Below are 47159 nucleotides of genomic sequence, written 5' to 3'. Positions count from 1 at the left end.
CATTGACGGTGATACGGAGGGAGTCATCGACATTGGCGACCTGACGGCGCTGATTGACTACCTGTTCATTACCAAGCCGGCTCCGCCACTGAACGCTTGTCCGTAAAGGATAGAAAGAGCAGAGCCTGAGTGTTCTGCTTTCGCCTTGACTTCAAGGGCCGCCCCCACGGGCGGCCCTTTCGATTTGTTCATCCGGTGCGTGTATAATGTCGGCGTGTGCGGGCGAGGGATCGCCGCGGCCGGTCAGTCAGCGGAGCTAGTTGTCACTGTACGATTCATCGTCACCCGGGTAGCCGCCGCTTTCGACGTCGCTGATATAGCGTTCCACGGCGTCGGTGATGGCGGTGGACAGGTCCGCATACTCGCGCAGGAACTTCGGTTTGAATCCGGGTTCGCGGAGGCCGAGGATGTCGTTTATCACCAGCACCTGACCGTCGCAGTCCGGTCCGGCGCCGATACCGATGGTGGCGGCGGTCTTCAATTCGGCTGTGATCCGGGCGGCCGTGGTTTTTTCGATCAGTTCGAGCACCATCGAAAAGCAGCCGGCCTCTTCCAGGGCCAGCGCCGACTCAAGCAGGTAGGCGCGTGATTCCTCGCCGCGTCCCTGTACCCTGGGTCCGCCCAGGCGGTGAATCGACTGCGGCGTCATGCCGATGTGTCCCATGACGGGAATGCCGCATTCCACGAGCCGTCGAACCGTCGGCACCATCTCCAGACCGCCCTCCATCTTGACCGCCTCCGCCCCTCCCTCCTTGAGAAAACGGCCGGCGTTGCGGATGGCCGTTTCCTCCGACGGTTGATACGATAGGAAGGGCATATCGGCAACGACAAGGGCCGTTTCAGTGCCGCGGGCCACGGCGGCGGTGTGGGCGACCATGATGTCCATGGTGACGGGAAGGGTGGAGCGAAAGCCGTGAATGACGTTGCCGGCCGAATCGCCGACCAGGATCGAGTCGATACCGGCCTGGTCAAGCAGGCGGGCCGTGATGCAATCATAAGCCGTCAGGACGGCGATCTTCTTGCCCCGGGCCTTTTTGTCCGCGAACGTGTGAACGGTTATCTTCTTCGTCTTTTTGACAACTGACATTGGCGGTCACCGTGGTGCGAAATCCCCGGCCGGAACGTAGTACTTCTTTCCGGAGATCGGTTTGCGTATCTGGTCGATGAGGTCGTCAAAATGTTCCGGCGTGTTTACGAAGTCGATCTCATCCGTCTTGACGACCAGCAGGGGCGTTTCGGCATAGTGGAAAAAGAAATAATCGTACGCGTTATTGAGCATCTCAAGGTACTCGAGATCGATCGTTCTCTCGAACGGTGCGTTGCGTTTGCGCACGCGTTCGAGCAGGACGGGCGTGCCGGCCTGGAGATAGATGACCAGGTCGGGGCGCGGAATGTCCTGAAGCAGAGCCGGGGCAATCTTGTTGTAGAGAATCAGTTCCCGTTCGGACAGGTTTACGGACGCGAAGATGGCGTCCTTGGCAAAAAGGTAGTCGGAGACAACGCGCTGGGCGAACAGGTCCCGCACCGTCAACTGCTGCTGCTGGTGAAAGCGGGAGATAAGAAAGTACAACTGGCAGGGGAGCGCGTATCGCTTTCGGTTCCTGTAGAAGTCGACAAGGAACGGGTTCTCGAATACTTCCTCGTTAATCAGTTCGGCGTTGACCCGTTCGGCCAGCATGCGGGCGAACGACGTCTTGCCCGCCCCGATGACGCCTTCGACCGCGATGTAGTTGGGCTCAAACGTTTCGGGCGACATGGTCCTTGTACAGCATGACTTTGCGGCGATCCTCGTCGGTGAGGAATTCGGCGATCGGCCGCTTGCTGGCCGGATGCCGCAGGTGGGGGTCGATCTCCAGCAGCGGAACCATGGCAAACGCGCGGCTGAGCAGTTGCAGGTAAGGTATACACAATGATTCCGAGTCGATCAACTGCTCACCGAACAGCAGGATGTCCAGGTCGATGGTCCGCGGAAGGTTTTCTCCCTTTTCGGTTCGCCCGAGGTCGTGCTCGATCTTCTCCACGGCGCGCAGCAGTTCGTACGGCGAGTAACTGTATTCGCCTTTGATCACCTGATTGAGAAAGGCCGGGGTGCCCTCCTCCATATCCTCGGCGGGAGAGACGTACACGGCCGAGACGGCGACGACCTCCATACCTTCAAGCGACTCCAGGCGCTTAAGCGCTGTCCGGAGACATTTTTCGCGATCGCCGACGTTGGATCCCAGAAGAATGTAAACGGTTTCTGCCATGGTGATTCCTTACGGCTCCGAGGCATCCCACCCGGTCAGCTTGGCCGTATCTCCCTGGTGTCGCGTAACCTCCACTTCAATGTACCTGACCTGTCCGGCAAGCGGCGGGTGCAACTTGCGGACCTTCAAAGTTACTCGGTATACGGGGAAGCTGTCAAGCAACTTCGCCGCCAGTTCTCCGGCCAATGTCTCCATGAGGGAGTATGCTTTTCCTTCCACAGTGTCTCGTATCAGGCCATAGACGCGACCGTAATCGACGGTGTCGGCCAGCCGGTCGGAATGCCCGGCTTCGGCCAGGTCCATTTCCAGCTCGCAGTCGACCTCGAAGACGCGTCCCGTCTCCTTTTCGGCTGTGCTGACGCCGTGATAGCCGTAAAAGGAAAGCCCGCACAGGCGCAGCAGATCCTTCATAGCTCAGGCTCCCGGGGATGCAGCAGTTTTGTTCTTCGCCTTACGCGGGCAGCGGCGTCAAGGTATGCCTTGCGGCCGGCAGTCAGGGAGAAGCGAAGGTATCCCTGACCGTTCTCGCCAAAGCCGGTGCCGGGTGCGGCGAGGATGCGATAGCGTCGGTAAAGGATTCGTGCCGCCGTGACGGCGCTGCTCCGGCGCTCAACTCGCGTCCAAATGAACGGGACAGTGTCAAAACCACATCCTTCGAGGGATAGCTGGTCAAGGAGCTTGGCGGAATCAGCCAGTGCCCGGTGAAGTTCACTGCGGCAGGTTTTCAGGCTGCCCGAGGGGAACTGGCGAATCGCCCTGAGCGCCCAGGTGACGTAATAATCCGGAATGTGCGGCGGCACCAGGCCGGCTGCGGCCTTCAGACCTCGAATGATCTCCCGGTTTCCGGCGGCGAACCCGAACGGAATGGGGGGCAGGCCGAAGCGATAGGCAAAGGAGTACACCTCGACTCCCACCTTCTTGCCGCCGTCGACGGCCAGGAGTGACGTGGGAACGCGATCGGAGATGCCCTGGTAAGCGGCGTCATTGATGACAGGGATATTCTCTCGCGCCGCAATCCAGACCAGATCCGCCAGCTCTTTCTCGCCAAGGACGGCGCCCGTCGGGTTGTGTGGTGAATTGAGAAATAGGAGGCGGGCGACCCGGCCCAGGTGCGTCTGAACCCGGTCAAAGGAGGGAAGCCAGCCGCCGGCCTCGGCCATGGTATAGCCAATCGGCTCGCCGCCCGAGGCCGTGACGGCCTGACGATACAGCGGTACGGCCGGGTCGGGCACGAAGGCGATATCGCCGTAATTGATGTAGGCCTGCGCCAGGCAGTGCGTCAGCCAGGTGACCGATCCCCCGATGAAGATTTCGGGCTCAGGGGAGAGGCGTACCCGGTGGCACGAAGTCATCCAGGCGGCCAGTTCCTCTTTGAGATTATTCAGGCGTTCCCGGGAAGCCGGTCGGAGATCGTCAGGATCAGGGATCGAGTCGGATTCATAAGGGACCGGCCAGGTGAAGGACGCCAGGTCAATCAGTTCAGGCCGCTTGATCAGTTTGCGCTTCTTCTCGGATTGCACGAAGGCAAGAATGTGCGGCGGCATCTGGTAGAGCCGATTGGCCTTGTCGATCAAAATCCTTTTGATTGCCATCGATGACTCGGTATCAGTTATCTTGCGTCTTTTCTCCCTCGCGGCGGATTTTGCTGAGCCGCTCGTAGTCGTCGGCCGGAATGCCGTGAGGGTCTCCTATTTGCGACGACAGATGCGCGATGCGAGCGCAGTGCTCGACCGTCTCATGTCGGTTGTACGCTTCTTCGAGAGTCCGGCCGATTGTCAGCAGGCCGTGGTTGCGAAGCAGGAAGGCGTTACAGTCCGCTATGAACGGTGCGAGGGCTTGCGGGACGGCCTGGGTGCCGGGGGGAGCATAGTCGGTCAGGGGAACCCTGCCGACAGACAGAACGACCTCGGGCAGGAAATCCTCGGCCAATTGAACACCTGCGACCGCGAAGGCGGTGGCATACGGCGGGTGAGCGTGAACGCAGGCGAGAATGTCAGGTCGGTTTCTGTACACAAACAGATGCATCGGCAACTCCGATGAGGCCCGGCCCGGTCCCTGAAGCTTGGCTCCGGTCGTCAGGTTGACGGTGATCATGTCTCGCGGTGAGAGGCGGCCCTTGGATACGCCGCCGGGCGTTACGACAATCCGCTCGGAATCCAGGCGGACGGAGATATTGCCCTGGGTCCCTGCCAGCAAACCCCGGTCGCTCAGCCGGCGCCCCACTTCCGCAATTGCCTCTCTTGCAACGGATAGCGACGCCATTTCAGGGCCAAAGGTATTGCGGCCGGGGCCAAAAGTCAATGGCCTACAAGAATATAAAGTGATCCCGGCGGTCGGCAGCAGGTGGCCGAACCTGCCCGACCGCGGCGGCAAGAGCGATGTTCGGCCTGAAGTGCGGTTCAGGCCGGCAGTTGGCCGTCCGGCTGAAGGGTGTGGGGCAAGAAATTTGCATCATCGGGAGGGATTTGTTCGTTTAAGTCTTTGGGTGGGAGAAAGACAAGAGGCCGGGCAGTGATCAAATATCGCTTGACCGGCTGGAGAGTGGTTAGTATATTAATTAGCTTGGCCGATTGGAGGTAGAAAGGTAGCTTGGCGGAGTCTATTTTCTTCCCCAAGGGTAAGAACCGAAGGGGGCACGGGGCAGTAACGCTCGTCCTGGTGGCACTGGCCTTTACCCTGATTGGGATTCTCGTAGCATCCAATCTCGATTTCTCGCCGCGTTCCGTCGCGGATGCGCCGGCGAGCATGGCCCAAACCAGTGCCTTCCCGGTGGTCGACCGGGGCGGCGAGATGGAGTCTCCGTTCGTAGCGGTCGTGGAACAAGCGACCGATGCGGTGGTGAACATCTCGGCCCGAACGCGCAGCCAGGAGCTGCCGTGGTGGTTCCAGGGCGGACTGTATTCGACCTCGCTTGGTTCCGGGTTCTTCTTTCGTGAGGATGGTTACATTCTGACGAATGCTCACGTCGTGGCGAACGCCCTTGAGTTAACGGTGCGGACATCCGCCGGCTACGAGTATCCGGCCGAACTGGTCGGCTCCGATCCCCAGACGGACATAGCCGTCGTGAAGGTGGATCCGGAGGAAGAGATAACCGTTATTCCGCTGGGTAGCTCCGAGAAGATCAAGGTGGGAGACTGGGCCATCGCTATCGGCAACCCGTTTCCCCAGCAGGGGCTTGACCGCTCGGTCACGGTGGGCGTGATTTCGGCCAAGGGTAGGAGCAACCTCCGGTTTGGTGAGGGCTCTCCCGCATACCAGGACTATATACAGACTGATGCCTCGATAAACCCCGGCAACTCCGGCGGTCCGCTTCTGAACCTCAAAGGTGAGTGCATCGGGATCAACGCGGCCATATCCAGTCCGACCGGTTCTTCAGTGGGAATCGGCTTCGCCATCCCGATCGACATGGCCAAGGCAATCGTGCCTGACCTGATCGCGACCGGTGAAGTGGAGCGCGGCTGGCTGGGAGTGCAGCTTTCCGACGTGACCGAGCGGGAAGCCAAGCGGCAGGGTCTTCCGGCCGTGCGCGGGGTGCATATCGACTCGGTCTTTTCCAATTCACCTGCCGAGCGTGCCGGTATCCGTCGCGGAGACGTCGTGGTGAGCTTCAACGACCAGGACGTACTCAATACCAGCCAGTTTTCGGTGCTCGTATCGACCGTGGAGCGCGGCGAGATCGTGCCGGTGAAGATTATCCGTGACGGTGAGCCACTCGACCTGACCGCCGCGATCGCCGACCGCGATGCCTCACTGACGGCCCTGCGCGAGAGTCAGCAACCTCAGGAGGTCTTCTACGCAAGCTGGCTGGGGATGGAGTTGGTTACGTTCACGCCCGAGCTGGCCCGGGATATAGGCGCCAGGCACGTCAACGGTGTGTACGTCGCTCGCGTATACGCGGGCACGGCGGCCGACCGCGCCTCCATCGCCGAGGGCACGGTTATCATGGAGGCCAACAATGAGCCGGTCTCATCGGTCGCTGACATCAGGCGGATAGCCGAAGCTATCGGGAACTCTAAGAATAAGATTGCGTTTATCGTACAGGAACCGGACGGGACAATTGCGCGCAAGATTTGCCGGCTTTAGTGAATATAAGGCCGGCCTTGGCGTTTTGTGAGGCGTGGCTTCCCCGGACCGGCAGTAGCTACTGGCAACCTTTTGCGAAACAGGAGCTGAGAGAGAGACGTGGCCAAACAGTCTCTGAAATATCGTGATGAGGATCGCTCGCTCGATCTGTATCTTCGCGAGATTGGAGAGACACCGCTCATCAACGCGGAAGAGGAAGTGCGCCTGGCACGAAGGATAAAGCAGGGCGATAAGAGAGCTCTGGAGAAACTGACAAAGGCCAATCTGCGCTTCGTCGTCTCGGTAGCGAAACAATATCAGAACCAGGGTCTGTCGCTCGCCGATTTGATCAACGAAGGAAACATCGGGCTGATCAAAGCGGCCAAACGGTTCGATGAGACCCGGGGGTTCAAGTTCATCAGTTACGCGGTCTGGTGGATTCGTCAGGCGATTCTTCAGGCGCTGGCCGAACAGAGCCGGATTGTCCGCCTCCCGCTCAACCGGGTCGGGACGCTGCACAAAATCGGCAAGGTGGCCAGTCGCCTGGAGCAGAATCTGGGAAGGCTGCCGTCGCCGGTTGAAATCGCCAAGGAACTGGAGTTATCGGAGGGTGAGGTATCGGACACTCTCAAGATATCGAATTCGCACCTGTCGCTCGACGCACCGTTCACGCAGTCCGAGGACAATTCGCTGATCGATATCCTTGAGGATGAATTCCAGCCGTCACCGTACGAAGCGCTCCTGGACAGTTCACTTCGCGTCGAAATCGAAAAAGCCCTGGATACGCTGACCCCGCGCGAGGCGGAGGTGATCAATCTGTATTTCGGGCTGAATCATGAGAAGGCGCTCACGCTTGAGGAGATCGGAGCCCGGTTCTCGCTCACCCGGGAGCGCGTCCGCCAGATCAAGGAGAAGGCGATCCGCCGTCTCAGACACGCTTCCCGAAGCCGGTCGCTTCGGGCGTACCTGAACTGACCCCTTATTGATAAATGACAGCACGCCGCTCCAGCCGGAGCGGCTTTTTTTTATTCCCCTTTTGACCGGAGCGTTCAGAGACTGTGGCCCGGCCGGGCTTTGCGCCGGAGCGACTGAAGGCCATTCAGGACCAGGACGGCAAGGACAATCAGCAAACCGGCCAGGGTCAGCGCCTTGCCGAGTTCGTACATGGACGAGTAGTACGTGAAGACCACCTTTCGGCTGCCGGCGGGCACTTCTACGGCCCGAAAGGCGCCGTAGGCCATGTAGATCCTGCGCTCGACGCCGTCGACAAACGCGTGCCAGGCGTCGTAATACGTATCGGTGAGAACCAGCAGTTTGTTGGTGGTGCAACTTACGCTGACTTCGACGGAATCAATCCCCCGGTGCGTGACCCGTGCCCACGAGGTGTCGTCCGGCTGCGGTGACACGGCCAGCTCCGGTTCCTCTTCGAGGTACACGATTTCGCGAAGATTCTCCTGTCCCAGGATAACTTCATGGTAGACGTGCTTCCTGGTGGGCATCACTTCGTACCGGCTGACCAGATAGGCCAGAGGAAAGGCGTTCCTGTTTTCAAGCACTACGTACCTTTCGAACCTGCCTATCGTGTCAAGCGGAACAGGCCCCATCGTGTCTGGCGGCAGGATATCAGAGGCTCGACAGACGATATAGCGTGTTCCGGTGAGGTTAATCACCCGTGGATGAAAGTAGTTCCAGCCGCTGTATTCACCAATGAAACCGTGGTACCAGACGGGTTCCTTCCCATGAACGCCGATGTGACTTTCGATTCCATAGTAACCCAGTTGGAAGGCATGGTGACAACTGCCGAACCCGGTCGTGCGCCCCCAGACATCCTGATCGGCGATGATCTCCGCGAGCGGCAGACCAACAGAAAACCTGTCCTGGTTAAAAAGGCGAATGAATCGTCGGTCGAAACTGCTATCGGCAACGATGACGACAACGGGTATGAGCCAGAGGAGGTGTTTCAGACGGCTGCCCTTCAGCGAAGCATGGATGAGCAGAGCGCCCAGCCCCACGAAGAATGTCGCCAGCCACAGGCCGTGTTTGAGATTCGGCAGGTTGGCGACGGCCTTCGACCATTTCGCCGGCGTTGCCTCGTCGGTCGGGATGATGGAGGGATGGAAAACCTTGCTGTAGCCCATGAGCATGTCTTCGCCGAACAGGCTGAAGAGCACCGTTGCCGCCAGGAGGATCACGGGTACACCCCAGAGGACTATCGGGAAGGCCCTGCCGATGCGGCGGCGCTCGGGTGAGCGCCCTTCGCGGACGGATTGTACTGCCAAACCTGACAGCACGGCGACACTGAAGACGAAGATGAAGGCGCTTGTCGAGGGGGCTTCCATGGCGTCCGCATACGGGACAACTGCTATCACCAGTCTCAGCAGGGGAGTGGCGGGCCCCATCGCATACAGGAACGTCGCCACTGCCAGTCCTCCCCAGAAGTACTTGCGCCTGCGGCCCCTGGTGAGAAAGGCAAGCAGGGCGACAAACAGGGTCACCGTCCCGACGCTCTCGGAGTTGTCCTTGAACGCGGCCTTGCCCCAGTAGCGGCGGGGACCGTTTCTATCGTCAAGGCCGCAGAATTCGGGTACGATTTGCGAAAACGCCTCCTCGGCGCGCAGCGAGAACAGGCTGGCGTACTTGTATCCTTTGGACGACGTGGCGCGGGGTGTGTGGTTCGGGATGTAGGTGTAGCTGGGCAGAAACTGGACCGCGGAGACGCATAGCCCCAGGGCCACGGCTGCCACCACCAGTGCCGTGCCGGCCGCCGACGCCCGAATCGACCGCGACCGGAGGTACAATCCAACCAGTTTATAGACCGAGTAGATGACGATGAACCAGAGGACATAATAAGCCATCTGAAGGTGCGGGGTAAGGATGATGATACCATACACCAGCCCGAGCATGGCGGCGTCCAGGATGCGCCGACGCTCGAACAAACGGTCAAGAAACAGCACCACGAGGGGAAAAAAGGCGGCCGAATACAGCTTGCCATCGTGACCGGCCGCAACCCAGCTTATCAGGCAGGGAGCAAGGGCGTACGATAGTCCGGCCATGGCCGCTCCCAGTTTGGACAGGCGGAGTTGGCGGGCGGCAAGGTACGTGAAAACGCCGGCGAGGAAATAATGAAGTATGAAATTGTACCCGATCATGCGGAACATGTTGCCGCAGAAGTCGATAATCGTGAGCGGGTAAAGCGCGCCGCCGTGGATGGCGTCGACAAAGGGCAGACCGCAGAGGATGTAGGGATTCCACGGCGGTATGCCCCCGTGCGCCACGAAGTAGTCCCTCAGCAGTGTTCTGTGGAATATGCCGTAACTCAGGATGTCATTGCCAAACAGCATCCGGTCCGAGATGATAAATTTCCAGAAAAGGACAACCAGCGTGACGGCCAGACCTGCGCAATAGAGAAGAAAAAAGTGCCTGGACTCTTCAGGATCGAAACGCCACATTGTTCTCAGTCCCTTCCTGCCGGTCAGGCGCCCCCGCCCGGTTTTCATCGGGCACGGATCGGTCCGTCACCCGACGAAGCTCATGCACCCGTCGTCTCCTGCGACCTGTGTAAGGCAGGTGCAGAGGATGTGTCAATCCCGGTTGCTGAGATGCACAAGGATATACACGGCGGGCCCCCATGTCAACATTATCCACGCCGTTGCCGCCATTCGGCGGAAGTTTTGGTTTGACTCCGTGCGCTGAGACGGGTTATTATAGCTGGTCATAGAGGCGTGCACTCAGATGAAACTCTCAGCGCGAACAAGATCACTCCTGCCGGCTGCCGGCATTCTGGTGCTGTTTGCCGTCTTCGCGGTCTTTCTCTTTGCTCGTTCGTTTCCGGCCAGGCGGTTCACCGAAAACGGCTTGATTTACGACCTGATCTGGATGGATGCCTGGGCGGTGATGTTCTTTGCGGCTGTCATTGCCGTCTGGGTGGCCCGGTTGCGCTGGCGGGCCAGGGTCCTGATCCTTCTTGGCTGCTTGTCAGTGTACGGCGTTATCGAAATGGCTCTCATGTATGCCGGTACGCCATACAACCTGTACGGCTTCCTCGGGGATCAATTGTTCCGGCACGCCATGATTGTCAAGTTCGTGCGGTTTATCATACCCGGTGACTACTACTATAAGAGCCTGCCGGTTTTCTATCCGCCCGTCTACTATTACCTGCTGTCCCTGTACGCGCGTCTCTTCTCGGTCGAGGCCTACAAGATGCTCAAGATCGGCAGTATGCTGATCTACTTCGTCGGCCCGTTTCTTCTCTATTGGTTCTGGCGCAAGCTGGTCGGCCCTCTCCAGGCGTTTCTGATCACGCTCGGCAACTTTCTTGTCTGTTCGTTCGGCATTCCCTATGTCCAGTCGGTGCCGCATGCGTTTCTGGCCAACAGTTTGTTTATCCCCTGGTGGCTGTTCTATATCGAGCGGGTGAAAAACACCAGGACATCGTGGCAATTCTATCTCACGGGGGGGATAATCGGCGCGGTCATCTTCTCGACTTACTTCTATCCGTTCTTCATCGGCGGTTTCCTGCTGCTTGCCCGGCTTGTGCTGGGTCCATTCTGGAAGTACGTGAACGGCGGGCGCGGATTCAGATGGAAGTCGGCTCTCGGCGTCCTGGTCGTAGCCGCAATCCTCTCTATGCCGTACTGGCTTCCGGTGGTCGTGTCCATAGCGCAGTACGGGATAGATCGTTCGCGGGGCGGCTGGCACCATCTCGGCTGTACCGGCGTGATCGTGAAATACATGGAGTTTTCAGTGCCCGGCCTGCTGTTTCTGGGAGCGATTGTCTATGCATTGCGACGGTACACCGCGCCTCTTTGGCGCGGGCTTCTGCTCCTGCTGGGTTCGGTTGTGTTTTTCCTGCTTGTAGGATCTGTCCTTGGAGCCCTCACCCTGCCCGTCAATCTCATCAAGGCCAAGGACTTCGTCCACCTTCTCTGGGGGCCGTTTGTCGGCCTGGCCGCGGCCGGCGTGATTCGACGCGCACGGCTCTTCTCAAAAGCCCGCATCGTGGTGCCCGTGCTGCTGTCGCTGGTGTTGCTTGTATTCCTCCACAATATCAATGGGTTGGGAAACGAGAAGATGGTTCGTGTAGCCAGGGAATCGGTCGTGCCGACGTGGGGCACTGATGCGTCTGAAATGGCTGCACGGGCCGGGACGGTCTTCCTGACGGGCCATTACGAGTTCACCTCGTTTTACCCGGTCTACACCTTTATCGCCACCAGTGAGCTGTATTCTCATCCGGCCGCGCGGTTCGCGCAGCGCTACGAACTGCTGGGCATCCTCCAGGGGTTCAGCGACCCGTATATCTTCCACACTGTGCTGAGGCATAATATTTTTGATCCTGTTAACTACTACATGCCTCGCAGGAAGGATTCCCTGTTCCTGGTCCAGATCAACTGGAGCAATTATCCCGACCGCTTTACCACAAGGTACCTTCAGTACGATACGATGGTCGTGTCCGACACCGCCCTGTTTGTCAACCGGCCCGGGATGAACCTCTATGAAGTTGTCGATCCGGGCGGGCCGCCGGCGGACAGGCAATACAACTTCACCGGCATGAGTGTCGCCGACAGTCTGCTGTTTCTGGCCCGGGTGAGGGCAGTCACGCCGTTTCTTGATTCGGTCGGGCAGCGCCTGCTGGGCGGGTATGTGAACGTCGACCGGGCCGGTTGGCACGAGGTCCCCATACCGGGCGGTGCTCACGCCTACCAGAAGCAGATAGAGTTGCGCTCGTGCGTCTATACCAGCGTCGGCGACTCGACGTACTTCGTGATGAATTTCCTCGCCCGGGAGGACGTGGCGACGACGTATCGGGTGTTCCTGCACCTGTTTGAAGGCGGTCAGAGGAGCAACCGCGATTTCTGGCCGGAGCGACCCACCTCCACGTGGAAGAAGCTGGAGAGCGCCTTGTGTGTCCGTGCGGTACCTCGATTGGGTGATGAGTTCACTTTCTCGACCGGCTTTTTCCGCGGTGAAAACCGGCTCGGAGAAGCTTTTGACGGCCGCAGCGCGGCCGATACGCTCTGACTGCGATCCGGTGAATCCGGCCGCCGCAACTCCGCCGCCATGACTTTGGACCAACCGTGAAAATCTGCTTGCCCGTGCAGCCAAACCGATTATCTTAGATAACGTCATTGAGATGCCGAAGTGGTGAAACTGGTAGACGCGCTGCGTTCAGGGCGCAGTTCTCGCAAGGGAGTGGGGGTTCGAGTCCCCCCTTCGGCATTTATAGCCTGTTTTATCGCAACGACTTAACGCTGATTCGTCCCTGCGGCCCAACCGGCTCCTTGACAAACCTTACAGCGGGTGTATTTTCTATGGATAGATGGGTTGGCGATGCAAGTACAATCACTCAGTCCCCGTAGTTCGGCATTGGGCATCTCGGGTCCTGTGGGCGTCGTCGATCGATTCAGTCGGAACTGCAGGCTGACTCTAGGGCATCTCCTCGGTTAAGTTAAGGTGGTTTTAATTGCAGAAGCATCTTGCGACCGTGGCGTGGTCCACATGGTCGTGCCAGTAGTAGTCAACGTAGGAGCCAAGTAATGTGAGAAAGCTCTCCATCGGTATTATCGATCTCATTGCCAAAGCCCCGACGCGGACCATGTGGATGCGTGTCATGGGTGCGAACTTCGTCAGTATCATGCCTCAGGTCATTGCCACGTGGTGCGAAGAACAGGGCCATGAAGTCACGTTGGTCACATATACGGGTCGGGAGAATCTGGTCGAGGAACTGCCGGGCAAGGTTGACCTCGTTTTTGTCAGTTCATTCACCGAAGCGGCTTTGCTGTCCTACGCCCTCAGTAACTTGTTCCGATCGCGAGGTGCGGTCACTGCCATTGGCGGACCGCATGCCCGTTGCTACCCGCAGGACGCTCAGAAGTACTTTGACTATGTGCTCGGGTTCACAGATAAAGCCATGATTCTGGATGTCCTGGGGGATTGCGCCCGCCACCGACCCGTTGGTTTGCACCTTTCAGCCGATCATCATCCGACCCGGCTGCCGGGCGTGAGCGAGCGCTGGAAATTCATAGAGCAGAGTATCAGCAAGGCGCCTTTCATTAAGATAGTGCCCCTCTTGAGCAGCCTGGGTTGTCCGTATTCCTGTGACTTCTGTATCGATTCCACTGTGCCCTATCAGCCATTGGATCCTGATGCGATGAAAGAAGACCTGCGTTTTCTGCTGGGCAGGTTGAAGCGCCCCCGGGTGGCGTGGCACGACCCTAACTTCGGGGTCCGCTTCGATCTTTGCATGGATGCCATTGAGGAAGCGGTACCACCGGGTCGTATCGATTTCATTGCCGAATCTACGCTGTCTCTGCTTTCGGAGTCCCGTGTGAAGCGACTGAAGCGCAATGGTTTCAAGGCGCTGCTGCCGGGCATAGAGTCGTGGTTTGAGATGGGCAAGAAGTCAAAGACCGGGAAGACGACGGGGATGGATAAGGTTATAAAGGTTTCCGATCATGTCAACATGATCCTGCGACATATCCCGTATGTGCAAACCAATCATATATTTGGACTCGACAGCGACGAAGGATCGGCGCCGTTCGAACTCACCAAGCGGTTCCTGGACCTTAGTCCGGGGGCTTTTCCGGCCTATTCTATGCTCTCGGCGTTTGGACAGGCGGCGCCACTGAATCTGGAATTTCAGCGAGCTAATCGGGTGCTGCCGTTCCCATTTCACTTTCTCAGCAACATCCAGATGAACATCAAGCCGAAAAACTACTCGTGGCTGGAGTTTTATGATCTTCTCATTGATGTCACGAAGTACTCGTATTCCCCCCGCCTGATATTTCGACGGTTCCTGGCAAACGGAGAGACAATTCCAAGGTGGCTGAATGTCGTTCGCGGGTTCTCATCAGAACGCTATGGCCGAGTCAAGTACTTTACCCAGATACGGCGGCAACTGAACTCCGACCGGCAGTTCCGGCGTTTCTTCGAACAAGAGACAACGGAGATCCCTGGATTCTTTGTGGAGAGGATACGCACGGATCTCGGCGAGTTTTGGGATTGGCTGCCGGAGGGAGCAATACACCACGATCCCAACGCCTATCTCTTGTCGGTGGAGAAGGCCTGTTCCTCCCTCAGCATTCCACGTACCGGCGTTGCCTGATGCTTGAGACGGCGTTCGGCTTTTCGCACGCTGACAGCCGTGTCGAGAACCACAGAATATGAAAAGGAGACCGTCCAGAGGCCGGTCTCCTTCAAAATCAAGCCCGTGAAAGAGTTCTCACGGGTCTCATTGCGTCGCCGTTAGTACGACTTGCGGTAGCCATTGCCACCGCTGCGGTTGCCGCCTTGGGCGCGTGGCTTTGCTTCGTTGACATTCAACGCGCGTCCATTCAGATCCTGGCCGTTCAGGCCGCTGATGGCAGCGATAGCCTCGCTCTTAGCAGACATCTCGACAAACGCGAAGCCTCTCGGCTCGCCGCTGTACTTGTCCGTAATGATGTTGATCGTTGAGACTTCACCATAACCCTCGAAGGCCTGGCGTAACTGAGCTTCTGTCGTGTCAAACGACATGTTTCCGATGTAGATATTCACTCTACACTCCATTGTTGCTTATCCCGAAGTGAACTGCGATCCGAAAGATCAGGTACTTCAAGATAAATGACATCTTGCGCGTAATTGCGCGATCCGTTCGAGATTACGCTTTAGCGGAGAGTTGTAGATTAGGACAAGACTACGATAAAGGTCGAACTCAAATGAATGCTAACAAAACACTATACCCTTTCATTCGACAAAAACCTACGATTATTTATGCAGAACACAGTTTATTTTTCGGCTGCCTCTCACTGAGATCAGGGAAAACGGTCACAACATGGTCACAACAGGGTGTAAGCCCTTGTGCCACAAGGCGAGTCCGGGGTTCGAGTCCCCCCTTCGGCATTTATAGCCCGTTTTATCCCAACGACTTAAAAGCCGACCTGTCCGTGCGGCCTGACCGGCTGCTTGACAAATCTCGCGGTTGGTATATTATGTATGGGTAGAGGGGTTGACGCTCCGGGCTAAGCGAGCGGGGGAGTTATGTTGCGATACTTCGTACTGGTACTTTTTCTGATTCCTGTTGGCAATCTGTCATTTTCGGCTGAGGCGCCCGTGGTTGTGGCCACCTCGCCGGGTCAGAACGAGTTGAACGTGCCAGCCGGGACTGCTATCTCGGTGACCTTTGATGTGGACATGGACGAGTCGACGATGACCGACACGACCTTTGTGGTGCACGGCCGCTGTACGGGATTGCATATGGGAGTGTTAAGCTACGAGGGTTCGAGCAGGACAGTCCTGTTTGAGCCGTTTGCAGGCTTTGCGGTGGGTGAGGTGATGACGGTGGTGTTGACGGCCGGTATCAGGTCGCTGGCAGGAGAGCCGCCGGAGCGCTCCTATATCTGGTCATTCACAGTGGCGGTGGCTGGTGGTGCCGGCACCTTTGCCCCCTATGTCGATTATGCCGCTAGCCATGGAGATCACTACTCAGTACTGGCGGCGGATCTTGATGCTGATGGTGATCTGGATTTGGTCACCGCCAATATGAACTTCTCGACGATTGCGGTTCTCTGGAACCGTGGCGATGGAGTGTTCACTTCTGATTCGCTCTATCTACCTCTGTTTTGGCCGGTGTCGTTGAGTGCGGCCGATCTCGACCATGATGGGGATCTCGATCTGGCGGTTGGTGGTCACCCCGATCAGATTGCGGTGTTGCTGAACGACGGGAGTGGAGATTTCTCATTCCACTGGTCTTGTACTGTGGATTATGCGCCTGCAAGCGTGTTAGCGGCCGATCTTAATGGCGACGGGCATCTCGACCTGGCGACGTGCGCCATTGATTCGAACACGGTGTCGGTACTGCTGAACGCGGGCGGTGCGGTTTTCAATGGACCGTTCGAATATGCGGTTGGTGATCATCCGATATCCGTGGTGGCAGCTGATCTTGATAATGACGGTGACGTGGATCTGGCGACGGCCAATTCGAACTCCCGCAATGTGTCGGTTCTGCTGAACCAGGGCGACGCTACCTTTGCACCCCATACCGTTTATCCAGTTGAAAGCATGGCTTATCCGTATTGGGGTCTGGCGGGGGATCTCGATGGTGACGGAGACGTGGACCTGGCCACAGTGAGTGCCGCAGGTGTGTCTGTTATTTTGAACAGCGGATCTGGGACCTTTGGGTCGCCGTTGACTTATCTCGCAGATTGTAGTGGCTGGCAATGCCAGGCAGGGGATCTTGACGGCGATGGTGACCTTGATGTGGTCGCGCCGAATAGTTGGGACCGGAGTGTGTCTGTTCTATTGAATAACGGGGATGGCACACTGGGTCCGGCGTCGTTCTATCCGGTTGGCGAATACGTTGCGAATCACTCGATCTGTGCAGCTGATCTCGACAGTGACGGAGATCTGGATCTCGCGTCTGGAAGCGATGGGGGCGACAAGATCTCTGTTCTGTTCAACCAGGCTGGTTGCTGTGTGAGGGTGGCGGGCAACGTCGACGGTTCGCACGATGACGCTGTGGATATCGGTGATCTGACGTACCTGATCCGCTACCTTCTCATCCCGCCCCCGACACCACCGGCCTGTATGGAAGAAGCGAACGTTGACGGTGACCCGGGCGGCGTCATCGACGTCGGTGACCTGACGGCGTTGATCGATTACCTGTTCATCAGCGCCACGCCGCCGGCGGCGTGTCAATAATCCAGAAGGCGGTCAGACTTTCACAATCGTGCCGGGTTACGATTGCTGAACCTGTTCGGTCCTGCCGTCCCTGCCGCGGATCGTGAAGGCGGCGCCGATGATCAAAACCAGCACCGGAACGGGGGCGCTTTTCCAGACGTTGTGAAGCCCGATCTGAATCAGGATGAACAGCAGGAAACTGAAACAGAAAAGGAAGAGAAGCGGGACCAGTCTTGAAAGACCGAAAAGCCTGCCCGAGGCGCCAGACTTCTGCGCGGCTGAATAATGCTCTAAACCATACCTCGACAGGATCAGTTCGGCAGCGCCCAAGTGTCCCCTGGCGACACTCTCGAGCCCGAGGCAGAGGAAGAACCCGAACAGGGCGATGACCGCGAGGAAACCGACAAGAGGCCGGTTGGCGGCATTGAAGAGAGCACCGCCGTTTACAGCCAGGGCACCGGCGCACAGGAAGACAAAGACGATCGCAAAATACACCCTCAGGTTGTCCGCGTGCCTGGCCTGTGAGCAGTGCTGTTCGTAGATGGCGCGAACAAGATCGCGCCTGTCGTTTCCAATCCCATCCATTGCGGTACCTCGCTCCTGTGTGTTCACGCGACCGATCTGTGCGTGCAACATCCAAAGCTACGTGACTGTCTCTCTGAAGGCAAAACCTTTCCTGTGTGATGCGGCGGTCAGGGGCCGTAAAAAGGCGGGCGGAGACTGATCTCCGCCCGCCGCATGGTCGAAGTTATGTCACCCGGACCGGCCGTTACCAGCCCAGTTTGAGCCTTACGGCATAATTGTAGTCGCCGTCGCGGCCGGGGGCGTCGCCGCGTTCGATGCCGTAGATGGCGCCGTCGAGAGCAAAGGAGCCGAGGTTGAGACCGGCCCCGATTGACGGGTATCCCTGACCCATGCCAGCGCGTGCGGCCAGCACCGACCCGATATCCACCTGCCCGCCGAAGTTGAGCTTGTTTAACACGTTCTCACCTTTGTGGAAAAAGAAGTCGTTCCAATCCGCGGCCAGGAGAATTCGTTTCATGACTCTCCACGAGGCGCCGATGTTGACAAGCATGGGGGGTTTTTCGCCGTCAATATCCGCCAGCAGGTCGACCACTTTGGCGCCGAGATCGACCTGGCCGGGGATCAGTTCGTACAGGAGCCCGATGTCCAGGCCGAAACCGGCCTTGGAGTCCTCGATCAGGGTGTCCAGGGTCGTTCCCAGGTCGGCGTCGGAAGCCGACAGCCTGAGTTCCTGTATCTCATACCGCTTGATGATCTTAAGCGCGGCCCCCCCGTAAAGGTTGTTGGGGATCATGCCGAGCGAGAGCAGCCTGGACAGGTTGATAGCCGCCCCGCCGGTGAGCACGAAATCGGCGACGCCGTCGATGTAAATGCGCGGTTCGAAGATTCCTTTGTCGGCCTTGAACTCAACATCGGAGGCGCCGTAGATACCGACGGCGTAGTTCGGGACGGTCAGGCCGAGCAGCGGGTAGGCGCCGAACCCCATCCAGTTGTCATCGTACGGTGCGAGGCCGTCGAGCAGCTTGTCCTGCTCCTCCTTGGTGGTATCGAGGAAGTTGTCAAACACTTCCTGGTTGTCGCTGTAGAACTTGAGCATGTCGGTAACGTCTTTACCGAGGCGGAGCTGGACGTTGACAATGTCAAGTCGGAACTTGGCCCTGGCCAGCATGGCCGGGTTGTACATGACGGCGCTGAAGTCCTCGAAGGTCGTGACGCCGGCGCCACCCATTCCCAGGGCGCGCACGTCAATGAAATGCACATTGCGTGCGGACCCGGCATAAACAGCTCCCGTAACCACTACCAGGACCAAAAAGGTCGCAACAGCAATTCGTTTCCATGGCATAGCATTATCTCCTATAATCCAACCGGGGCCTAAAATATATACCAGCCGTTGCTGTCTTCGTCAATCCGGCCGTCGAGGTCGTTGTCCACGCCGTCGACGACTTCTTCATCGATGCGGGTGTCAGCGTCGTTGTCGATGCCGTCGGCCACCCTGTACCAGTGGGCGGTGAGGACTACTTCCTCGAGCAAATCATCGATTTCGGCAGGGTCCAGTCCAAAATCCTTCGTCAGGATGTCCGTAATAATGTCTCTGGACTCAGCGATGATGATGGCGGCGCTGTCGACCAGGGTGTTGAAGGCCGTTATCAGGTCCGGGTCGATAGGCAGCGGGTCCTGCGGCATCATCCCGGCCGGCGGGTTCAGGTTCGGTCTTGGGGACGCCGAGGCGCCGGCGGAATACTCGGGCAGATTCAATATCATAAAGCCGTGATTGCTCCGGTATTCGATGCGCAGGTTGAAATCGTCGGCGTCGATTTTGCCGTCCCCGTTCGTGTCCCGGAAAAACAGGATGCCCCTGATTCCCGCTGCCACGGCCAGGTCCAGGTCAATGTCATCACCGGAAAACGGCCCGGTCGTCTGGCCTTTGTGAATGGGTTTCAGATCGTCGTAGACGGTAGTGACCGCCCCTAACAACCGGCTGGCGTCGCCTTCCGGCCAGCCGGAACCGGTGAAGGGAAGCAGGTCATCGTTGCCGAAATCGCTCTCGGACATCGTTTCGCCGAGGTTAAGGGAGTTGAATCCGGATGCGTGGATGGTCGCCTTGGCGTGGTAGTAGCGCGCCTCCGAGTTGTCCGGTTCCTCCTCGAGCGCCTGCGCGAACTTGGATGCCGCAAGATCATACTCGGCGTCGCGCATATGCTCCCGGCCCTCTTCAATAAGCGACTCAGCACTCTCCTTGTCCGTCCAGCTGAAAATGTTGCAGCCGCCGGCAACCATCAGAACCAGAAGCAAGGGTGCCGCGAGATAGAGCAGTTTTGAGTTCATGTGATCTTCCTCTCTTAGCTGAGTGATATGCTCATGTTCAATCTGCTTCATCGAATTCTATACGCCAAAGACCGGTGGGTGGATGAATCCAGAAGGTGACCCGGGAGGTCACCTCTGGAATACGGCACCAAAACGGTCGTTCCCCGTTTGGATTGTCTGACGGCGATGTCCTGGGACACTACCGGCTCGAAATCTTCAAGGTTGCTGCAGACGGTGACCCCTGTTCCCGAAGTCTTACCTGGATGCCACCGGGGTCTGCTGGCTGAGAATAAGCGTAATTGCCCGCGCTCTGTCAAGCGGTTTCGGAGCCGCCGATGCGGACGGCAAACCGAGACATCCCGTGTGATGACAGGCGGGGACCGATCCCGGGCGCATGGTTCGCCCGGGATCGGTCCGAGACTGCGATCAGCTGACCACCTCTTCTTCGAGCACGTACCGTCTGTACATGGAAGTGTACGGCCCATTGGCGGTGATCAGCTCGTCGTGGGTGCCCGCTTCGGCCAGGCGGCCGCCCTCGAGCACGAAAATCCTGTCGGCCCGTTGCAGCGTGTCCGGGCGGTGGGTAATCAGCACGGCGGTCAGGCCGGGCATCACCTCGTGCAGCCTGTCCCAGAGGGCGGCCTCGGTGCGCGAGTCGAGCGCCGAAGTGCAGTCATCAAGGATGAGGATTCTCGGCTTGCCCACCAGGGCCCGGGCGAGGGCCAGACGCTGTTTTTGTCCGCCCGAAATCGACATCCCGCGCACGCCGATTTCCGTCTCGATACCTTTCGGGAACTCCGCGAGCTCGGCCTTCAACTGCACGACGTCGAGGGCCCACTCGATCACGGCATCGGATATTTCCTTGCGGCCGAAGACGATGTTGTTCCGGATAGTGTCGCTGAACAGGATCGGTTCCTGCGGCACAAACCCGATGTTCCGGCGAAGCTCGTCAAGCCGGTACTCCCGCAGGTCGCGCCCGTCAAGCCTCACGCCGCCGCCCGTGCAGTCGACCAGCCGGGGAATGAGGTTGACCAGCCAGGTCTTGCCCGAACCGATCTTGCCCACGAGGGCGACGGTGCTGCCCGCCTGTACGGCCAGGGATACGTCGGCGAGGATAGTGCGCGGCGAACCCGGGAACGAGAACGAGACGTCGTTCAAGACAAGGTCTCCCTTGACGGGGCCGTGACCGTCTCCGTTGTCGGTGTCGGTCACCATCGGCGGGACCTTTTCCAGTTCTATCAGGCGGTTGATTGACACCGCCGACTGCCGTGACTTGACCAGGAACTGGCCGATATCGAACATCGGGAATATGAGCCACACGATGTAGTAAATGAAGGTGGCCAGGTCACCGACCGATAGGTCAGCGAGCAACACCCGGTAGCCGCCAGCGATCAGCACGATCACCACGCCGAACTGCCAGATGTAGTTGTACAGAGTGTCCACGACCCGCGTCACCTTGACGGCGTCGATTTCCGCCTGTCGACGATCTCGGGCCGCTCCTTCATACTTGAGCTTCTGGGCAGCTTCCCGAACGTACGCCTTTACGACCCTGATGCCTGAGAAGCAGGCCTCCATGATGTCGTTGAACTTCGATATCCGCTTCTGGAGGTGATCGTATCTTCTGTCCAGCAGCGACGAGCTGACGAAGAAGACGACAATGAGGACCGGCAGGGGGCCGGTCGTCCACAGCGTCAGGTCCGGATCGATAGTGATCATCGCGGCGACGACGAAGCCGATGTACAGGAGGGCTTCGTAGGTTCTGAAAATGCCGGAACAGGCGAACCAGGAGAGCTTCTCGGCAACGTCGTCGGTCATCCTGGTCACGAGGTCGCCGGTGCGGAACCGGTTGAAGAAATCCGGTCCCTTGTGGGTGACGCGATCAAAGGCGTCCTGCCGGAAGCGCCATTCCAGCCTGAGGTTCATCCAGGCCCGGCAGGACTGGAAGTAGACGTACAGCACGCACGAGGCCAGACCCAGGGCAACAAATCCGATGGCAAAGGCGGCGCTGGCGGAGACGCCGAACCTTTCGCCCAGCCGGCCGAGCAACTGGGCCAGCCAGTGGTCCGGGATCGCACCGGTTTTGAGGTAGTCGATGGTAAACCCGAACATCCTGGGGATCGTCACGGTGATGGCCGCCTGTATGGGGGTGAACAGGATCAGCACGGTGATGATGCCGGGATGATGCCGGTAGTATCGCCACAACCATTTAGTTTTCTCACGCATTCGCACTTACTCCCCGTTTATTCTTGAACTGGAGATGGAACAGTTTCGAGTAGTACCCGTCCTGGAGTATCAACTCCGTGTGTGTTCCGCGCTCCACAATCTCACCGTGCCGGATGACCAGGATCTGGTCAACATCGAGTATCGTCGACAGCCGGTGAGCGATTATCAGAGACGTGCGGTCCGACATCAGCCTTCTGAGCGACGACTGAATGGTCCGCTCCGTTTCCGGATCGACCGAACTTGTGGCCTCGTCGAGGATCAGCAGGTCCGGATCGAAGGCCAGCGCCCGGGCGAACGAAAGCAGCTGTCGCTCGCCCCGGCTGAAATTGGCGCCCTTTTCGGACACCTCGCTACGGTATCCATCCGGCAGGCGTCGTATCACGGCGTCGGCCTCGACCGTTTTCGCAGCTTGCTCGATGTCCTCAAGCGTGATGTCGTCGGCTTCCAGGCCGATGTTCGAAATCACGTCGCCCGGGAACAGGATGATGTCCTGCAGCACCAGGGCAAAGCGGCGGCGCAAATCGGCGATCCTGATGTTGCGGATGTCGATGCCGTCCACCGTTATGCGCCCCTGCTGCGGGTCGTACAGGCGCAGCAGCAACGAGATGATAGTGCTCTTGCCGCCGCCCGTGACACCGGCCAGCGCCACCCGCTGACCGACCTGTATTTCGAAACTGACGTCCCGGAGAATCCAGTTATCATCGCCGGTGTATGAAAACCAGACGTTTTCGAAGCGAATGGCTTCCTTAAGGCCGTCCCACGTTTCGGGCCCGGCCGGGTCGGTTAGTTTGGGTCTGATTTGCAGCAGACCGAAGATGCGCCGGCCTCCCGCGATTCCCTTCTGAAAGTTGCCCAGTTGTTCGGCGGTCCGCGCGATGGGGTCGAACTCTTTCCATACCATCAGGACGAAGAATACGATGGTGCCGGGGCTCACGCCCCAGAGCACGCCCAGAAAGAGAACGGCGCCGATCTTGACGTAATTAAGGAAAGAGAGAAGGTTGAAAAATACGCAGACCGCGATGTTTGCGTAGGCGTCCTCTGAGAACTTGGCCTCGTTGGCCCGCCATACCTTCTGCCGGGCCCAGCGGCCGCGATGAAAAATCTGCACTATCGACATTCCGTGGATGAACTCGGTCAGCGTTGCCGTGACCTCGGCCATCTTCTTGCGCACCTCGAGAAAGCGGTGTGTCGTCACCCGGTGAAACACCCACACCAGGAAAGCCAGGGAAGGCAACGTGAGCAGAAGAACCGCGGCCAGCCGCCATTCGGTGACGAACATGACCCCATAGATGCCGATCATCAGCAACACGTCTCCCGCGACCAGGACCACGGTATTGGTGAATAACAGGCGCAGCGCCTCGGTGTCTGATTCGACGCGCGCCATCAGCCGGCCAACCGGGTTGCTGTCAAAAAACGAAATATCCAGCGACAGGATATGGTCAAAGAGTCGCCGCTTGAGGTCGAGCATGATGTCCTGTCCGATAATCTCCAGCTTGACGTACTGGAAGTACTGCAGGACAACGGAGACCAGTTGCATCGCGAATATGGCCAGGCCGAGCAGCAACAGTCCGGTGAATTCCCGCTCGGCGGCCGGTAACTCCAACTGGCCCGTGATGGGTCCGTCGATAGCCCGCTGTATCAGCAGGGGCCAGGCGATGGACAGAACGATCACGCCTATCAGCAAGGCCAGGCAGAAGGCGAGGCGCGACACGTGCTTACGTAGATATGGGATCAGCCCGCTGAACGCCTGCCTGGAACTTACCTCTTTTTCCGATTGCCCCGGTTTTTCGTCTTCGTAAAACGCGCTAACCATGGTCTTGTCTATTCCTTAATTCCAGTAGTTGGTTCCGGTTTGACCGGCGCAGGTGTAAAAAAACCCGCCGGGCCTTGTGAGCGCAGCGGGTGAAAACCGGTATCGTGAAAAAAATCACAAGATACGCATTCCCACCCCGCCGCGGAACAGATTGATAGGCTGCACAATTGCCCATCTGAGTCTGCCGATCATGAACATCAAGTCCTCCCGGTTTTCCGCTTACGGTTTGTGCGTATCTTAGTGCAGCATACGTCAATCGAAGTCTTGGGTTGCAAAAAGTATCGGCAATTCCGGGCTAAATGTCAACTATTTATTTGCCGGGCCGGGCCAAAGACGGGTAAAGCAACCGGGATTGCCGCCGAATTATTCGGGTACGGGTCTGCCTGACCGTATCGGACTGTCACCCGCCAGGAGGCTGAGATGAGAGACACCATGCTGAGGACGAAATGACGATACTGGTCGTGGACGATGAAGAGCTGATCCGCACGCTTTCACAGCGGATCCTCGTGCGGGCCGGTCACGAGGTGCTTCTGGCGGAATCCGGCAAGGCCGGCTTGCAGGCTTTGCACCGCGATCCCGCAGCCATCGATCTCGTCGTTGTGGATATGAGCATGGCGGATCTCTCGGGGACCGACTTGCTGCGTGAAATGCGCAGGATGCGGCCGGACCTGCGAGCCATCATTTCATCCGGGCGACGGGTGGAGGAACTGAAGCTGCCTGAAGATCTGGTGCCGAACACGTTGTTTCTGCAAAAGCCGTACCGGCCGCAGGAACTGATCCGGCGTGTGCAGGCGGCCACGGGCTGCGTGCGCGACGTTTCCTGATTCAAACTCACTCCGGCCGTTCCTGCCGAAGAATTCTCTTTTTAATCCCCGGTTCGTTGCATATCATTCGTCCCGTTGGCGTTTCTGGGGACAAGGAGTCTGCTTGCTGTGAAATGGTCACTGGTGCTTTTCCTCGCAACGCTCAGTTCTCTGGCGGGCTCGACCTGCTCGCAGGACAAACCGCCGGAGAAGGTCGTAACGGTGGGCTTTATCGAAGGGGGCGAGTATCCCGATCACGCCGTATTTCGCGATCTGTTTACCGCTGAGTTGCAGCGGCTGGTCCCTGAGGGATTGAAGGCGGTGACAGTGCCGCAGGGATTCAAGTCGGCCGGATGGAGGCGCGACACGTGCCGCTCCATGGCCGCCGAAATCGCCGGTGATACCTCTGTTCACATGGTGGTGGCCCTGGGTCCGTGGGTGGTGGAAGACCTTCTGGCGGCGGGCTGTCAGAAGCCGATCATTGCCGCGTACCGCTTCGATCCCGTTCTGGAAGGACTTGTCGATGCGCGCGGCCGGCCCATAGTCGATAACCTTACCCTGCGAGTCCGCCCCGACAAGTTGAAGAATGACCTTGCTCTCCTGGCCGGTCTTCTGCCCGTCAAAGAGCTGGCATTCCTGTACTTCCCGTCCGGCGACGAGACCGAGCGCGTGCTGGCCGAGGTTCGAAGGCTGGCGGCCGACCTCGGCTTCAGCGTGGTCACTGCCGAGGGGTACGACAATTACGGCACCTTTGCATACTTCAAGGCGTACGGTGCCCTGGCCGAGAGGGTCGATGCGCTTTACGTCCCGCCGCTGTGGGGATTCACGCCGGTCAAGATCAATCAGTTTTATGCCAGGACGAACCGCGAGCGAGTTCCGGTCATGTCCGCGTCGGGGCGACTGCACGTCGAACGGGGAGCCCTGGTATCGGGTAACGGCGAATCCATTCGCGCCAACGCATACTTCCATGCCTGGAAGACGGTCAGGATTATGCAGGGAGAGACGCCGGCCGACTTGCCCGTGGTGTTCCCCGAGCAGACAGGGATCGTCGTGAATGGATCCACGGCCCGATTGTACGGCCTGGAACTGCCCGCCGGTCTGAGGTTCGATGCCGTGCGCGTGGAGATTCCGCAGGGGGAAGATTCTCTCGCCATCGATCTTCCCTCGGCTATTGACCAGGCGCTCACACTGTACCCCGGATACCTGGCCAGGCATGAAGCCCTCCAGGCTGCGGCGGCCCGGGCGCGGCGCGCATACTCAGAGTATCTTCCGCAAGTCGGCCTTACCGGATCGATTACATATTTCGATGATAACGCCGTGCACAATCGTTTCGGGGAGATCGACAACGAGAGCTACCGGCTCGGGCTGACGCTTGAGCAGTCTCTGCTGTCGCTTGAGACGATCAGGACAATCGAACTGGCCGCCGAAGAAAGAAAGCTGAGCGAGATTTCCCGCGATCAGGCGGGGCTCGACCTGGAATTCGCCGTGACGACGGCCTACGTCGGTTTTCTCCGTGCCTGGGGAGTGCTGGCCGCGCGGCAGGAATACCGGGATCGGATCGACGAGATACTGCAATTGGCCCGCACGCGTGAGTTTCTCGGCATCCAGGACCATTTCGAGGTTCTCCGCTGGCAGGATGAACACCTCAGGGCAACCCAGGCCCTGATTGGGGCCGAGGCCGACCTGGGTATAGCCCGTGTGGTGCTGAACATCTTACTCAACCAGCCGGGGAACACGCCTATCGTTCCGGACAGCGCGCTGTTTTCTCAGGAGCGTCTGGTGGCCGAATACGTGCAACTGCTCCTGCCCATGGGCACCAGGTCGGCCGAAGAACGCAGCCAGGATTTCCTTGTCCGGCAGGCGCTGGCAGAGAATCCGGCCTTACGCCGGCTCGGTGTCAACATCGACATTCAGCATGTCCGGGTCTCGCGCAACCGGGCCAGGTGGTACCCGCGCGTCGGTTTCCGGGCAACTCTGCAGTACGCGGACGAGCTGGCCGAATCGCCCTCTTTTCAGGAAGAATCCAGCCAATGGTCGGTAGGTGCGTTTTTCGATCTGCCTTTGTTCGAGGGCGCTGACCGGTGGCACGAACGGCGCATGCTGACCGCGGAACTGGGCCGGGTCGAGAATGAGAAGGATGAGGCCATCTTGAACGTGATCAGCCGGGTCCGGACGGAGATGCTGCGGTTTGGCGGGCTGTTGGCGAGACTGCCGTTCGCCGATGAGTCATGGAGACTTGCAGCGGACCACTCCCGCCAGGCGGCGGACGGTTATGCCTCCGGCCGCCGAACGTACATCGAGGTGCTCGAAGCCCAGCGGAGCTATCTGGATGCCCGGTTGACGATGCTGGAGACACGGCACGATTACTGCGAGTCGGCCGCACGGCTGGTCAGGGCCGTTGGCTGGTCGGCGCACGCGCATGGCCGGACGCCCGGGCAGGAACTGGCCAAGCGCCTGGCTGCTCCCGACTCCGGCCGTTAGGCCCGACACGTTCACCTGCCACCGGCCTCACCGAGCGATTCAGCGCGGCGCGCCTATGAAATCACTTCCAGGAACAGCTTGACTACGTAAACCGCTCCGAGGGTCAGGGAGAGAGCAATGCGGAGGATTCTCAGTGACCGGCGATCCCGACCGGACGGCATCGACTCTCCGCGACAGGCGCGCACGAACACGAAAGCGTAGCCGATCAGGGAGAGCGCGATCAGGGCAAGGGCCACGGCAGTGCTTAGCAGGATTCCGAATTCAAACCGAATAACGTAGCTTCCGATGAGGACCACCACGGCGCCGAAGGCATATTTCCCGGCTATGTTGGAGGGAAGCGGTAGGTGTCGTCTCCTGAGCAGGAGCAATCCAAAGATGAGAATCAGCAGGTCTCGCCCGACCACAATACCGGCCAGCCAGACGGGCAGGCCGCGGTAGAGTATCAGACAGACGACCAGCCAGGCGGCCAATATCTTGTCGGCAACCGGGTCAAGCGCAATTCCCAGGCTGGTTACCTGACCGTATCGTCGGGCGAAGTATCCGTCGAGGCCGTCGGTAATGCCGGCGAGGATCAGCAAGGCAACGGCTATGGCCGTGCCGGTGCCGTCATCGCGGCTGAGACCGTAGCAGATAAACGGCGCCAGCCCTATGCGCGACAGGCTCAGAAGGTTCGGTATCCTGAAAATCTCTGCTGGCAACATGTCCTCGACCCCGTCCCGATGGCTCCCGGAGTTTTCTCAACGGTAGGCAAAATGGTTGCTCTAATCAAGTCCGTGGTTGTCCGCCGGGAACAGATGTGCCTTGCGTCTGGTTGACACTATGACGGGCCCCGTCGCAGAGTCTGCGACTTCCGGCGTCGCAGAATCGATGAGACGGCGGTGCTCATATTTTGCACAATGGACCCGGGTGGCCGCTCGCGGACATTCCGGGCCTGAGAAGCGGTTTGCCCGTAAGGGAATGATTGACATACGGTGCGAAAATCGTATATTTCAGTGGAGAAGCGACTGCGACTTTACCCGTACACGAATACCCCAAGTATAACCATTCTTGGAGCTGTTATGAAAAGACATATGATCAAGGTAGCCATTTTGTCTGCGCTTGCCCTGCTGGTGTCGGCCCAGACCTCCCGGGCCGTAGCGCCCACTAAGGAAGCAATCCGGCAATGGATTGCAGAGGGCGTTTACCATGAGAAGCTGAGTAACTGGGCCGCGTTCAAGGCGGCGGGCGGCTGTGCGCCGAATGAACATTCGCCTCTCGAGACACTTCGGGCTCTTCCCGGTGCGGCTCGTGGCACAAGCGCGGTCGACACGATAAACGTCATCGTGATTCTGGCCGAGTTCACTGACTGGCTGGCGTCCGATCAGAACGTTGCGGGCACGCTTTCAGGTTTCGACTCGCTGCTGTTTTCTGACCGCGACACAGACCCGGTCTTTAACCCGACCGGTTCGATGACGGACTACTACTTTGAAATCTCATACGGCACGGTTTATATCCGGGGGGACGTCTTCGGTTGGTACATGATGCCGAAGACGTACGAGTACTATGTCGGCACCGATGACGGCCTTAGCCGGAGCGGCGAACTTGCCGGGGCGGCGGTTGACGCCGCGGAAGCGGCCGGGGTGGATTTCTCACCGTATGCCAACGGTGATCAGTGGGTTGACGGAGTGATCGTGGTTCATTCCGGGGCGGGGGCCGAGACCGGAGCTTACGGCATCTGGTCGCATATGTCGTCTATGCCGCAGCGCTACTACGACGGGGTTGCAATAAACCTGTATACGATGAACCCGGAAGAACAGGGGATCGGCCTGACCTCGATGGGTGTCTTCTGTCACGAATGGGGCCACATTCTGGGGCTTGCTGATCTTTACGACTTGAATTCGGACAGCCCGGGTGACGGTCTTGGTGACTGGTCGCTCATGGCGGGCGGGAGCTGGAACGGCAACGGCCAGACGCCGGCACATCCCGATGCCTTCACCAGGGCGCAGGCGGGGTTTGTTGACATCGTGTGGCTCGAGAGTAACCTCTATCAGGTAGAGCTGCCTCAGGTTGAGCATAATCGGGTTGTATACGGTATGAAGGATGATCCTCTGGGGCCGTCCCCCCAGTACTGGCTGGTCGAGAACCGGCAGCGAGTGGGTTTTGACGCGGAACTGCCCGGGGCGGGCCTGTGCATCTACCACGTGGATGAAGCGGTTCCGGTTCAGAATAATCGCTTCCGTTACCGGGTGGCGCTGGAGCAGGCGGATGGTCGCAATGACCTGACCTACACCGGCGGCAGCGACGCCGGTGACTCCTGGCCCGGCTCAACGAATAATCGGGACTTCCACGATCAGTCCGTGCCCGACTCGAAAAACAATTTCGGTGTGACTACGGAAGTCGGCGTCCAGATGATATCCAATTCCGATTCGCTCATGTACGCCGATCTGGACGTGTACTTCTCCCGCACCTGGGTGGAGCTGTCAGCGGGGGATTCGCTGGTCTTTCTGGACCCTGTCCCGGGCGGCGACGGTAACGGCGTCCTCGAGGCCGGCGAGACCGTCGAGTTCTACGGCAGCGTCATAAACAGGATGCGCGAAGCATACACGCCCCTGATCCATCTGGCCGTCGACGTCGATGGGGTTGCCTTCATTGAGAATGACGTTCCGCTCGGCGGTTCTCTCCTGACCGGCGTGGACGTCGGGAACATAACTCCGATCACGTTCTCCCTGCCGGTGGATTTTGAGTCGATCATCGCGCGGTTTACCCTGACGGTCACGGCGGATTCCGTTATGGGGGAACACGACAGCACGTTTGTCACCGGCTTTGAGTTCGATCAATCGCTCGGTGCTCCGCAAGTGCTGATCGTCGACGACGACAACGGGCAGACGCTCGATCAACGATTCTCCACCGGCCTTACGGATCTGCGCCTGCCCAGTGAAACGTGGGACAAGAGCATTTCGTCCCCCACCGGCGGTGACCTGCTGGCATACAGGTCCGTCATCTGGCATACCGGTAAGAACGACGGCAGCGGGGGATCCATCACGGCCGGCGACGTCGCCGCCCTGACCGAGTTCCTTGACGGCGGGGGCAGCCTGTTCCTTTCGAGCCTGACGGCGGCCTCGCAGTTGCATACACTCGATTCCGCCTTTATGGCCGACTACCTTCACGCCACGCTGGCCGGCACCAACAAGTTCGGCCTGGGTTTCATGGGTATCGACGGCAATGAGGTTACCGACGGTTCGGCCTTCACATATTACGGTAACGCACCGATCAACCCGATGCACGACGTCCTGGACGCGTACACCGGCGGCCAGGAGGCGTTTTATCTGGCCGATGAATACGGAAGCGGCAACTTCGGCGATTGTGCCGTCACGTATTCGGGCGCCTACCGTACCGTCTTTGCCACTTTCGGAGCAGAATTCATCAGTGAAGGAAACGAGTACCTCGGATTTCAGCACCGCGATACGCTGCTCAGCCGGGTCCTGGACTTCTTCAATCGCACCTACCCGTACGTGAGCACTGTCTTTGTGGAGGGAGACGACGTCAGCCAGATTGTGGATCACACTCCGACGTTCGGGTGGTCGGTCATAGATACCGGTTCCCTGGCACAGACTGAGTACGAGCTTGAGGTCGGCAGCGATAACGAATGGACGACGGCGGAGATGTGGGCGCCGGGCGTGACCGCATCGGCCGACACTTTTGTCGCTTACGCAGGAGCACCGCTCCTGGACGGCGAGACGTACTACGCGCGTTTGCGGGCGAGCAACGGCACCCTGTGGTCCGAATGGTCATCAACCTCGCTGCACATGAATACGCTGCCGCTGGCACCGCAACTGGCAAGCCCGTCGGACGGCCGGTTTACCGGTAACCCGCCGCCGCTTTTTGTGTGGGGCGGTTCGGACGCGGAGAGCACCTCCCTGTGGTACCAGTTCGAAGTATACAGCGACGAAGGCCTCGGCAGTGTGGTGACGACCTCGCCGGACGTCGGGGAAACCGCGGATTCGACGGCATGGCTGGTGGACGTGACCCTGGATGAGTTGGCCCGGTACTGGTGGCGGGCACGAACGAGCGACGGCGCAGAATACTCCGCCTGGTCGGATTCGGGCACGTTCGTGGTCAACTCGGCCTACGAGCCTCCGACCGGCACGCTCATAGTGCCGTCCATGTCGGAGGCGCCGTGCGACACGTCGTGCCTGGTGCAGCCGTTCGTGGTCCAGGCGTCCAAACCGCTGACGAAGGCGACGATCCCGCTGCGGATACCGGACGATGTCGAGATCTGTGAGGTGTCGTTCGACGGTCTGATCACCGAATCGTGGGATCTCAGCACGGCCGTGATCGAGTCTGACTCCGCTTTTCTCGTGGTCAGGCTGGACAACAGTCTCGGCTACCAGTTGGATCTGGACACGCCGGCGGTGTTGTTCGAGGTGCACTTCACGGCGCCGATACCATGTATGACAAGTGAGTTCGTGTCGTGGGATACGGCGCGGTACGACGTGTCGACTGACGTGCTGAGTTTTACGGACACGATGGAGACGTTCGGTCCGGAGTTCGACGTCGGGCAGGACTCTACCGAGATTGTCGGGTACACCCCGGGTGAGGTGGACAAGGAGGCAAGCGTTGATATCGGTGACCTGACGTTCATGATTGCGTACCTGTTCATAGATGGAGAGGCGCCGTGCAATTTTGACGCGGCCGACATGAACAGCGATTGTGTAGGACCGGACATCGGCGACCTGACGTACCTGATTCAGTACCTTTTCGTTGAAGGCGCGGACCCGTTGTGCGGGTGCGTGGTCGCGGGCGCTCCGGCTGCACCGCAGATCAGCCCCGACATTACCGTTCAGGCCGTGCAGGAAGGCGGGTACACGGAGGTAGTCCTCAATTCGTCCGTCGAGTTACGCGGGGTTCAGCTCGAGTTGTCAGGCTCGGGCGGCGATGTTCCCGTGAACCTGCAGCCGGGCACGCTTGATCTCGTGGCCGGCCGGCCGGGCAATCCGCTGAATCTGGCGGTCCTCGACCTCGACGGCCCGCACGTAATCAAAGCCGGTTCGGTCAGGCTGCTGCGTCTTGAAGGAGACTACGAAATTGTCTCCGGCCTGGTCTCCGATCTTGCCCACAGGGTGCTCACGCCGTCGATTGCCACCGCGGCGGATGGACCCGACCTCCCCGATACCTATGGACTTTCACAGAACTATCCGAATCCGTTCAACCCGTCGACGGATATCACCTTCGCCCTGCCCGTTCCCAGCCGAGTCAAGCTGGAGGTCTTCAACATCCTGGGTCAGGAGGTGGTCACCCTGGTCGACGAGGCCCGTCAGGCCGGCTATCATACGATCACATGGGACGGCGCCTCCGGGCAGGGACACCAGGTGGCCAGCGGTGTCTACTTCTATCGTCTGGTGACGGACGAATTCTCGCAGACGAAGAAGATGATTCTGCTGAAGTAAGTGTGCCTGCGAGAGAATTTCAGGGAGCAGCCGAGAAGGCTGCTCCTTTTTTTTGGCATCGCGGCATGCGCGACGGCCGAAGATGCCGACCTGCGCCAAGACAGGGCCTTGTTACCGCCAGCCAGAAAATAGTTGACTCCGGTGTCTAATTTTGTATGTTTAGAGGGCAGGGAGAATTCGACCTTACTCATCACTCCGGCAGTTGAAATACAACTGCCTTCGGTGCCGCAATGGGACAGTCCGTGATCCGAACCGCCGCTTTTTCCGCGCTTGTCGTTCTGGTACTGACCGGCACGTCGTCGTCGGTGGCGCCGACCAGGGAGGCGGTTCAGGAATGGCTCGCACAGGGCGTTCTCGAGGAGAAGGCGCGGAACTGGGCGGCGTTCAAAGCCGCGGGCGGCTGTGCCCCCAATGAGTACTCGCCATTGAAAACGCTACGGTCGGTGCGCGACGCAGCGCAGGCCGGCCCCGTGGTTGATACTATTCACGTCGTTGTTCTTCTGGCCGAATTTACCGACTGGCGGGCGGCGGACCAGAGTGCCTACGGCACGCCGGAGGCGTTCGATTCCCTGCTGTTTTCCAATCGCGACACCGACCCGATACACAATCCCACCGGGTCCATGACCGACTACTACCTCGAGATATCGTACGGCAGCGTGTACATCAAGGGCGACATATACGGCTGGTACATGATGCCCGAGACGTACGCCTATTATGTTGACGATGACGACGGCCTGCAACATGGCCATGAGATTATTGGGGCGGCGGTAGATTCCGCGGAGGCCAACGGGGTGGACTTTTCGCTCTATGCCAACGGCGACTCCTGGGTTGACGGCGTCATAGTCATTCATGCCGGCCCGGGGGCGGAGGCCAACGAATGGGGCATCTGGTCTCACGCCTCGGCTATAACGCCGCTTACCTACGACGGTGTCGGCATTCGTATGTACATCATGTGTCCGGAGGAACAGGGAGACGAACTGGCCCCCATCGGCGTCATCTGCCACGAATGGGGGCATATCCTCGGGGCCTACGATATGTACGATCAGGATCTGACCAGTCCGGGCTGCGGCCTGGGTGACTGGTCGTTGATGGGCTCGGGGAGCTGGAACGGGTACGGGCTGACACCGGCGCATCCCGACGCGTTTACCAGAGAGCAAATGGGTCTCGTGGAGATATCGTGGCTGGACAGCAACCTGCACCAGGTCGAGTTGCCGCAGGTTGAAGAGAGTCCCGTCGTCTACGGCATGAAGGATAATCCGCTGGGGGAATCGCCCCAGTACTGGCTCATCGAGAACCGCCAGCAAGTCGGCTTCGACGTAGAGCTGCCAGGGGCGGGCCTGTGTATCTATCACGTCGACGAGGACGTCCCCGGGCAGCATGACCGGTTCCGGTACATGGTGGCTTTCGAGCAGGCCGACGGCCGCAACGACCTGGCCTTGAGGGGGGTCAGTGACAACGGTGATCCCTGGCCCGGCGCAACAAACAACCGTAACTTCCACGATCTGTCGGTGCCCGATTCGAAGAACAACTTCGGCGTAACCTCGGAAGTGGGCGTTCAGAGCATATCAAGTAACGGCTCGGTCATGCACGCGGATCTTGACGTGTACTTCTCGCGCCCCTGGATCGAGTTCTCGGCCGACACCCCGCCCGTGTTTATCGATCCGCCCCCCGGTGGCGACGGGGACGAGGTCCTGGAAGCCGGCGAAACCATCGAGTTTCACTGTCGCGTCGTGAACAAGATGCGTTCTGCCTATGCGGCGACGGCAAGCCTGACCGTCGACGCCGAGGGAGTTCAGTTCCTTCAGAATGACGTCCCCTTCGTCGGTGATTTCATCACTTACTCCGACGTCTGGATAGCACTACCGGTCAGGTTTTCGCTTCCGGTCGACTTTGAGTCGATTATCGCCCGTTTCACCCTGACGATCGTGGCGGATTCCGTCCCCGGGTCGGGTGACCGCGCGTTCACGGCCAGCCTTGAGTTTGACCATACTCTCGGCGCTCCACAGGTGCTGATTGTTGACGATGACAACGGGCAGACTTTCGAGCAGCGGTTCTCGACCAGCCTTACGGATCTGCGCCTTCCCAGCGAGACGTGGGACAAGAGTGTATCATCACCGCTCGGCAGTGATCTCCAGGCGTACAAAACGGTTATCTGGCATACGGGCAAGAACGACGGCGGCGGGGGGACCATCACGGTCGACGATATCGCGGCGCTGACGCAGTTTCTCGAGGGCGGGGGCAGCCTGTTCCTTTCGAGCCTGACGGCGGCGTCACAGCTGCACTCGCTGGATTCCGCCTTCATGGCCGACTACCTGCACGCTACGCTCGCCGGCCCCAGCGGGTTCACCCTCGGTTTCATGGGTATTGACGGCAACGTGGTCGCCGACGGGACGGCCTTCACGTACTACGGCAACGCGCCGATCAACCCGATGCATGATGGGCTGAATGCGTATGCCGACGGTCAGACGGCATTTTATCTGGCCGACGAATTCGGCAGCGGCAACTTCGGCGATTGCGCGGTCACGTACCTGGGCGACCACCGTACCGTCTTTGCCACTTTCGGAGCAGAGTTCATCAGTGAAGGAAACGACTACCTCGGATTCCAGCACCGCGACACGCTGCTGGTCCGGGTCCTGGACTTCTTCACCCACAGTTATCCGTACGTGCGCAGCCTCTTGCTGGAGGTGCAGGACGCGGACCAGGTTGCGGATCATACTCCGACGATCCTGTGGTCGGTTGTTGATACCGGTGCGTCTGTGCAGGCCGAGTATGAGATCGAAGTCGGCAGCGATAACGACTGGACCGCGGCGGAGATGTGGGTGCCCGGCGTCACCGGTTCGCCTGACTCCTCCGTAACCTATGCCGGAGCGCCGCTGCTTGATAGTGAGAGATACTGGGTCCGGCTGCGGTCAAGCAACGGCACCATCTGGTCGGAGTGGCTCTCGACTTCTTTTCACGTGAACACGCTGCCGCTGGCGCCGCAGTTGCGCAGTCCGTCGGACGGCCGGTTTGTCGGTAACCCGCCGATTCTGTATGTCTCCGGCGGCTCTGACGAAGAAAGCAACCAACTGTACTACCAGTTCGAAGTGTACGCCGACGAAGAGCTTGCCAGCGTCGTCACATCCTCTCCGAACGTCGAGGAGACTCCGGACTCGACGGGGTGGCTGGTCGACGCGGTCCTGGATGAGTTGACTCCGTACTGGTGGCGGGCACGAACGCACGACGGCGCCGAGTACTCGGCCTGGTCCGATTCCGGCACTTTCTTGGTCAACTCGGCCTACGAACCGCCGTGGGGCAGACTGGTTCTGCCCTCAGTCACGGTGGCACCTTGCGACACTTCCAGCATGATCCAGCCGGTCGTGGTGGAGATATCCAAGCCGCTGACGAAGGCCACAATCCCCCTGCAGATACCGGGGAACATCGAGATCCTCGAGGTCTCCTTCGACGGTCTGCCTGCCGAACCCTGGGATTTGAACTCGGTCGTGTTGGAACCGGAATCAGGCCTTCTTCTGGTAAGGCTTGATAACAGCCTTGGCTACGAGTTGGATCTTGACACCCCGACGGTGCTTGTTGAGATCTCTTTCACGGTTGCGGTACCGTGTCGGACGGGTCTCTCTCTGGTCTGGGACACGGCGCGGTACGCTGTGCCCGCGGAGGTGTTGAGTTTCACGGACACCATGGAGACGTTCGGGCCGGAATTCGACGCCGGTCTGAATGAAACAGTGGTTTTGCCGTACATTCCGGGCGAAGTTGATGGTCAGCCGGCCGTAGATATCGGTGACGTCACGTACCTTGTTGGCTACCTGTTCCTGGACGGAGCCGGGGCGTGCGTCGCTAACGCGGCGGACTTAAACGGTGACTGCGAAGGGCCGGACATCGGCGATCTTACGGCTCTCATACGTTATCTTTTTGCGCAAGGCGAGGAACCCCGGTGTGGTTGTGTGACCGCCGGTGCCACGGCGGCAGCGCGCCGGGCCGGGATGACGGCCCTGCCCGAGTGAAACGCCGTCGGGCGCGGGCTTCAGGGAATGGGGCAGCGGGCGTTCTTTTTGGCATTGATGTAAGTTGCTGCTCGATCAGACAGCGCGGGCAAAAAAAGTCTGGGTAGTCCGAACTAACCCACAGGGAAAAGTAGCTCGGACCACCCAGCGGTCTTTAGCGGTACGGGGGATCGAACCCCGGTTTGGTGGCTGAGAACCACCCGTCCTAACCACTAGACGATACCGCCGTTCAATGCGCAACGCTAAAGAAGCAACACGGCATATATACACATCGAGTTTAGGGGCTGTCAAGCGAAGCAATTTTGTTGATTGACAGCTACTTACGGCGGGCTGCTCCGTTAAGGGACTGACCGGGAACGGGTTAGTACTCCTCAACAATCTTTGATTTTTTTCGCCAAGGCTCGTGTCGGGGCATGACATCGGGTCTGCCGACACTGCCATTTTGGCGCTTACACTACGGAACGCGTTGGGCGATGGTATTCTAAGAGAACGATAGTGCCGTATCTGCCGGGCCGATACTCCAGAAGGCGACTCTGATAGCGATACGTGTTGTGGTCGATTTCGATCTCGCCCTGAAGTTCTCTGTCCGGCTGTGGCCGTCGCGAAAGCCTCCTGATTTTCCTGAGTGCCTGTCTGTCAAATAGAACCAGTCCCGAGGTGTGGAAGGCGAGACGGTCGTGCTCGTCATAGAAAAGCAGGGGCTGGTCGAAAGATCCCAGCACGCTCTTGAGCAGGCGGAGCTGGCCGCGGGTCCTGAAGTGTACAATCACGACGCACAGGAGGACTGCGACGGTGATAATCGGCAACCAGATCACTGTGGCGGGTGCATCAAGCAACGATGTAATACTATCCGGCATGCGGCTATAATAACACGGCTGTGCTGCCGGAGCTACAACAAAAGGTGCGTGCGCCGCTGTTTTTGGGTTGGATTCCGAGCACGTGCGAGCCTATACTACCGGCGTAACATCAGTGTATAATGGAGGGACGCAATGGCGACCAGTAAGCCCAGGAAATCGAAAAAGCGGCGTGGGTTGACATACAAGTCCTTAGATTATCGAGTTTCCTACAAGCCGGTCGGTGTAGCGTCCTCAGACGACGTTCCGCCCTGCAGCAGCATTATCGGCCAGCAGCGCGCCGTTGACGCCATCAGGCTGGGTCTGGACGTCAGGAGTCGGGGGTATAACGTTTTCGTGACGGGGCTTTCCGGCACCGGTCGAACGACTACCATCAAGCACCTGTTAGAACAACTCGAGCACGGACCGCCGGACCTTACCGACGTCGTCTACGTCAACAACTTCAAGAACGTTGACCACCCCAAGGTGCTGACGTTCAAAGCCGGTGAGGGCAGGCGGTTCAGGAAGGACATGGGGTACCTGATCAGTTCCATCCGCAAGGTTGTTCCCAAGATATTCCTCTCCGACGATTACAAGGACCGGTACAGCCGGCTGGTCCGCGAGTTCGAGGGCCGACAGAAGCAGCTCGTAAGCGGCTTCGAGGAAAAGCTGACCAAGGCCGGGTTTGTCATGGTGCAGATTCAGTCGGGGCTCGGCGTTCGCAACGAAATCCAGCCCCTTATCGAGAATGAGCCGACATCGATGGAGCAACTCGAACGGCTTTCCAAGGAAGGCAAGTACGCGTTGTCCGAGCTGGACGAGAGACGCCGCGCCTGGGATTCGCTGAGAAGAGAATTCGACGTTACCACCACTGAGTCGAAGAAGCTGACCAGCAAGCTCGAAGAAGCCGTCGAGAAGCTGAACTACTCCATGGTCGCGCCGCTGGTGGCCGACAAGGTGAACTTGCTGAAGAAACGGTATCCGAATGAGAAGGTTCAGGGCTACCTCGAAGGGGTGGAGGACGCCATGGTGAGCGATCTTGATCGTTACCGCGAGGCCCAGCCGCGTCGCGGCGAGGAAGAGGCGCCGCCGTTTCGCAAGCGCGAACCGTTTGAGGAGTTCTCGGTCAACCTCCTCCTGGACAACTCGGAAACCGCAACCGTCCCGATCGTGATCGAAAAGTCGCCTTCGTACAAGAACCTCTTCGGCTCTCTGGAACGGGTGGTGGATCGATTCGGTTACTGGCGGACCGATTTCACGCGCATTTTTTCCGGCTCGATCCTGAAGGCGTCCGGCGGGTTTCTCGTCGTCAACGCCCTGGATCTCTTCGGCGAGCCGGGCGCATGGATAGGTCTCAAGCGGGCGCTCCGGAACGGCGAAACTGAGATCACCGGTTACGATCCGCTTTCCATGATGGCCGGTTCCGGGATCACGCCGGAGCCGATCCCGCTTGAGGTCAAGGTGGTGCTGATCGGAGAGGACCGTATTTACCGGTTGCTGTGGAATTTCGACGAGGATTTCAAGAAGGTGTTCAAAATCAAGGCGGAGTTCGACTCCGTAATGCCGTACAACCGGGCGAACGTCACTGAGTACTTTCAGTTCGTCCGTCGGATTGTCGATGAGGAGCACCTCATGCCGTTTCACGTCAGTGGCCTGCAGGCCGTGGCCGAATACGGTCGAAGACTGGCCGGGCATCGGGAGAAGCTGAGCGTCCGGTTTACGGCCGTGGCCGACATCGTTCGCGAGGCGGCGTTCTGCGCTCGCCTTCGGGGAGCCAAGAAAGTTACCCGGCAGGACGTGCACGGTGCGGTGAGCGGGCGGCGCAGCCGGGTCAATCTCGTCGAGGACAAGATACAGGAGATGTTCGACACCAACACGCTCATGGTTTCCACGACGGGATCCGAGGTGGGCCAGATCAACGGGCTGTCGGTGTACGACATCGGGGACTACAGGTTCGGACGCCCGACCCGGATAACGGTGACAACGGCGCTTGGCAAGGCCGGAGTTATCAACATTGAACGTGAGGCCGAGCTTTCCGGTCCCGTGCACAACAAGGGCGTGTTGATTCTGTCCGGCTACCTGCGCAGCATGTTTGCCCAGGACAAACCGCTGGTGATGTCGGCGTCAATCTCCTTCGAACAGTCCTACAGCGGCGTTGACGGCGATTCGGCGTCGTCCACGGAGATCTACGGCATAATCTCGTCTTTGAGCCGAATACCCATCAATCAAGGTCTGGCGGTGACGGGATCGGTCAACCAGAAAGGTGAGATTCAACCGATCGGCGGCATCAATGAGAAAATCGAGGGTTTCTTCGACGTCTGCAAAGCGCGCGGTCTGACGGGAAACCAGGGCGTGCTCATGCCTCGTCAGAACGTACAGGACCTCCTGCTGCGGCCCGACGTGATGGACGCCGTCAAATCGGGCAAGTTCAGCATCTATCCCGTCAGGAGGATCAGCGAAGGGCTTGAGATACTGACCGGCGTGCCCGGGGGGCGGCGCACGGCGAGCGGTCGTTTCACCGCCGGTTCGGTGCTGGCCAGGGCGGATGAACGACTGTGCGACATGGCCGTCGAGCTGGAACGTTTCGGTCGTACGGCGGGTCGTAGTGACAAGGGCAACGACGGCAACGAAGCCGGTCGTTCGAAGCGAACGAGGACGAAGCGTTCGAAATCGGGGCGGCACGGGATGCAGCGTTCATGACGATGAACGCCGATGCGATGTCGGTACGACGGAAGACGCCTGCATCGCACGAGCCATGCCGGTGCCGTTGTGATGAACGCAAAAAAAATTCCAAGTTTGTTTATTTTTTTCTTGACATGGTTTTCGCTGATGATTTGTTTCCGGGCGAACGTTTCATATGGAGGATGTTCAATGCGCAAGGCTAAAAGAGCCAAGAAGAAGGTTGTGAAGAAAAAAGCAACCAAGAGGAAAGTGACTGCCAAGAAGAAAACCGCCAGCAAGAAGAAGGTAGCGGTCAAGAGGAAGGTAGTCAAGAGGAAAGCTGCTCCGAAGCGCAAATCAGCAAAGGTGCGCTGCTCGGGTAAGACCAAAGCAGGAAAGCGCTGCCGACGTTACACCGACGGCAAGTCGAAGCACTGTGCCTTGCATCGCTGAACCTTCTTGTTCGTTGTATAACGCGGTCGGTCATCCGGCCGCGTTTTTTTTTGGTGGGGAGGCGCCCTACACGTGGGAGAAAGACGACGGGTTTTGGCCCCGCCGAGCCACTGGCTCCATTCCGGCGGTCTAGAAATCGGCGCCGAATGAAAAGTAGTGGCGGGGTTTGTCCGACACCGTGTTGAAATCAGTCGACCACGCGATGTCATAGCGAAGGAGCGCGAATCCGAACAGGTTCAGCCGCATCCCCGTTCCGAATCCGGACTTTATGTCCCGAAGGCGCCTGTGTCCGCCTTCCGACGTGCCGCCCTTGAAGTTGCTTCCGGTCCACGCGGCGCCAATATCGGTGTACAGGGCGCCGATGACGTTACTGAGAACCAGGGGGAGGGGGAATCGCATGGCGAAGTACTGGATCAAGGGAAAGCGAAACTCCCAGTTCACGAGGCCGTAGCGGTCGCCCGAGAGGCCGTAGTAGTCCTCGCCTCGAAGCGGCGTCACGATGTCGGCGAAGTACAGGTTCTCCACGTCGTACACTTTGGCGTCGAGAGTACGGTTGCCGATCCAGTTGGTGGTGCCGCCGAGGAAATACTGTTTGGGCGTATTGCCCACCGACGCTCCGCCTGACAGCCGCAGCGCCATGGAGAACGTCTTGGTAAAGTGCCAGTACTTGCGAAAGTCAAGCTCGGCCGAGTAGAACTCGATGTCACCGGTGTCAAAGAGATTCACGACGGAGTTAAGAGTGACCTTGGCGCGCCGGCCGTTTATCGGTCCGGTGTATCCCCAGAGGACGTTGTCGAACACCCATGCCACGGTGGCCGTGGTCGCCTTGGAATTCCTGTCAGAACGAGGATCGAGGAAATCGATGTAGTCACGATCGATGAAGTGCTGCGAGGCAATAAGCTCGATCCGGCTGAACGTGGAAAAGGGACGGCTCACAAATCCCTGCAGGCCGTAAAAGCGATCGGAGAACAGGAAATTGTAGCTGTCAATGTAATAATTCTTGGTATGGAAAACGCCGCCGCCCATGGCGATCCGGCGCTGGTTGTTAAGGTAGAATGCCTGGATGTACGACTGGTCAATGGTGTTGACCAGGTCCGTGGCCAGGTAGATCTGGTGGTTGCCCAGGTAGTCCGAGAACACAAATACGGACTGACCGCGCAGGCCGAAAAACGTGTCATAGGCAAAACCGCCGCCGACGAAATCAGGCGTGAACCGGACTTTGTATTCATGAACCCTGTACTCACCGCCGGGAAGCAGGCTCGCGATGGAGTCAAACTCCGCCGGTTCCTCGCGCGGCATCGCCATGTACGCGCTGTCGCCGCCGGCGATATTCACAAACAGCGAGTCCAGGCGGCTCTCGTCGCCCTCTGAGACGTATACGTACTCATCGTCGTAAACGCCGGACCGGGTAACGGTGGAATCTTCCGTCGGCGCCGACGGTGTCGCCCCCGCGCTGTCGGTCAGGGCGGAGTCGTTGACAGCCGAGGTGACGGCTGAGTCGACCTGGCGAGGTCCCGTCGTTAAAACCGTATCCAGGTCTGCCAGGACGGCACTGGTGGTGTCCGCGGGTGCCTGTGTGCTGTCGGCGGGCCGGCCTTGCTCGGCCGTTGCGGACGTATCCACTGTATCTCCGACCATCCTGCTCTGGGCGAGAGTGCTGCGCTTTTCCCACTCCAGCAGGTCGTATTTGCCCAGAACGTAGTCGGTAGGTTTCAAGCGGCCGCTGTCGCCGACCGGGACGAGATCCTTCAGCAGGAAAACGTCCCAGGCACCGCGATAGAGGGCCGAGTATGCCAGTTGCGTGCCGTCGGGCGACCATGATACCTCGCGAATGCCCGTGAGAACGTCCGTTACGGCATAGTATCTGACGGTGTCGACATAGCCGACGTAAATGTTGTCGATGCCGTTGCGGTTGGACACGAACGCGATCTTGCTGCCGTCCGGGGACACGGTCGGCGCCGTGCTGGAACCGGGCCCGACGTCGATCGGTGTGATTCGCAGACCGGCGGTCTCGAGGCTGAAAATATTGTACGTGCCGTACTCCAGATCGCCCGGGCGAAGGGCGCCGGGTCCTGCGTAGGGATGACCCAGGTGATCAATGGCAGGATTCCGGGGATGCGGCCGGTCGGACGAGAAGACGATCTCGGCGGAATTGGGCATCCAACTCGGGCTGACGTCGTCAAAGCGGTCGTCGGTGAGCTGCTCGATCTCGCCCGTCTCGATATGATAGATGTACAGGTCCCGCTTGTGGTCACGTAGTGCTGAAAAGGCGATCTTGTCGCCGTCCGGTGACCATGATGGAGACTGAATGTTGTAGAAGTCGAGCCGAACCTTTTCGTAAACCTTCTGCCGGTACACGTCGAGAAAACAGATCACTTCCTTTCCCTTTGACTTGGCCACGAAGACCATCCGGCTGCCGTCGGGGGAAAACGACATGCCCGACACGTAGGAGTGCAGGGACTCCAGGTCGGCCGACCGCTCGGATTTGACCAGTCGGTTCAGCACCTTGCCGTCGGACGCCGATATGAGGACGATCTCGGTGTAATCGGAGCGATCGGTGAAAATCGCGATCTTGTCGCCTTCAGGGGAGAAGGTCGGTTTCTCGTTGAAGTACGAGCCGTCGTCCGGGGCGCGCGTCAGCCGGGTTCCGATCTCGTCGGCTTCCCGTCGCTCGGCGATCTCGGGCCAGTAACGGCGTTTCATCTCCTTGGAAAACTCTTCCCAGAACTCCTTCTCGGTGATGTCGATGGCCGATTTGAGCGCCTTGCCCATAGTCAGGTGGATTTTCCCCTTCTGGAGGATCTCCCCGAGTTTCTTCTCGCCGTACTTGTCGACGATGTATTTGACCATCGCCTGGCCCTGCTTGTAAGCCAGGTATCCGCCGAGGCGGTCCGGCGGTATCAGGTAGTTGTTGATAGTGGCGTCTCGTACGTACATGTCCGACCAGTAGTCCCAGCCGTGCCGCGAGGAATACTCGGCGAACCCTTCGGCGAACCACAGCGGTAACTGGAACAGTCTCTGGCGCGCCAGCAGCGATGCGAACGAGTTGCCGAAGAGCATGTCGTAGATGACGGCGTGCGTCAGTTCGTGGTGCAGGACATGCCGGAAATCTTCATAGGAGCCGGTGAACGGAATGGCGATCCGGTTCTTGAAGGCTTCGGTAAAACCGCCGACGCCCTCCGGAAGCAGGGCTGAGATGATGTTGGTTTGCTGGAAGTCGTTGTGCGAGTTGTAAACAAACACCGGAACGCGCCGCTTGATGCGGTAATTGAGCTCTTCCGTAATTTCGACATACGACGATTCCGCCACGGTAGCCGCAAACTTGGCCGTCGGGTATGCGTTTTCATAAAAGTAGATGTCGAAATGCCGGGTTTGAAGGTACTTCCAGTCGAAATCCTTGTACCGGACCTTATTTTTGCCGAACTGGGCCTCCTGGGCTATGCTTCCACCCGCCCAGCAGGCGAGAAGCAGCAGGCTGAGTCCAAAAACCTTTCTCATCAGATAACGCATCCTTACTTCGTTTCTTCGTCCCGGCACCGGATCGTGACGGGCATCCTGCCCGACCAGGTCCGCCGTCGGCCTCCCGGCCGCAGCCGCAGAAGGCGCCGAATCACGGGCTCCCTTTATTATACGGGTACTCTTTTGATATCGGCCCCGAGGGAGGCTAACTTTTCTTCCAATCTGTGATACCCGCGATCAACGTGATAGACCCGCAGGACCTCTGATTCTCCTCTCGCGGCCAGGCAGGCCAGCGTAATCCCTGCCCCGGCACGGATATCCGAGGCCATGACCTGCGCGCCGACGAGAGCGTCCACGCCGGTTACAATCGCTTCGGCGCTGGAAACCGTGATTTCTGCGCCCAGCCGGCGCAATTCCATCGTATGATTGAACCTATCTACAAAAACAGTTTCTTTGATATGAGATGTTCCCGAGGCAATCGTACAAGCCGCCATGATGGCTGCCTGTAAATCGGTGGGAAATCCCGGGTACGGAAAGGTCGTGACGCTGATGGCTGCCAGCCGTTTCGGCCCGCGAACACTCACGCCGGTTTTCTTCGTTTCGATCTGACAACCCATATCCTGGAGTTTGTGCGCCACGACTCTCAGCGGTTCCGTCTCGATGCCGGAGACTTCCACCGTCCCCCCGGTCATGGCGGCGGCGATCATGTACGTTCCGGCTACCAGACGGTCGCCCGACACTGCGTGTTCAACCGCGCTCAGCCGTTTGACGGGTTCGACGGTGATAGTGGGCGTGCCGACGCCGTGTATTTTCGCGCCTGCCTTGCCGAGAAACGCGGCCACGTCGGATATCTCCGGGTCGCAGGCGGCGTTGATGATAGTCGTTTGTCCCGCCGCGAGCACGGCGCCGAAAAGAATGTTCTCGGTGCCGGTGTGTGAGGGCCGGTCGAATATGACCGTTCCCCCGGTCAGCGGTTTGCCCTGCGCGATTACGTAGCCGCCCTTCTCGCTGATACGGGCGCCCAGGGCGGCGAACCCGCTGATATGGTAGTCAACCGGACGGGCGCCGAGAGAACAGCCCCCCGGCAGCGATACCCGCGCCTCGCCCAGGCGCGACAGCAGCGGACCCAGCACCAGAAACGAGGCCCGCATCTGCCGCATCAGGTCATACGGAGCGGTGTTCTTGTCGATATTCTCCGCGCTCACCGTCACCACTCGGGCCTTCTCATCGTAGGTCACTCTGGCCCCGAGATGTTCGAGCACGCGGATAATCGTGAAAATATCCCTCAACGGCGGGACGTTGCTGATGACCGATTCGCCCTTGTCGATGAGCAGCGCAGCGGCCAGTATCGGCAAAGCGGCGTTTTTTGAGCCATCGACCCTGATTTTGCCGTTCAGTGTCGACGGGCCCTGGATGACGAATTTATCCATCTCTGTTTCTTCGTATCCGGGGGCATTTTGGGCGTTCCCGGACGGATTTCGGAGGTTACCGACCTTTCACTTTAATGTCGGTAATGGACCCGTAAAAAGAAAGTGAAATCAGGCCACGGGGGATTTGGCCTGTTCTTCGTCGATGACGTCGAACGTCTGGCGGACTCTCAGGAAGAAATCCACGGCCTCATCGTGGCAGAAATCCGGGCTGGTCCACGGCAGGCGGGTGAATTTCCCGCGCGCCCATATAAGCTGGGTTTCCGCAAAGACCCCCCGGGCCAGGTATATCCGGTGGTTGTACTCGCGGTGCGAGGCCATGACGAGATTGTCCGGGGAGAGGATGCCGGGGTCGATGTTGACTGTTCGAAAGGTGTAGTCGTCGACGCGGTCGCCGAGTTGCCGCTCGATTTTGCGGCAGGCGGCCTTGATCTCCGGCAGGGCGTCGCGCGCCACCGGTTTCTCGAACGAGAAAAACCGCCGCATCAGGCCTTCGCCCATCTCCTCGGAGTACTTGTCGTTGTGCGTGTACGGGATATCGACAGTCTCGCACTGGATGCGCCCGAACTGTTTCTCGAGCTGCACCAGGGAGTCGGCGACGGCGTCGATATGCGAGTAGATTATCGAAATGACCAGCCGTCCCGGCGGCGGTATCTGTATACGAGCCATGGGTCAGCTATACACGGCCAAGCCGAGCAAATCAACAAAAACAGCAAATCTAGGGCGTAGGTCGGGTTCGGAGCGGCCGCAGGCCGCGAGAAACCCGACACTTCTCACTCGCCATACTCCCCGTCGAAACGGGGCCGCTCTCGCGTTCCCCAATCACGCGCATAGATCCCCCGGGCGGCCCATGTGGCCAACGACGAAAACCGCCAGAGAAAGGGGTCCCGGACCAAGCCGTGTTTAACCGGATTGTAATGAACGTAATCGACGTGACGACGGTAATCCGCGTCGTCTCTTATGATATGGTCCCAGAACCGGTGCTGCCAGACGCGGCCCGATCTTTCGGATTCCCGAACCTGCCGGGCGTAGGTGATCTTCATTCGATGCATGATCGTTGATATCGGCTCGTTGGCCACCGGCACAATGGCATGGAAATGGTTCGGCAGTATAACCCAGGCGGAAGGGAGAACGTCGCCCCATGATGAAAGAAAGAGTCCAAGATCGTCAGTCAGGATCGGTGCCCGGTTGTGTGTGACGACGGTCACAAAGCAAGGTGTGTCCGGTCGGTGATAGCGTCGAAGGGTCTTCATTATTCATCGGGGTGTCGGGTTTCTCACCCGCTTTCAACGGCCTCGGAACCCGACCTACGTATTTGCGTTAATCTCTTCATGTGTCGTAGGTTGGGTTCGGAGCGGCCCCGGCCGCGACAAACCCGACACCAGTCACTATATCAACCTACATCTCCCACAGGTCCTGAAGGAAAGACCGGCGTTCCTTGATCAGTTCAAGTTCTTTGGTGACAACGAACTGACCCTTCTCCTCGCCGGTCTCCATGTCGAACACTGTCCATTGTAACGATACAAGCATGAACGCCGGCAGAGAGGAACCCCAGCGCTTGCGGTGCGTTCCCGAATAGTCGCCCGTAACTCTCACCTGGCCCACCTCTATAGACCTGTACTTCCAGCGCACTTCCCCCTTCCAACCGTCGCTCCACACCTCAAGCTTCTGCGGCGTCGTGTCGCCGGCAAACAGAACTGCCCCGCTGTCGTATCTCAAATCCCGGCCCATGTGTTGAAGGCTGTCCCTGTGCATGTAGAATATTTCTATAGTGAACAGCGTATCAGGA

31 protein-coding genes and 2 tRNA genes are annotated in these 47159 nt (G+C 59.0%); 12 read left to right on the top strand and 21 right to left on the bottom strand.

The features are described from left to right. Positions 1–256: 256 nt before the first annotated feature. From panB to VMY05_02480, 6 genes are read right to left on the bottom strand one after another with little or no spacing between them, the layout of a single operon-like run. Entirely contained in the window at positions 257–1087 is an 831-nt protein-coding gene (gene panB, locus VMY05_02505; protein ID HUV29951.1) for a 3-methyl-2-oxobutanoate hydroxymethyltransferase, read from the bottom strand. Between the two features lie 6 nt (positions 1088–1093). Further along, on the bottom strand, positions 1094–1756 hold the full coding sequence (locus tag VMY05_02500; GenBank protein HUV29950.1) for a deoxynucleoside kinase: 663 nt from the start codon (positions 1754–1756) through the stop codon (positions 1094–1096). Beyond that, complete coding sequence (folK, locus tag VMY05_02495) at positions 1737–2246, bottom strand: 2-amino-4-hydroxy-6-hydroxymethyldihydropteridine diphosphokinase (protein HUV29949.1); 510 nt, start codon at positions 2244–2246, stop codon at positions 1737–1739. Before folK ends, VMY05_02500 begins: the two co-directional genes overlap by 20 nt. 9 nt (positions 2247–2255) lie before the next feature. Beyond that, positions 2256–2657 (bottom strand): dihydroneopterin aldolase, encoded by a 402-nt coding sequence (folB, locus tag VMY05_02490; protein ID HUV29948.1) that lies wholly within the window; start codon positions 2655–2657, stop codon positions 2256–2258. Continuing rightward, a complete protein-coding gene (locus VMY05_02485) occupies positions 2654–3838 on the bottom strand; it encodes a pyridoxal phosphate-dependent aminotransferase (GenBank protein ID HUV29947.1) in 1185 nt (394 codons plus the stop codon). Before VMY05_02485 ends, folB begins: the two co-directional genes overlap by 4 nt. Positions 3839–3851: 13 nt before the next feature. Beyond that, the gene (locus VMY05_02480; protein HUV29946.1) at positions 3852–4508 is read right to left on the bottom strand and encodes a class II aldolase/adducin family protein; all 657 of its coding nucleotides are present in this window, start codon (positions 4506–4508) and stop codon (positions 3852–3854) included. 327 nt (positions 4509–4835) lie between these two features. Between VMY05_02480 and VMY05_02475 the strand changes: the two genes are divergently transcribed. Together VMY05_02475 and VMY05_02470 are read left to right on the top strand one after the other, a co-directional pair. Next, positions 4836–6329 carry a trypsin-like peptidase domain-containing protein gene (locus tag VMY05_02475; protein HUV29945.1) on the top strand — a complete coding sequence of 498 codons (1494 nt, stop codon included), beginning with the start codon at positions 4836–4838 and terminating at the stop codon, positions 6327–6329. A 99-nt stretch (positions 6330–6428) separates the two neighbouring features. Further along, entirely contained in the window at positions 6429–7283 is an 855-nt protein-coding gene (locus VMY05_02470) for a sigma-70 family RNA polymerase sigma factor (GenBank protein ID HUV29944.1), read from the top strand. Positions 7284–7357: 74 nt separating this feature from the next. Here the strand turns inward: VMY05_02470 and VMY05_02465 are convergent, their stop codons facing one another. Further along, positions 7358–9805, bottom strand: a complete 2448-nt coding sequence (locus VMY05_02465) for a hypothetical protein (GenBank protein ID HUV29943.1) — start codon at positions 9803–9805, stop codon at positions 7358–7360. Between the two features lie 235 nt (positions 9806–10040). Between VMY05_02465 and VMY05_02460 the strand changes: the two genes are divergently transcribed. From VMY05_02460 to VMY05_02450, 3 genes are all read left to right on the top strand, one after another. After that, positions 10041–12326, top strand: coding sequence for a hypothetical protein (locus VMY05_02460; protein HUV29942.1), 2286 nt, complete (start codon positions 10041–10043; stop codon positions 12324–12326). A gap of 114 nt (positions 12327–12440) precedes the next feature. Continuing rightward, a tRNA-Leu gene (locus VMY05_02455) sits at positions 12441–12524 on the top strand. Positions 12525–12843: 319 nt separating this feature from the next. After that, the gene (locus tag VMY05_02450) at positions 12844–14409 is read left to right on the top strand and encodes a radical SAM protein (GenBank protein ID HUV29941.1); all 1566 of its coding nucleotides are present in this window, start codon (positions 12844–12846) and stop codon (positions 14407–14409) included. A 140-nt stretch (positions 14410–14549) separates the two neighbouring features. On the opposite strand, the gene VMY05_02445 is transcribed toward VMY05_02450, so the two are convergent. Continuing rightward, the gene (locus VMY05_02445) at positions 14550–14840 is read right to left on the bottom strand and encodes an RNA-binding protein (GenBank protein ID HUV29940.1); all 291 of its coding nucleotides are present in this window, start codon (positions 14838–14840) and stop codon (positions 14550–14552) included. 486 nt (positions 14841–15326) lie between these two features. On the opposite strand from VMY05_02445, the gene VMY05_02440 reads away from it, so the two are divergent. Next, the gene (locus VMY05_02440) at positions 15327–16982 is read left to right on the top strand and encodes an FG-GAP-like repeat-containing protein (GenBank protein HUV29939.1); all 1656 of its coding nucleotides are present in this window, start codon (positions 15327–15329) and stop codon (positions 16980–16982) included. A gap of 36 nt (positions 16983–17018) precedes the next feature. On the opposite strand, the gene VMY05_02435 is transcribed toward VMY05_02440, so the two are convergent. The 5 genes from VMY05_02435 to VMY05_02415 form a co-directional block, all read right to left on the bottom strand. Next, on the bottom strand, positions 17019–17546 hold the full coding sequence (locus VMY05_02435; protein ID HUV29938.1) for a hypothetical protein: 528 nt from the start codon (positions 17544–17546) through the stop codon (positions 17019–17021). Positions 17547–17730: 184 nt separating this feature from the next. After that, on the bottom strand, positions 17731–18828 hold the full coding sequence (locus VMY05_02430) for a hypothetical protein (GenBank protein ID HUV29937.1): 1098 nt from the start codon (positions 18826–18828) through the stop codon (positions 17731–17733). A 29-nt stretch (positions 18829–18857) separates the two neighbouring features. Then, complete coding sequence (locus VMY05_02425) at positions 18858–19862, bottom strand: hypothetical protein (GenBank protein HUV29936.1); 1005 nt, start codon at positions 19860–19862, stop codon at positions 18858–18860. Positions 19863–20216: 354 nt separating this feature from the next. Continuing rightward, positions 20217–22013 (bottom strand): ABC transporter ATP-binding protein, encoded by a 1797-nt coding sequence (locus VMY05_02420; protein ID HUV29935.1) that lies wholly within the window; start codon positions 22011–22013, stop codon positions 20217–20219. Further along, complete coding sequence (locus tag VMY05_02415; protein HUV29934.1) at positions 22006–23826, bottom strand: ABC transporter ATP-binding protein; 1821 nt, start codon at positions 23824–23826, stop codon at positions 22006–22008. The genes VMY05_02420 and VMY05_02415 overlap by 8 nt, the downstream gene beginning before the upstream one ends. A gap of 446 nt (positions 23827–24272) precedes the next feature. On the opposite strand from VMY05_02415, the gene VMY05_02410 reads away from it, so the two are divergent. After that, positions 24273–24650 (top strand): response regulator, encoded by a 378-nt coding sequence (locus tag VMY05_02410; GenBank protein ID HUV29933.1) that lies wholly within the window; start codon positions 24273–24275, stop codon positions 24648–24650. A gap of 108 nt (positions 24651–24758) precedes the next feature. After that, the gene (locus tag VMY05_02405; GenBank protein HUV29932.1) at positions 24759–27110 is read left to right on the top strand and encodes an ABC transporter substrate binding protein; all 2352 of its coding nucleotides are present in this window, start codon (positions 24759–24761) and stop codon (positions 27108–27110) included. A gap of 53 nt (positions 27111–27163) precedes the next feature. Here VMY05_02405 and VMY05_02400 read toward each other — a convergent pair whose 3' ends face one another. Continuing rightward, positions 27164–27811, bottom strand: coding sequence for a CDP-alcohol phosphatidyltransferase family protein (locus VMY05_02400; protein ID HUV29931.1), 648 nt, complete (start codon positions 27809–27811; stop codon positions 27164–27166). Between the two features lie 357 nt (positions 27812–28168). Here VMY05_02400 and VMY05_02395 point away from each other — a divergent pair, with 357 nt between their 5' ends. Beyond that, positions 28169–32536 carry a M6 family metalloprotease domain-containing protein gene (locus VMY05_02395; protein ID HUV29930.1) on the top strand — a complete coding sequence of 1456 codons (4368 nt, stop codon included), beginning with the start codon at positions 28169–28171 and terminating at the stop codon, positions 32534–32536. A 230-nt stretch (positions 32537–32766) separates the two neighbouring features. Beyond that, positions 32767–36537, top strand: a complete 3771-nt coding sequence (locus VMY05_02390) for a M6 family metalloprotease domain-containing protein (protein HUV29929.1) — start codon at positions 32767–32769, stop codon at positions 36535–36537. Positions 36538–36692: 155 nt separating this feature from the next. On the opposite strand, the gene VMY05_02385 is transcribed toward VMY05_02390, so the two are convergent. Next, positions 36693–36764, bottom strand: a tRNA-Glu gene (locus VMY05_02385). A 222-nt stretch (positions 36765–36986) separates the two neighbouring features. Then, entirely contained in the window at positions 36987–37373 is a 387-nt protein-coding gene (locus tag VMY05_02380) for a hypothetical protein (protein ID HUV29928.1), read from the bottom strand. Positions 37374–37526: 153 nt separating this feature from the next. On the opposite strand from VMY05_02380, the gene VMY05_02375 reads away from it, so the two are divergent. Together VMY05_02375 and VMY05_02370 are read left to right on the top strand one after the other, a co-directional pair. Further along, complete coding sequence (locus VMY05_02375) at positions 37527–40070, top strand: AAA family ATPase (GenBank protein ID HUV29927.1); 2544 nt, start codon at positions 37527–37529, stop codon at positions 40068–40070. A 72-nt stretch (positions 40071–40142) separates the two neighbouring features. After that, positions 40143–40484, top strand: coding sequence for a hypothetical protein (locus VMY05_02370; GenBank protein HUV29926.1), 342 nt, complete (start codon positions 40143–40145; stop codon positions 40482–40484). A gap of 129 nt (positions 40485–40613) precedes the next feature. Here VMY05_02370 and VMY05_02365 read toward each other — a convergent pair whose 3' ends face one another. The 5 genes from VMY05_02365 to VMY05_02345 form a co-directional block, all read right to left on the bottom strand. Next, positions 40614–43982 carry a hypothetical protein gene (locus tag VMY05_02365; GenBank protein ID HUV29925.1) on the bottom strand — a complete coding sequence of 1123 codons (3369 nt, stop codon included), beginning with the start codon at positions 43980–43982 and terminating at the stop codon, positions 40614–40616. 128 nt (positions 43983–44110) lie between these two features. After that, on the bottom strand, positions 44111–45373 hold the full coding sequence (murA, locus tag VMY05_02360) for a UDP-N-acetylglucosamine 1-carboxyvinyltransferase (GenBank protein HUV29924.1): 1263 nt from the start codon (positions 45371–45373) through the stop codon (positions 44111–44113). Positions 45374–45481: 108 nt separating this feature from the next. Further along, positions 45482–46039, bottom strand: a complete 558-nt coding sequence (locus VMY05_02355; GenBank protein HUV29923.1) for a DUF4416 family protein — start codon at positions 46037–46039, stop codon at positions 45482–45484. Between the two features lie 104 nt (positions 46040–46143). Further along, entirely contained in the window at positions 46144–46578 is a 435-nt protein-coding gene (locus VMY05_02350; GenBank protein HUV29922.1) for a transposase, read from the bottom strand. Between the two features lie 190 nt (positions 46579–46768). Further along, the coding region (locus VMY05_02345; GenBank protein HUV29921.1) for a hypothetical protein at positions 46769–47159 on the bottom strand (391 nt) is incomplete at its 5' end.

The sequence above is a fragment of the Acidobacteriota bacterium genome, assembly GCA_035529075.1.
In the GTDB taxonomy this organism is placed as follows: Bacteria; Zixibacteria; MSB-5A5; order GN15; family FEB-12; genus DATKXK01.
The sequence above is the reverse complement of the archived record's forward strand: the minus strand, read 5'-3'. Positions and strand labels throughout refer to the sequence as shown.

What these genes read in the sequence shown, in the direction of transcription:
- VMY05_02375 (HUV29927.1), top strand. Translation starts at nt 37,527, where the DNA reads ATGGCGACCAGTAAGCCCAGGAAATCGAAAAAGCGGCGTGGGTTGACA.
- VMY05_02465 (HUV29943.1), bottom strand. Translation starts at nt 9,805, where the DNA reads ATGAAAACCGGGCGGGGGCGCCTGACCGGCAGGAAGGGACTGAGAACA.
- murA (HUV29924.1), bottom strand. Translation starts at nt 45,373, where the DNA reads ATGGATAAATTCGTCATCCAGGGCCCGTCGACACTGAACGGCAAAATC.
- folB (HUV29948.1), bottom strand. Translation starts at nt 2,657, where the DNA reads ATGAAGGATCTGCTGCGCCTGTGCGGGCTTTCCTTTTACGGCTATCAC.
- VMY05_02355 (HUV29923.1), bottom strand. Translation starts at nt 46,039, where the DNA reads ATGGCTCGTATACAGATACCGCCGCCGGGACGGCTGGTCATTTCGATA.
- VMY05_02415 (HUV29934.1), bottom strand. Translation starts at nt 23,826, where the DNA reads ATGGTTAGCGCGTTTTACGAAGACGAAAAACCGGGGCAATCGGAAAAA.
- VMY05_02500 (HUV29950.1), bottom strand. Translation starts at nt 1,756, where the DNA reads ATGTCGCCCGAAACGTTTGAGCCCAACTACATCGCGGTCGAAGGCGTC.
- VMY05_02485 (HUV29947.1), bottom strand. Translation starts at nt 3,838, where the DNA reads ATGGCAATCAAAAGGATTTTGATCGACAAGGCCAATCGGCTCTACCAG.
- VMY05_02430 (HUV29937.1), bottom strand. Translation starts at nt 18,828, where the DNA reads ATGCCATGGAAACGAATTGCTGTTGCGACCTTTTTGGTCCTGGTAGTG.
- VMY05_02420 (HUV29935.1), bottom strand. Translation starts at nt 22,013, where the DNA reads ATGCGTGAGAAAACTAAATGGTTGTGGCGATACTACCGGCATCATCCC.
- VMY05_02460 (HUV29942.1), top strand. Translation starts at nt 10,041, where the DNA reads ATGAAACTCTCAGCGCGAACAAGATCACTCCTGCCGGCTGCCGGCATT.
- VMY05_02370 (HUV29926.1), top strand. Translation starts at nt 40,143, where the DNA reads ATGAACGCAAAAAAAATTCCAAGTTTGTTTATTTTTTTCTTGACATGG.
- VMY05_02395 (HUV29930.1), top strand. Translation starts at nt 28,169, where the DNA reads ATGAAAAGACATATGATCAAGGTAGCCATTTTGTCTGCGCTTGCCCTG.
- VMY05_02365 (HUV29925.1), bottom strand. Translation starts at nt 43,982, where the DNA reads ATGAGAAAGGTTTTTGGACTCAGCCTGCTGCTTCTCGCCTGCTGGGCG.
- folK (HUV29949.1), bottom strand. Translation starts at nt 2,246, where the DNA reads ATGGCAGAAACCGTTTACATTCTTCTGGGATCCAACGTCGGCGATCGC.
- VMY05_02435 (HUV29938.1), bottom strand. Translation starts at nt 17,546, where the DNA reads ATGGATGGGATTGGAAACGACAGGCGCGATCTTGTTCGCGCCATCTAC.
- panB (HUV29951.1), bottom strand. Translation starts at nt 1,087, where the DNA reads ATGTCAGTTGTCAAAAAGACGAAGAAGATAACCGTTCACACGTTCGCG.
- VMY05_02410 (HUV29933.1), top strand. Translation starts at nt 24,273, where the DNA reads ATGACGATACTGGTCGTGGACGATGAAGAGCTGATCCGCACGCTTTCA.
- VMY05_02390 (HUV29929.1), top strand. Translation starts at nt 32,767, where the DNA reads ATGGGACAGTCCGTGATCCGAACCGCCGCTTTTTCCGCGCTTGTCGTT.
- VMY05_02400 (HUV29931.1), bottom strand. Translation starts at nt 27,811, where the DNA reads ATGTTGCCAGCAGAGATTTTCAGGATACCGAACCTTCTGAGCCTGTCG.
- VMY05_02425 (HUV29936.1), bottom strand. Translation starts at nt 19,862, where the DNA reads ATGAAGCAGATTGAACATGAGCATATCACTCAGCTAAGAGAGGAAGAT.
- VMY05_02480 (HUV29946.1), bottom strand. Translation starts at nt 4,508, where the DNA reads ATGGCGTCGCTATCCGTTGCAAGAGAGGCAATTGCGGAAGTGGGGCGC.